This window comes from Streptomyces sp. Sge12 (assembly GCF_002080455.1).
GTDB lineage: Bacteria > Actinomycetota > Actinomycetes > Streptomycetales > Streptomycetaceae > Streptomyces.
The window spans coordinates 2111780-2169450 of record NZ_CP020555.1 but is presented as its reverse complement, the minus strand read 5'-3'; the positions used below and the strand labels follow the sequence as shown (position 1 = coordinate 2169450).

At 72.3% G+C, this 57671-nt stretch carries 46 protein-coding genes (2 of these 46 running past the window's edge); 27 read left to right on the top strand and 19 right to left on the bottom strand.

Annotated elements, in window-relative coordinates; genetic code table 11:
- Both B6R96_RS09375 and B6R96_RS09370 read left to right on the top strand, forming a co-directional pair.
- Nucleotides 1–2899: the 3' portion of a putative T7SS-secreted protein gene (locus B6R96_RS09375; RefSeq protein ID WP_081522240.1), read on the top strand. Its footprint begins 1766 nt before the window's first position; the window shows 2899 of its 4665 coding nt (coding positions 1767–4665); its start codon lies beyond the left edge, outside the window; it ends in the stop codon at nt 2897–2899.
- Nucleotides 2900–2901: 2 nt separating this feature from the next.
- Nucleotides 2902–3366 (top strand): hypothetical protein, encoded by a 465-nt coding sequence (locus tag B6R96_RS09370; RefSeq protein ID WP_081522239.1) that lies wholly within the window; start codon nt 2902–2904, stop codon nt 3364–3366.
- Between the two features lie 18 nt (nt 3367–3384).
- On the opposite strand, the gene B6R96_RS09365 is transcribed toward B6R96_RS09370, so the two are convergent.
- From B6R96_RS09365 to B6R96_RS09340, 6 genes are read right to left on the bottom strand one after another with little or no spacing between them, the layout of a single operon-like run.
- Nucleotides 3385–4398, bottom strand: coding sequence for a pyridoxal-phosphate dependent enzyme (locus B6R96_RS09365; protein WP_081522238.1), 1014 nt, complete (start codon nt 4396–4398; stop codon nt 3385–3387).
- A complete protein-coding gene (locus B6R96_RS09360) occupies nt 4319–5347 on the bottom strand; it encodes a GHMP family kinase ATP-binding protein (protein ID WP_237291388.1) in 1029 nt (342 codons plus the stop codon). Before B6R96_RS09360 ends, B6R96_RS09365 begins: the two co-directional genes overlap by 80 nt.
- A complete protein-coding gene (locus tag B6R96_RS09355) occupies nt 5344–6177 on the bottom strand; it encodes a Rossmann-like domain-containing protein (protein ID WP_081522237.1) in 834 nt (277 codons plus the stop codon). Before B6R96_RS09355 ends, B6R96_RS09360 begins: the two co-directional genes overlap by 4 nt.
- Nucleotides 6174–7010, bottom strand: a complete 837-nt coding sequence (locus B6R96_RS09350; protein ID WP_081522236.1) for an ABC transporter ATP-binding protein — start codon at nt 7008–7010, stop codon at nt 6174–6176. The genes B6R96_RS09355 and B6R96_RS09350 overlap by 4 nt, the downstream gene beginning before the upstream one ends.
- Entirely contained in the window at nt 7007–8131 is a 1125-nt protein-coding gene (locus B6R96_RS09345; RefSeq protein WP_081522235.1) for a FecCD family ABC transporter permease, read from the bottom strand. Before B6R96_RS09345 ends, B6R96_RS09350 begins: the two co-directional genes overlap by 4 nt.
- Nucleotides 8121–9149, bottom strand: coding sequence for an ABC transporter substrate-binding protein (locus tag B6R96_RS09340; RefSeq protein WP_081522234.1), 1029 nt, complete (start codon nt 9147–9149; stop codon nt 8121–8123). Before B6R96_RS09340 ends, B6R96_RS09345 begins: the two co-directional genes overlap by 11 nt.
- A 170-nt stretch (nt 9150–9319) precedes the next feature.
- Between B6R96_RS09340 and B6R96_RS09335 the strand changes: the two genes are divergently transcribed.
- Nucleotides 9320–10606, top strand: coding sequence for an MFS transporter (locus B6R96_RS09335; protein ID WP_081522233.1), 1287 nt, complete (start codon nt 9320–9322; stop codon nt 10604–10606).
- A 6-nt stretch (nt 10607–10612) separates the two neighbouring features.
- Here B6R96_RS09335 and B6R96_RS09330 read toward each other — a convergent pair whose 3' ends face one another.
- Nucleotides 10613–11398, bottom strand: coding sequence for a VOC family protein (locus B6R96_RS09330; protein ID WP_081522232.1), 786 nt, complete (start codon nt 11396–11398; stop codon nt 10613–10615).
- Nucleotides 11399–11574: 176 nt separating this feature from the next.
- Here B6R96_RS09330 and B6R96_RS09325 point away from each other — a divergent pair, with 176 nt between their 5' ends.
- Entirely contained in the window at nt 11575–12420 is an 846-nt protein-coding gene (locus B6R96_RS09325) for a sulfurtransferase (RefSeq protein ID WP_081525041.1), read from the top strand.
- Between the two features lie 45 nt (nt 12421–12465).
- Here the strand turns inward: B6R96_RS09325 and sepH are convergent, their stop codons facing one another.
- Nucleotides 12466–13491, bottom strand: a complete 1026-nt coding sequence (sepH, locus tag B6R96_RS09320) for a septation protein SepH (protein WP_030385662.1) — start codon at nt 13489–13491, stop codon at nt 12466–12468.
- 522 nt (nt 13492–14013) lie between these two features.
- On the opposite strand from sepH, the gene B6R96_RS09315 reads away from it, so the two are divergent.
- Nucleotides 14014–14832: a hypothetical protein gene (locus B6R96_RS09315; protein WP_081522231.1), complete on the top strand. Its 819-nt coding sequence runs from the start codon at nt 14014–14016 to the stop codon at nt 14830–14832.
- Nucleotides 14833–14847: 15 nt separating this feature from the next.
- On the opposite strand, the gene B6R96_RS09310 is transcribed toward B6R96_RS09315, so the two are convergent.
- Nucleotides 14848–16179 (bottom strand): D-arabinono-1,4-lactone oxidase, encoded by a 1332-nt coding sequence (locus tag B6R96_RS09310; RefSeq protein WP_081522230.1) that lies wholly within the window; start codon nt 16177–16179, stop codon nt 14848–14850.
- Entirely contained in the window at nt 16127–17383 is a 1257-nt protein-coding gene (locus tag B6R96_RS09305; protein WP_081522229.1) for an MFS transporter, read from the bottom strand. The genes B6R96_RS09310 and B6R96_RS09305 overlap by 53 nt, the downstream gene beginning before the upstream one ends.
- A gap of 175 nt (nt 17384–17558) precedes the next feature.
- Between B6R96_RS09305 and B6R96_RS09300 the strand changes: the two genes are divergently transcribed.
- On the top strand, nt 17559–18713 hold the full coding sequence (locus tag B6R96_RS09300) for a ferrochelatase (protein ID WP_081522228.1): 1155 nt from the start codon (nt 17559–17561) through the stop codon (nt 18711–18713).
- Between the two features lie 11 nt (nt 18714–18724).
- Complete coding sequence (locus B6R96_RS09295; RefSeq protein WP_384509318.1) at nt 18725–19528, top strand: inositol monophosphatase family protein; 804 nt, start codon at nt 18725–18727, stop codon at nt 19526–19528.
- 100 nt (nt 19529–19628) lie between these two features.
- Here the strand turns inward: B6R96_RS09295 and B6R96_RS09290 are convergent, their stop codons facing one another.
- Nucleotides 19629–19808, bottom strand: a complete 180-nt coding sequence (locus tag B6R96_RS09290; RefSeq protein WP_030385668.1) for a hypothetical protein — start codon at nt 19806–19808, stop codon at nt 19629–19631.
- Between the two features lie 246 nt (nt 19809–20054).
- Here B6R96_RS09290 and B6R96_RS09285 point away from each other — a divergent pair, with 246 nt between their 5' ends.
- From B6R96_RS09285 to B6R96_RS09270, 4 genes are all read left to right on the top strand, one after another.
- On the top strand, nt 20055–20708 hold the full coding sequence (locus B6R96_RS09285) for a response regulator transcription factor (protein ID WP_030008767.1): 654 nt from the start codon (nt 20055–20057) through the stop codon (nt 20706–20708).
- A gap of 5 nt (nt 20709–20713) precedes the next feature.
- Nucleotides 20714–21958: a sensor histidine kinase gene (locus B6R96_RS09280; RefSeq protein WP_030385669.1), complete on the top strand. Its 1245-nt coding sequence runs from the start codon at nt 20714–20716 to the stop codon at nt 21956–21958.
- A 381-nt stretch (nt 21959–22339) separates the two neighbouring features.
- Complete coding sequence (locus B6R96_RS09275) at nt 22340–22636, top strand: DUF4193 domain-containing protein (protein WP_030008769.1); 297 nt, start codon at nt 22340–22342, stop codon at nt 22634–22636.
- Nucleotides 22637–22648: 12 nt separating this feature from the next.
- Entirely contained in the window at nt 22649–23581 is a 933-nt protein-coding gene (locus B6R96_RS09270) for a hypothetical protein (RefSeq protein ID WP_053703466.1), read from the top strand.
- Between the two features lie 52 nt (nt 23582–23633).
- On the opposite strand, the gene B6R96_RS09265 is transcribed toward B6R96_RS09270, so the two are convergent.
- Nucleotides 23634–24098 carry a DUF3093 domain-containing protein gene (locus B6R96_RS09265; protein ID WP_030385671.1) on the bottom strand — a complete coding sequence of 155 codons (465 nt, stop codon included), beginning with the start codon at nt 24096–24098 and terminating at the stop codon, nt 23634–23636.
- Between the two features lie 58 nt (nt 24099–24156).
- On the opposite strand from B6R96_RS09265, the gene B6R96_RS09260 reads away from it, so the two are divergent.
- The 7 genes from B6R96_RS09260 (at nt 24157) to B6R96_RS09230 (ending at nt 30814) form a co-directional block, all read left to right on the top strand.
- Complete coding sequence (locus B6R96_RS09260) at nt 24157–24741, top strand: PaaI family thioesterase (protein ID WP_053703465.1); 585 nt, start codon at nt 24157–24159, stop codon at nt 24739–24741.
- Nucleotides 24741–25286, top strand: a complete 546-nt coding sequence (gene dut / locus B6R96_RS09255; protein ID WP_030385673.1) for a dUTP diphosphatase — start codon at nt 24741–24743, stop codon at nt 25284–25286. The genes B6R96_RS09260 and dut overlap by 1 nt, the downstream gene beginning before the upstream one ends.
- 1 nt (nt 25287) lies before the next feature.
- On the top strand, nt 25288–26073 hold the full coding sequence (locus B6R96_RS09250; RefSeq protein ID WP_053703463.1) for a DUF3710 domain-containing protein: 786 nt from the start codon (nt 25288–25290) through the stop codon (nt 26071–26073).
- A gap of 173 nt (nt 26074–26246) precedes the next feature.
- Nucleotides 26247–28943: a sensor histidine kinase gene (locus B6R96_RS09245; RefSeq protein WP_081522227.1), complete on the top strand. Its 2697-nt coding sequence runs from the start codon at nt 26247–26249 to the stop codon at nt 28941–28943.
- Nucleotides 28940–29626, top strand: coding sequence for a response regulator (locus B6R96_RS09240; protein ID WP_030385676.1), 687 nt, complete (start codon nt 28940–28942; stop codon nt 29624–29626). Before B6R96_RS09245 ends, B6R96_RS09240 begins: the two co-directional genes overlap by 4 nt.
- A gap of 24 nt (nt 29627–29650) precedes the next feature.
- A complete protein-coding gene (locus B6R96_RS09235; protein ID WP_078626234.1) occupies nt 29651–30070 on the top strand; it encodes an OB-fold nucleic acid binding domain-containing protein in 420 nt (139 codons plus the stop codon).
- A gap of 3 nt (nt 30071–30073) precedes the next feature.
- Nucleotides 30074–30814, top strand: a complete 741-nt coding sequence (locus tag B6R96_RS09230; RefSeq protein ID WP_030385677.1) for a DUF3159 domain-containing protein — start codon at nt 30074–30076, stop codon at nt 30812–30814.
- A 176-nt stretch (nt 30815–30990) separates the two neighbouring features.
- On the opposite strand, the gene B6R96_RS09225 is transcribed toward B6R96_RS09230, so the two are convergent.
- Nucleotides 30991–31653 (bottom strand): potassium channel family protein, encoded by a 663-nt coding sequence (locus B6R96_RS09225; protein ID WP_030385678.1) that lies wholly within the window; start codon nt 31651–31653, stop codon nt 30991–30993.
- The gene (locus B6R96_RS09220) at nt 31650–32318 is read right to left on the bottom strand and encodes a potassium channel family protein (RefSeq protein WP_030385679.1); all 669 of its coding nucleotides are present in this window, start codon (nt 32316–32318) and stop codon (nt 31650–31652) included. The genes B6R96_RS09225 and B6R96_RS09220 overlap by 4 nt, the downstream gene beginning before the upstream one ends.
- A gap of 220 nt (nt 32319–32538) precedes the next feature.
- On the opposite strand from B6R96_RS09220, the gene B6R96_RS09215 reads away from it, so the two are divergent.
- Nucleotides 32539–34611, top strand: a complete 2073-nt coding sequence (locus B6R96_RS09215; protein ID WP_081522226.1) for an APC family permease — start codon at nt 32539–32541, stop codon at nt 34609–34611.
- Between the two features lie 94 nt (nt 34612–34705).
- Nucleotides 34706–36043, top strand: coding sequence for a class I SAM-dependent RNA methyltransferase (locus B6R96_RS09210; protein WP_081522225.1), 1338 nt, complete (start codon nt 34706–34708; stop codon nt 36041–36043).
- Between the two features lie 34 nt (nt 36044–36077).
- On the opposite strand, the gene B6R96_RS09205 is transcribed toward B6R96_RS09210, so the two are convergent.
- Genes B6R96_RS09205 through B6R96_RS09180 form a run of 5 tightly spaced genes read right to left on the bottom strand, consistent with a single transcriptional unit; the run spans nt 36078 to nt 41606 of the window.
- Nucleotides 36078–36506, bottom strand: a complete 429-nt coding sequence (locus B6R96_RS09205; protein ID WP_081525040.1) for a hypothetical protein — start codon at nt 36504–36506, stop codon at nt 36078–36080.
- The gene (locus B6R96_RS38030; RefSeq protein ID WP_237291387.1) at nt 36418–37554 is read right to left on the bottom strand and encodes a hypothetical protein; all 1137 of its coding nucleotides are present in this window, start codon (nt 37552–37554) and stop codon (nt 36418–36420) included. The genes B6R96_RS09205 and B6R96_RS38030 overlap by 89 nt, the downstream gene beginning before the upstream one ends.
- Entirely contained in the window at nt 37551–39542 is a 1992-nt protein-coding gene (locus tag B6R96_RS09190) for a hypothetical protein (protein ID WP_237291386.1), read from the bottom strand. Before B6R96_RS09190 ends, B6R96_RS38030 begins: the two co-directional genes overlap by 4 nt.
- A 2-nt stretch (nt 39543–39544) precedes the next feature.
- Entirely contained in the window at nt 39545–40300 is a 756-nt protein-coding gene (locus B6R96_RS09185; protein ID WP_081522223.1) for a toll/interleukin-1 receptor domain-containing protein, read from the bottom strand.
- Between the two features lie 13 nt (nt 40301–40313).
- On the bottom strand, nt 40314–41606 hold the full coding sequence (locus B6R96_RS09180; RefSeq protein WP_203351610.1) for a helix-turn-helix domain-containing protein: 1293 nt from the start codon (nt 41604–41606) through the stop codon (nt 40314–40316).
- Nucleotides 41607–41918: 312 nt separating this feature from the next.
- Here B6R96_RS09180 and B6R96_RS09175 point away from each other — a divergent pair, with 312 nt between their 5' ends.
- From B6R96_RS09175 to B6R96_RS09145, 7 genes are all read left to right on the top strand, one after another.
- On the top strand, nt 41919–42449 hold the full coding sequence (locus B6R96_RS09175; protein WP_053173459.1) for a toxin-antitoxin system HicB family antitoxin: 531 nt from the start codon (nt 41919–41921) through the stop codon (nt 42447–42449).
- A gap of 106 nt (nt 42450–42555) precedes the next feature.
- Nucleotides 42556–43404, top strand: a complete 849-nt coding sequence (locus tag B6R96_RS09170; RefSeq protein WP_030385724.1) for a DUF4097 family beta strand repeat-containing protein — start codon at nt 42556–42558, stop codon at nt 43402–43404.
- Nucleotides 43405–43449: 45 nt separating this feature from the next.
- A complete protein-coding gene (locus B6R96_RS09165) occupies nt 43450–44463 on the top strand; it encodes an ATP-binding cassette domain-containing protein (protein WP_053173421.1) in 1014 nt (337 codons plus the stop codon).
- Nucleotides 44460–45257, top strand: a complete 798-nt coding sequence (locus tag B6R96_RS09160; protein ID WP_030385726.1) for an ABC transporter permease — start codon at nt 44460–44462, stop codon at nt 45255–45257. Before B6R96_RS09165 ends, B6R96_RS09160 begins: the two co-directional genes overlap by 4 nt.
- A gap of 354 nt (nt 45258–45611) precedes the next feature.
- Nucleotides 45612–46406, top strand: coding sequence for a thioesterase II family protein (locus B6R96_RS09155; protein WP_081522221.1), 795 nt, complete (start codon nt 45612–45614; stop codon nt 46404–46406).
- 177 nt (nt 46407–46583) lie between these two features.
- Nucleotides 46584–53240, top strand: coding sequence for a non-ribosomal peptide synthetase (locus B6R96_RS09150; RefSeq protein ID WP_159396308.1), 6657 nt, complete (start codon nt 46584–46586; stop codon nt 53238–53240).
- A 10-nt stretch (nt 53241–53250) separates the two neighbouring features.
- Nucleotides 53251–57671: the 5' end (the start) of a non-ribosomal peptide synthetase gene (locus tag B6R96_RS09145; protein ID WP_159396307.1), read on the top strand. 13207 nt of this gene lie beyond the right edge of the window; the window shows 4421 of its 17628 coding nt (coding positions 1–4421); the start codon lies at nt 53251–53253; the stop codon falls past the right edge of the window.

Here is a 57671-nt window from a genome sequence, read left to right as displayed (position 1 = left end):
CTCGTCGGGCCGGCCCTTCCGGTTCGGCTACGACGAGCACGGCCGGATCATCTCCTGGACCGACACCAACGACCGCCACTTCGACTACGCCTACGACGACCGCGACCGCTGCGTCGCCCAGTCCGGCACCAACGGTCACCTCAACGCCCGGTTCGAATACGGCGACGGCGTCACCACCGTCGTCAACGCCCTCGGACACCGGCGGCAGTACCGGGTCAACGAGCGGGCCCAGATCGTCGCCGAGATCGATGCCACCGGCTCCGTCACCCGCTTCGTCCACGACCGATTCAACCGGCTGGTCTCCCGGACGGATCCGCTCGGCCGGACCAGCCGCATGGCGTACGACGAGGACGGCCGGCTGGTCTCCCTGGTCCGGCCGGACGGCCGCGAGGCCACCGCCCGGTACGACGGTCAGGGCGGACCGACCCACCTCACCCGCCACGACGGCACCACGATCCACCGGACCTACGACGACCGCGGCAACATCACCTCCGCCACCGACAGCGCCCGCAGCGCCACCACCTTCACCTACGACGAGCGCGGAAACCTGGCCTCGCTGACCGACGCGCTGGGCCGTACCACCTCCATCCGCTGCGACCGCGCGGGACTGCCGCTGGAGATCACCGACCCGCTGGGCGCCGTGACCCGCTACCGGCGCGACGCCTTCGGACGCCCCGTCGCCGTCACGGACCCGCTCGGTCACACCGCCCGGCTGACCTGGAGTACCGAGGGCCGCCTGCTGCGCCGTACGGAACCGGACGGCACCGAGCAGTCCTGGGAGTACGACGGCGAGGGCAACTGCGTGCGCCACACGGACGCCCTCGGCGCGGTCACCTCCTACGAGTACGGCGACTTCGACCTCCTGGTGGCGCGCACCGGGCCCGACATGGCGCGCCACACCTTCGAGCACGACGCCGACCTCCAGCTCACCCGGGTCACCAACCCCCAGGGCCTGCACTGGTCGTACAGCTACGACCCGGCCGGCCGGCTGGTCGACGAGACCGACTTCGACGGCCGGACCGTGGAGTACGCCTACGACGCGGCGGGCGTGCTGATGAGCCGGACCAATGCCCTGGGGCAGACCGTCTACCACCGCAACGATCTCGGACAGATCGTCCGCCGGGAGTGTGACGGGGCCGTCACCACCCTGGAGTACGACGTGTTCGGGAAGCTCGCCCACGCGGCGGGACCGCACGGCACGCTGACCCGCCTGCGCGACAGCGCCGGCCGGCTGCGCTCGGAGACGGTCGACGGGCGCACCCTGACGTACGCCTACGACGAGCTGGGCCGTCGCACCGGGCGCACCACTCCGGCGGGTGCCGTGAGCACCTGGAGCTATGACGAGGCCGGCCACTGCCGCGAGATGACCGCCTCCGGCCGCACGATCGCCTTCGAGTACGACACGGCCGGACGCGAGCTCGTGCGCCGGATCGGCGAGCACCTCACGCTCTCCAGCAGCTGGGACGACCGGGGCCGGCTGGCGGACCGGGCCGTCACCGGTCACGACGGCAGGCTGATCCAGCGCCGCGGGTACTCCTACCGCCCCGACGGGTCCCTCGTCGGGATCGACGACATGCACGCGGGCCCGAGGCGGTTCGAGCTGGACCCGGCCGGGCGGGTCACCGCCGTGCAGGCCGAGCAGTGGAGCGAGCGCTACGCGTACGACGAGGCCGGGAACCAGAGTTCGGCGTCCTGGCCCGAGTCCCACCCGGGCGGCGGGTCCGCCACCGGCACCCGCGAGTACGAGGGCACGCGGCTGACCCGGGCGGGCCGGGTCGGCTACGAGTACGACGCGCTGGGACGCGTCGTACTGCGACGGCAGTCACGGCTCTCGCGCAAGCCCGACACCTGGCGCTACGAGTGGGACGCCCAGGACCGGCTGGTGGCGGTCCGGACGCCGGACGGAACCCGTTGGCGCTACCGGTACGACGAGGTGGGCCGGCGCACGGCCAAGCAGCGGCTGACGGAAGCCGGCGAGGTCGCCGAGGAGGTGCTGTTCACCTGGGACGGTTCGGCGCTGTGCGAGCAGACGACGCGCACGGACGCCTCGGCCCAGGAAGTGATCCTCACCTGGGAGTACCGCGGCCTGCATCCGCTGGCGCAGACCGAACGCATCCGCACGGCCGACCGGAGCGAGGTGGACCAGCGGTTCTTCGCCATCGTCACGGATCTGGTCGGCACCCCGACGGAGCTGGTCGACGAGCGGGGTGCCGTCGCCTGGCGCACCCGCTCCACCCTCTGGGGCAGCACCACCTGGAACCGGGACGCGACGGCCTACACCCCGCTGCGCTTCCCGGGCCAGTACTTCGACCCCGAATCGGGCCTGCACTACAACGTCTTCCGCCACTACGATCCCCAGACGGCCCGCTACCTCAGCCCCGATCCGCTGGGCCTGGCCCCCGCGCCGAACCCCGCCACGTACGTCGTCAACCCGCACACCTGGGCCGATCCGCTGGGTCTGGCTCCGGACGGCTGCCCGCCCAAGGGCGAGAAGAGCAACCCGTTCTCGACCCGGGAGGAGGCCCGTCAGGCCGCGCACAAGCTGGCCGGCGTGGACCCCGACGTGGACGACCTGTGGGCGACCTGGAAGGTCACCGACGACATCAGCCTGAAGCACGTGGAGGGCTACACCTACTCCGACAACGCCTCCCACCTCGGTACCTTCTGGCAGTACGAGCTGAAGAACGGCGGAGGTTCCCGGGTGGTCGTGGAACACACCCACGACCCGGCGGGACCGCACTTCCACGCGGGCATGCCGAAGGCCATGGGGGAGCGGCCCGACGGGGGCCAGTTCGTCAACTTCGGTTGGGACAACAGTAATTACAAGGAGATGGAACGCTACGCCAAGATCAACAAAGAAGGCGGCGACCATCACCTGTTCTACGAGAACGGTGGCTGAGCATGACCGAGGATCACGGCGCGGGTGCAGGCGCGGGCGCGGGCACAGGCGCGCCGGCGCCGCAGCTGGCGGCGGCAGGGCTGGAGGTCGTGGACCGGGACGTCGCCGAGGGGCTGCCCCCGTACGCGCGCGCCTTCAAGGCCGTCGTCAACGTCGAGGTGGCCCCGCAGGCCACCGTGCCGCGCACCGCGCCGGGGGCGCTTCAGGAGGCCGACCGGCTGTGGCTGGAACACGCGCGGGCCGCTGCCGTCATCGACGACGAGGGCTGCTTCCTGGTCCGGGGGGCGGACCGCGACTGGGTGGTGGTGCGCCGTACCGCGCACACCGCGCTCTCCGCCGCCCTCGTCCCCGGGGCCGGTTCCATGGTCATCGCGATGTCCCCGGACGGCCGGCGGCTGTGCGCCCTCACCGAGGAGGACGACGACTACTGGATCGTCGTGCACCACTTCGAGGACCGTCCCGCCTGATCCGGGACGGCCCTCGGATCAGCTGCGATCGGTCGCCTCCGTCCCCGCTGCCCTGTTCCAGCGCATCCGGGACCAGGGCAGCGCGAGCTCGGCCCGGGCGGTGACCGGGTGCGGTGCCAGGGAGTCCACGGCGACCGCCTCGCGGTGGCGGGCGTACACGGTGTCCACGTAGCGGTGGCCGGTGTCGGCTGCGATGAACAGCACCGTGCGCTGCGGCGCCCGGGAGCGTTCCCAGCGGGCCGCGAGGTAGCCGGCCCCGGTGGACAGCCCGGCGAACACCGCGTGCCGCCGGAGCAGATCGACGCTGCCGGCCAGGGCGGCGTCGAAGGAGATCCAGTGGAGCGTGTCGTACGAGGCGTGGCTGACGTTGCCGAAGGGGATGGAGCTGCCGATCCCGGCGATGATGATCTCGGGGTCGGCGACGTGTTCGGCGCCGAAGGTGACGCTGCCGAAGGGCTGCACGCCGACCAGTTCGACGTCGGCGGAGTCCTCCCGGAGGTAGCGGGCGAGGGCTCCGGTGGAGGCGCCCGACCCGACCCCGCCGACGAGGGTGAGGCCGGCCCCGCCCGTCGACCTCCGGACCAGGTCGGACACGGCGCGGTAGCCCAGGTAGTGGATGTCGTCGTGGTACTGCCGCATCCAGTGGTACTCGGGATGCTCGGCGAGGATCTCGTGGATGCGTTCGACCCGCCGCTTCTGGTCCAGCTTCAGGTCGCTGGAGGGCTCCATCCGCTCCAGGGTCGCCCCGAGCACGGCGAGTTGTGTGCACAGCGTGTGGTCGACGGTCGCCGAGCCGACGATGTGGCAGTGCATGCCGTGGCGGTGGCAGGCCAGCGCGAGGGCGTAGGCGTAGATCCCGCTGGAGCTGTCCAGCAGGGTGTCCCCGCGCCGCACCACCCCGGTGTCGAGCAGGTGGCGGACCGCGGCCAGGGCGGAGACGACCTTCATGGTCTCAAAGCGCAGGCAGACGAGCCGCTCGTCGAGGCGTATCAGGTCGGGTCGGCCGATGGCCTCCGCGATGTGCTGGTCCACTCGGGAACTCCCGGTTCGTCTGAGGTCGTGTCGGAAAGGTGGTGAAGGTGCGGGTCGCGGCGATGCCGTTGCTCTCCAGGGCCCGTACGCAGCTCCGCACCCGGTGGCGCAGGCCCCTGGTCGCCGGGTCGAGGAGCAGACCGGCCACCGCGCCGCTGTGCGCGATTTGGACCCCCACCGCCCCGAGCCGCCGGCCGATATCGGTGAGCGTGTCGAACTCCCGGTGGTGCAGGCGCTGTTGGCCCCGGCGCGCGCTGGCGCTCGCGACCCGGCCCAGCAGGGCCGCGTCCCCCGTGGCCACGGCCCGCCGCAGCAGGGCGCGCAGCCGCTCGAAGGCGCGTACGTCGCTCGCGTCGTGCGCGGGAACCGGCAGGGAGAGGGTGTCCACGGGCGCGCCCCCGCCCAGTGCGCAGCCCACGACGACCAGGGGCGGCAGGCGGGGGCCGAGCACCTCCAGCACCCGCCCCTCGCGCTGGGCGAAGAGCACCGGGCGGGCGTCGAGCATCAGCGGGTCGCAGGCCGTTTCCGCGCGCACCGCGAGCCGGGCGACGGTGTCGGGCGCCAGCCGCACCCGGTAGGAGTCCGCGACGGCGCGTACGACGGCGATGACATCGCTGGTGGAGCTGCCCATGCCGAGGCCCACCGGGATGTCGGAGACGATCCGCAACTCGCCTCCGCAGGGCGCCTCCTGGCAGCGCGGCGCGCACTCCGCCACGGCCAGGGCCGCCGCCCGGGCCGCCTTCGTACGGCCGCCCGGCAGGACGGCGATCCGCTCCGGCGCGGTGCCGGGCCTGCGGGTGAACTCGGCCCGGCTGCCCGGCCCGGTCATCGGCAGGGTGACCAGGCCCGCGCACCGGCGCCCGCCGGCGTCGAGGAAGACGCCCTGGAGGATCTCGCCGTGGTGGCAGGGCGCGTGCCCGATCCCGCGGCGGGCGGTGGGCGCGATCACGGCTGCGCCACCGCCCGGTAGCGGTAGAGGGTCGTCGGGTCGGCGCTGAACTGGGAGAAGGGGAAGGGCTCCGCGGACAGGGCGGTCACCCCGGAACCGAGGAAGGCGCGGGCCACCGCGCTGCCGCTCTGCGCGTAGACGACCAGCGGGACGCCCCGGGCGCGGCAGCGGTCGAGGACGGTGTCGAAGGAGCCGTTGCCGAGGGTCATGCCGGTGGCGACGACGGCGTCGGCGCGTTCCAGCACCTCGTGCATGTCGGCGGTGACCGGATCGCCCCACCGGGTGGACCTGAGGTTGAAGTCGCACGGCAGCGGTACGCCGCCCCGCTCGCGGATGGCCGCGACCAGCGGGTCGACCACGCCGATGAGGCCGACCCGGGAGCCGGCGCCGATGTCCAGCAGCCCGGCGATGGCCGCGTCACGGGCCCGGGCGCGCACTTCGGGAGTGCCGGCGGGGAGGGTGACCGGTTCGGCCCCGGCGTCGCCGTGCGGGCGCTGCTCGGCCAGGTAGGCGTCGAGGGCGGCGATCCGCAGCGGGCGCGGCGCCTCGCGCAGCAGGACGTCGAGCGGGGCGCCCGAGGAGTCGCGGCAGACCGCCGGGTCGATCTCGCCGGCCTCGAAGGCGCAGCCCCCGAACGAGCCGCCGAGGCGCACCAGGACGTACTGGTTGAGGTAGGTGGTCGCGCCGCCGGCCAGCCGGGTGCCGTGGTGGATCCAGAACACGCTGGTCGCCACGAGCCCGGAGGGCAACGGGCCGTGTTCACCGGCCAGTACGGACGCGATGAGGGCGTCGACGGTCGGTGCGGGCGCGGTGGTGGTCCGGGTCGTCATGAGGTTCCTTCGCGGGGTGTCGGTACGGGTGCGAGTGCGGGAGGGGACGTGGGTACGGGTGCGGCGCTGCGCAGCGGCCCCCGGTAGCAGACGGCGGGCCGCCCCAGGGCGTCGGTGGCCAGTTCGGCGTCCACCTCGAAGATCCGGGCGAGGTGCTCGGGCGTGAGGACGGCGGCCGGGGTCCCGGCGGCGATCAGGCGGCCGTCGTGCATGAGCAGCAGCCGGTCGCAGTGGCGGGCGGCCAGGGTGAGGTCGTGCAGCGCGACCAGGACCGTCTGCCCGGTGCCGGCGAGCAGCTCCATGAGCTCCAACCGATGCCTGACGTCCAGGTGGTTGGTGGGTTCGTCGAGCAGCAGGGCGTACGGTTGCTGGGCGAGCGCGCGGGCGATGTGGGCGCGCTGCCGCTCGCCGCCCGACAGCCCCCGCCAGGAGCGTCCGGCGAGCCCCGTCAGGCCCATGCGGTCCAGCGCGGCGGCGACGACCGCCCGGTCGGTGGCGTCGGGTCCGCGCCAGCGGTCGCGGAAGGGCGTCCGGCCCAGCCCCACGACGTCGGCGACGCTCAGGTCGGTGTCGAGTCCGGAGTCCTGCTCGACGAAGGCGACCCGCCGGGCGATCCGCCGGGCGCTCCAGTCCCGTACGGGCAGGCCGTCGTAGCGCACCGTGCCCGTGTCGGGCACGCGCAGCCCGGCCAGGCAGCGGAGCAGCGAGGACTTGCCCGAGCCGTTGGGGCCGACCAGGCCGACCGTCTCGCCCGGCGCGATGTCCAGGCCGACCCCGCGCACGACGGGCGTGCCCGAGGCCGACCAGCCCAGTCCTTCGGCGGTGATCCTCACAGCTCCCCCTTCCTGCGCAGGACGAGGAGGAACAGGGGGACCCCGAGCAGTGCGGTGATCACGCCGACCGGGATCTCGCGCGGTGCGAAGGCGACCCGGGCCAGGGCATCGGTCCACACGAGGAACACCGCGCCCGCGAGCGCCGCGTGCGGGAGCAGGACCCGGTGCAGCGGGCCGACGACCAGGCGCACCCCGTGCGGGACGATCAGCCCGACGAAGCCGATGGCGCCGACGGTGGCCACCGCCACCGAGGTCAGCACGGCCGTCATCACGAGCAGCAGCATCCGGGTGCGCCGTACGCCGATGCCCAGCGAGGCGGCGGTGTCCGCACCGAACGCGAGGCCGTCGAGGGCGTTCGCGCACAGCCAGGCGGCCGCGAGCCCGAGCGGGGTGACGAGTGCACAGACCGCGACGGCGTCCCAGCGGGCCGGAGCCATCGAGCCCAGCAGCCAGTGGGTGAGGGCGCGCGTGGTGTCGGCGTCGGCGGAGGCCATCAGGACCAAGGAGGTCAGGGCGGTGAAGAGCTGCCCCACGACCACACCGGTGAGGACGATGCGGACCGAGTCCAGGCCGGTGCGGCGCAGCAGCGCCAGCAGCAGCCCGAAGGAGAGCACGGCGCCGACGAGCGCGCCGCCGGTCACCCCGAGCGTGCCGGCGCCCGGCCCGGCCAGGGCCAGGGGCAGGACGGCCGCGGTGACGGCCCCGGCCGAGGCGCCGGAGGACACCCCGAGCAGGTACGGGTCGGCCAGCGCGTTGCGGGTCACGGCCTGCAGTACGGTGCCGCACACCGCGAGCGAGGCGCCGACCAGCGCCGCCATCAGGACCCGCGGCAGCCGCAGGTCCCAGACCAGCGAGTCCAGCAGCGGCGGCAGCGGTGCGGTGCCGAGCCCCAGCCGGGCCCCGAGCACCCGGCCGAGGTCGGTCCATCCCACGTCGGCGGCGCCGATCCGGGTGCTGGCCGCCACCGAGACGGCGAGTACGAGCACCCCGGCGAGGAGGAGCCCCGCCCGGGCCGCACCGCCGCGGGGCCCGCCCCGGGCACGCGAGGGCGGCGCGCCGGCCACCCGGACGTCGCGGGCGGCCGGAAGCAGCAGGTCCACCACCCCCGGCTCAGCGGACATACCCGAGGTCCTTCACCGCGGCCGCCAGCAGCCCCAGGGCGTGCACGGAGCGTACGGAGGGGTCCAGTTCGATGCCCGGCACCTCGATGATCCGGTTCTCGCGCACCGCCTTCAGCCGGGAGACCACCGGGTCCGCGGCCATCGCGGTGCGCTTCTCGGCGGCGCTGTCGCCGGGCCGGCCGCGCTCGCCCAGATCGCCGATCACGATGAAGTCCGGGTCCCGCGCGGCGACTTCCTCCCAGGTGACCTCCGGCCAGTCCTCGGCCACGTCGTCGAAGGCGTTCTTCGCGCCGACGATCCGGCTCATCTCGCTGGGCAGACCGGTCCGGCCCGCCACGTACGGCATGCCGTTGAAGACCGAGTAGAGGTAGACCACGGTGGGCTGCCCGCCGTCCCCCGCGGTGACCCTGCCGGCGTTCGCACCGGCCTCGGCGACGGCGGCGCGCTGCTCGCGGGCGAGGGCGGCGGCCCGCTGCTCGCTGCCGAAGACCTTGCCGAGCTGCTCGTAGTCGGAGAAGAGCAGTTCGAAGGGGGTCTTCCCGGGCTCGTTCTGCTGGGGGCAGTCCACGGCGCTGACGAAGGCCGGGACCTGCACGGCCGCCAGTTCCTCGCGGGTGCCGGCGCGGTCCTTCGTGTAGAGGTCGGCGGAGCCCGCCACCACGAAGTCGGGTGTGGCCGAACGGAGTTGCTCACCGGTGGCGATCTTCGGGGCGATGACCGGGACCTTGGCGTACGCGTCCCGGTAGCGCGCGGGGATCTTCGTCTTGAGGTTGGCCGTGCCGGCCATCCGGTCCTGGAGCCCCAGTTCCAGCAGGGTCTCGGTCGAGGCCTGGTCCAGGGCGACGGCGCGTTCCGGGGGCCGGTCGAAGGAGAGCTGCCGGCCGCAACTGCCGATGGTCGCCGCGGCGGAGGGCCGCTCGGCGGACGCGCGGTCCTCGGTGGTGGTGGCGGAGCAGCCCGTGGCTGCGAGGGCCAGGGCGAGTGTGAGGGGAATGCCGGTTCGGGCGCGGTGGCGCATGGGTTTCTCCGGTCCGGGGGGAGGGGGCAGGGCATGGGTGTGGTCGTGCACCGGGCAGGGGTGCCTCGTTCCAAAGGTACTGTAATGGTTATCGTTTTCATTAACACCCCCGGGTCGGCGCTCACCGAGCCGCGATCCGGTACCTGCCGACGAATGAGGAGCACCCCACCGTGGCGACCACACCCCAGCCCGGGACGACCGGAACGACCGAGACCGGTCCGCCGCCCGCCCGTTCCGTCCTGCGCGACACCGCGTTCCTGCGCCTGTGGGCGGGCACCACCGCCTCCGGACTCGCGACCTGGGCCCTGCCCTTCGTCCTCGGGCTCGCGGTCCTGCACCGGGAACTCGGCGCCGCCGGCCTGGGCCTGGTCCTCGCCGCCCGGACGGCCGGCTTCCTCGCCGCCGTCGCCGTCGGCGGCGTGCTGGCGGACCGTCACTCACGCCGCGCCGTCGTGTTCTGGTCCGCCCTCGCGGCCGCGGCCGCCGCCCCGCTGCTCGCCCTCGGACTCGGCCGGTCGCTGGTGCTGATGACCCTGGCCGCCGCCCTCGCGGGCGCCGGGCAGGGTGCCTGCCGCCCCGCCTTCCAGGCACTCACCGCCGAGACCGTCGCCGTCGGCCACAGGCAGCAGGCCAACGCCGCCATGACCATGGCGATCCGGACCTCCACGCTGGCGGGCCCCACCCTGACGGCGCTGCTCGCGGCCTTCGTCGACGCCGGCACCCTGCTGCTGGGGATCGGCCTGCTCTGGCTGGTCGCCGCCCTCCTGCCGGGCCGGGGCGCCACCGCACCGCGTGCCGACGCGGTATCAGCCGCCCCCGCCGCCGCCCCGCGCGCATCGCTGCGCGCCGAGTTCGTCGACGGGATACGCGAGGCCCGCCGGCACCCCTGGTTCCTCGCCGGACTCGGCGCCCTGACCGCCGTGATCGCGCTCGGCTATTCCGCCACCGGCGTCGCGCTGCCCCTCGTCAGCCGGGACCGCTACGGCACCGAGTGGGTTCTGGCCGCGGCCATGACCGCCTACACCGTGGGCGCGCTCGGCGGGGCCCTGGTCACCGCCCGCAGGCGGCCGCGCTCGCAGGGCTGGAGCGCCCTCGCCGGACTGGCCCTCTACGGCTTCGCGCCGCTGAGCCTGATGCTGCCGGTCCACCCGGCCGTGGTGGTCGCCGCCTACGCCGTGGCCGGCATCGGGATCGAGCTGTTCAACGTGCCCTGGTTCACGGCGACCCAGCGCGAGGTCGCGCCGGACAAGCTCGCCCGGGTCTCCTCGCTGGACTTCCTGCTGTCCTACGGCCTCGCCCCGGTGGGCCTCGCCCTGATGGCCCCGGCCATCGGCGTCTTCGGCGTCACTGCGGTGCTGGCCGTGTGCGCCGGGGCCTGCTTCCTCGTCCCCGCCGCGGCCGCCCTCGTACCGACCGCCCGCCACTTCGGGCGGGCGCCCGGGCCGAGGACGGACTGACCGGGCTCAGCGCCGGGCCGGCACGATGGCGAAGACCGCGCCCTCCGGGTCCGCGACCGTCGCCTGCCGGCCGCGCGTGCCCTCGCGGGGCGGGTCGACGACGCGCCCGCCGAGCTCCACGACCCGGGCCGCCGCCACGTCGGTGTCCTCCACCTCGAAGTACGCCATCCAGTGCGGTCCCCGGTCGTGCGGCAGCGAGCGGCCGACACCGTGCACCGCCGCCACGGGACGGCCCTCCAGGTGCAGGGTCAGGTAGTCGAAGTCGTCCGAGGCCGTGGCGTGCGTCTGCGCCTCGTGGCCGAAGACGTGCTCGTAGAACTTCCCGACCGTCGAGGTGTCCTGGGTGACCAGCTCGTTCCACACCGGGGTGCCCGGCCCGCCGTGCAGGCGGGTGCCCATCCGGCTCTGCGCCTGCCACAGGCCGAAGATGGCGCCCAGCGGGTCGGAGCAGATCGCCACCCGCCCGGCGATCCCGGCATCCAGCGGACCCACCGCCACCGTGCCGCCGCAGGCGCGGATCGACTCGGCGGTCGCGTCGGCGTCGTCCGTGGCGAGGTACGTCGTCCAGGCCACCGGAAGATGCCGGTCCGGCGGCATCTCGCCGATCCCGGCCACGTCGTGGCCGTTCAGCACCGCGCGGACGTACGGGCCGAGCTGCTCGGGGCCGGGTTCGTACTCCCAGCCGAACAGGTCGGCGTAGAAGTCCTCGGTGGTCCCGAGGCTGTGCACCATGAGGCTCACCCAGCACGGGGTACCGGGTGTGCGCCGGGTTGGTTCCGCTGCCTCGGTCATGTCAGCCGTCTCCTCCGTCGTGGCGCTTACCGGTGCTGATGCTTCCACTCCCGGGGACTCGGCGCGCCCCGACCGGGCCGCATCGAGGGGGCGTGGCGCGGAGTTGACCGGATCGGTGCGGCCCGCCGATGACGGGCCTGTTACGCGTGTGCGGGGCGGGGAGGAAGATGGCCGGCATGACTGCGAAATCTGCGATCCTCTCCGCCACCGAACTGAGGACCGAGCTGGCGGGCCCCCGTCCGCCGGTGCTGCTGGACGTCCGCTGGCAGCTCGGCGGCCCCGACCAGCGGCCCGCCTACGAGGCAGGACACCTCCCGGGGGCGGTGTACGTCGACCTCGACCGGGAACTGGCAGGTCCGCCCGGGTCGGGCGGCCGGCACCCGCTGCCGGACCCGGAGGCCTTCGGCGAGGCGATGCGACGGGCGGGCGTCCCGGCGGACGGGCCGGTGGTCGTGTACGACGGCGGTCTGGGCTGGGCGGCCGCCCGGGCGTGGTGGTTGCTGCGCTGGACAGGTCACCCGAACGTGCGGGTTCTGGACGGCGGCCTGACCGCGTGGACGGCGTCCGGTGGCGCGGTGACGGCCGATCGGGTGACTCCGGCGGAGGGCGATTTCAAGCCAACTCCGGGGGCGGTCGGGCTGCTGGACGCGGACTCGGCTGCCCTGCGCGCGCGGGAAGGGGTCCTCCTGGACGCCCGAGCGGGGGAGCGCTACCGGGGCGAGGTGGAGCCCATCGACCCGGTCGGCGGCCACATCCCGGGCGCGCTGTCCGCCCCGACCACGGAAAATGTGGGCCCGGACGGGCGGTTCCTGCCGGCGGACGCCCTGCGCGCCCGGTTCGAGGGGCTCGGCGCGTCCGAGGGGACCTCGGTCGGGGTGTACTGCGGCTCGGGAGTGTCCGGGGCGCACGAGGTACTGGCCCTGGAAGTGGCCGGCATCGCGTCGGACCTCTACGCGGGCAGCTGGTCCGAATGGTCCGCCGACCCGGCCCGCCCGGTGGCCACGGGCCCGGACCCCCGGTAGGCCGACCGGCGCAGCTGCCGCCGGGAAGGCCCGGCGGCAGCTGCGCTACTCCTGCTTCTTGCGCCGGGTGCCGAAGACGATCTCGTCCCAGCTCGGTACGGCCGCACGGCGCCCGGGGCGAACCCCGTCGGCCTCGGCCTGCCGGTCGGTGGTGCCGGTCAGCCGGTCGCGGTGACCCGCCACCGTACGGGGCATCAGGACATCGGCGTACGCGGCGCCCGCGCCCGCCGAGGCGGCGGGGGCCGGCGGCTCCTCCGCCTCCGGTTCCGTGTCCGGGGCCTCGGTGCGCTCCGGGACGACCATGTCGCCGCGGAAGCTCGGGACGGCTTCCAGCAGGCTGGTCAGGGTGTCCCGTTCCTCCTCCGGTTCCGGCGCGGGCGCCGGCCGGTTCTCGGCCCGTTCCAGCTGCCGGTCCAGGGCGCGGTCCAGCGGCCGGTCACGCGGAAGCCGCGCGATCCTCGGTACGAAGGGGAAGCTCGGCTCCGGCGCCGCCGGCAGGTCCTCCGACTCGCCGATCAGCGAACGGGCCTCGTCGTCGACGGCCACGACCAGGCGGCGCGGCGGGTCGTAGGTCCAGCTCGCCGAGTGCGGTTCGCCCGCGACCCGGTAGACGAGGAGGACCTCCCAGGTGCCGTCGTCGCGGCGCCAGGAGTCCCACTGGACGGATTCCTTCTCGGCGCCGCGCAGGGTCAGCCGCTCCTGCACGGCCTCGCCGAGCTGGGGCCCGGTGTTCTCGCCGGGACGGCGCACGGGGGTCTTGCGGGCGCGCTCGGCCATGAACGCGCGCTCGGCGAGCACCGGACCCTCGAAGCGGCGTACGCGGTCGACGGGGATGCCGGCGAGCTGAGCGACCTCCTCCGCGGAGGCACCGGCTCGTATGCGGGCCTGGATGTCGCGGGGGCGGAGGTGGCTCTCCACCTCGATCTCGATCTGGTTCAGGCGCGCGCGATCGTTGCGGACGGCGGCCCGGAGCCGCTCGTCGATCGGAAGCGTGTACTCCGTGCTGTCCGCAGCCTTGAGCACCAGTCGTGTGCCGTCATTTGAGACGGCCACGACACGCAGTTCGGGCATGGGGACCTCCCGGGTGGTGCCTGCCGACGTCACGTGCGTCGCTGCTTCCGCTAGTCGAGTGTGGCCTGCCCGGGTGCAGCCTGCCACAACCTTGCCGAGTTAAACCGGCGTGTCGGGCATGCGCCCTTGATCGCCGTTATGGCACGGTTACCTGTTGGGCACGCACAGTGACCGAACGGTTACTGTGCGCAGCAGGAGCCCGTGCAATACCGCGGCATCACCGGTCTTTGAGTGCCGTGTTCCATCAGTCGGCCCCCTCTCCCGAGTCCGGACATCCGAAAGGAAGGACGGCCCCAGGGCTCGCCACAGTACTCCATTCGGGCCACCTGGGTGGACCGCCGCGCCGCCGAACTTTCCCCGGACGGCGGGAGTTGGCCTGCCCTCGATCGGGTCCGACCTGCACCCGTGGTCCGTTTTCGGGTGTCTTGCTTCACATAATCACCAGAAACGGAACTATCTGCTTCGCCCAGCGGTCGGTAACTCCTGAAAGAGGAGAAGCGCGAGAGGCGGGACACACCGGGGATGACGAAGGGTCAGAAGGCGACGCGGGACGTCGAGGACGAACCGGATGACAAGAAGCTCGACCTGAGCGCGGCCCAGGTCGCCGGCTCCTCCCTCGCCACCGTCGCGGCGGCCCTGCTCGCCTCGAAGATGGGCGTCTACGGGACCATCCTCGGGGCCGGTGTGGTCAGCGTCGTCGCCACCGCGGGCGGACCCGTCATCCAGCACTTCTTCCGGCGCACCGGCGACCAGCTGCGGGAGAGCGCCCGGACCGGGGCCCGGCGGGTGCCGTCGCCCCGCGAGGAGTCGCGGGCGGACGGTGCCCCGGAGGCCACGGCCACCGGGGAGTTCGGCGCGGCCACCGTGCACGGCACCCGGGTACGGGGCTGGAAGCGCACCGCGGTCGCCTCCGGCGCGGCCTTCGCCATCGCCATCGGCGGCCTCGGCACCTACGAGGCGATGGCCGGCACCTCGGTCAGCAGCGGCGGCGGCACCCTCTTCTCCGGCGGCACCCGCACGGCGGGCGAGGACCGGCCCGCCCCGCACCGGGACGGGCCGGGCGCCGACGAGAAGGGCGGGCGGACCCGTACCCCCGGCTCCGGTACCTCGCCGAGCCCTTCGCACCCGCAGGGCGACCACAGCCCGAGCCCCGGGCCGAGCCCCTCGGGCTCCGGCGGCCCGGGGAGCTCCGGGAGTCCCGGGACCTCCGGGGAGCCGACGCCCGGCGCCTCCCCGTCGAAGCAGGCCCCGTCCTCCTCCCCGAGCACCGCGCCGTCGGTCCCGGCGCCCGGTCCTGACGCCTCGGCACCGGCGCCGCGGCAGAGCACCGCGCAGCAGTGAGCCGCCGGGGCCGGGTCAGTCGCCCAGGACCCGCCGCAGGTAGTCGTTGCCGAAGACCCGGTCCGGGTCGAGGCGGTCGCGCAGCGCGGTGAACTCACCGAACCGCGGGTAGACCTCGGAGAAGTACTGCGCGTCCCGCGTGTGCACCTTGCCCCAGTGCGGACGCCCGCCGTGCGCGGTGAAGATGCGCTCGGCCGCCGTGAAGTAGCCCTGGTAGGGGGTGCCCCTGTACATGTGCACCGCGATGTACGCCGTGTCGCGGCCGGACGCCGTCGACAGCGTGATGTCGTCCGCCGGTGCCGTGCGCACCTCCACGGGGAAGCTGATCCGCAGCCCCGAGCGGTCGACCATCGCCCGCAGTTCGCGCAGCGCCAGGGGCACCCGCTCGCGCGGGAGTGCGTACTCCATCTCCACGAACCGCACCCGGCGCGGGCTGGTGAACACCTTGTACGGGATGTCCGTGTAGGTGCGCGCCGACAGGGCGCGGCTGGCGACGCGGGCGATGGAGGGGATGGTGGCCGGGACCGCGCGGCCCAGCGAGTTGACGGCCTGGAAGAGGCCGTTGGAGAGCAACTCGTCCTCGATCCAGGCGCTCACCGGTCCGGGCGGGGCGGCCGGGCCTTGGCTGCGGTTGTTCCGCTTGGTGTTGCAGTTGCCGGTGTGCGGGAACCAGTAGAACTCGAAGTGCTCGTTCTCCGCGAAGTGTTCCTCGAACTCGGCCGTCACCCGGTCGAACCCCATCGGCTCCTCCCGGGCGGTCAGGAAGAAGATCGGCTCCACGGCGAAGGTGATCGCGGTGACGATGCCGAGCGCGCCGATGCCCAGCCGGGCCGCCGCGAAGACCTCGGGATTCTCCTTCTCGGAGCAGATCAGCAGCCGCCCGTCGGCGGTGACCAGCTCCAGGCCCCGGATCTGGGCGGAGAGGGAGGCCGAGTCGCGGCCGGTGCCGTGGGTGCCGGTGCTGGTGGCGCCGGAGACCGTCTGCTCCATGATGTCGCCCATGTTGGTGAGCGAGAGGCCCTCCGCGGCCAGGGCCCGGTTGAGGTCCTTGAGGACCGTGCCCGCCGCCACGGTGACGGTGCCCGCGGCCCGGTCGATCGACCGGATCCCGGCGAGGGCCTGCGGGCGTACGAGCACCCCGTCGGTCGCGGCGGCCGCGGTGAAGGAGTGGCCGGTGCCGACCGCCTTCACCCGCAGCCCGTCCTCGGCGGCCCGGCGGACCGCCTCCTGGAGCTCCCCGACCGAGGCCGGGGTCACCACGCGGGCCGGTGTGGCGGTGATGTTGCCCGCCCAGTTATGCCACGCGGTCCGTCCCCCGCTGCTCTTCCCTGCTGTCGCCGTCCCCATCGGTTGCTGGCTCCTCCCCTTGCGCCGGCCTCGTCAGCCGGCGGTATCCCGCGAACGCAACCGCCGCCGCGGCCACTCCCGCCGATACGGAGACGACGTACCCGGTCTGCGCACCCGCTGCGTCGACGACCCAGCCGGTCACGGAGGACCCGAGCGCGATTCCGACCGCGAGGCCGGTGCTGATCCAGGTCATGCCCTCGGTCAGCTTCGCGTGTGGCACGTGCGCCTCGATCAGGGCCATCGTGGTGATCATCGTGGGAGCGATGGCGAGGCCCGAGACGAAGAGCGCCACGGCCAAGAACGGCAAGTTCCCGGCCAGTAGGAGGGGGATCATACTCACGGCCATCGCACTGATGCCCAGTACCCAGCGGGGTTCGGCCCTGCCCTTGAAGTGCATGAGGCCGAAGACGATGCCCGCGAGGCAGGATCCGAACGCCCAGATCGCCAGGAACACCCCACCGAGGGATTTGGTGCCGTGCTCCTCGGCGAAGGCCAGGGTGGCGACGTCCACGGAGCCGAAGATCGCGCCGGTCGCGACGAAGGTCGCCACGAGGACCTGGAGGCCGGGGGAGCGCAGCGCCGAGGACCGGTCCGTGTGCTCCTGGTGCGGATGCGGCTCGGGCTCGGTGGCGGTGAGGGCCGTCAGCCACCACACGCCCGTCACCAGGAAGACGAGGGCGACCACCGGACCGGCCTCGGGGAACCAGCCGGCCGACAGCGTCGCGGCCAGCGGCGGGCCGATGATGAAGCAGAGCTCGTCGACGATCGACTCGAACGAGTAGGCCGTGTGCAGCTGCGGGGTGTCGCGGAACAGGGCCGTCCAACGGGCCCGGACCATCGACCCGACGCTGGGCACGCATCCGGCGACGACGGCGAAGACGAAGAGGGTCCAGCTCGGCCAGCCGCCCGCCGACGCGACCAGCAGGCCGGTCACCGCGGCGCCCGCGATCAGGGTGGCCGGGCGCAGCACCCGCCGCTGCCCGTACTGGTCCACCAGCCGCGACACCTGCGGGCCCACCGCGGCGGCGGACAGGGCGATGGTGGCGGTGATCCCGCCCGCGAGGGCGTAGCTGCCGCCCAGCTCGGTGATCATCGTGAGGACACCGATGCCCACCATGGACAGCGGCATCCGGCCCAGGAGGCCGGCGGCTGTGAACCCCTTGGTGCCGGGGGTCGCGAATATCGCGCGGTAGGGACTGGGCAAGGTGGTGCCCTCCGTAAGGGACGTGGTGGGGCCAGAACAGATTACGTCTGCCGACAAGGCACCCGCATGGGGAAAACACCGACAGGAAGTTAGGGTGACCTTACCTGCTGTTCGAAGCGTGGGACGGGCCGGGTCCGTTGCCCGGTGGCGGACGCCGGGTGGCAGGATTCGAGGCATGTCAGACCAGCTCTGTGCCCCAGACGGCGGCTCCGCCGCCCCTTACGACGCCCTCCTGCTGCTGTCCTTCGGCGGCCCCGAGGGACCCGACGACGTCGTGCCCTTCCTGGAGAACGTCACCCGCGGCCGCGGCATCCCGCGCGAGCGGCTCAAGGAGGTCGGGCAGCACTACTTCGGGTTCGGCGGGGTCAGCCCGATCAACGGGCAGAACCGCGAACTGCTGGACGCGCTGCGGAAGGACTTCGCCGGGCACGGGCTGGACCTGCCGGTCTACTGGGGCAACCGGAACTGGGCCCCGTACCTGACCGACGTGATGCGGGAGATGGCCGCCGACGGACGCCGCCGCATCGCGGTGCTCGCGACCAGCGCCTACGCCTCGTACTCGGGCTGCCGCCAGTACCGCGAGAACCTCGCCGACGCGCTGGCCACCCTGGCCGAGGAGGGCGTGGAGCTGCCGCGGGTGGACAAGCTGCGCCACTACTTCAACCACCCCGGCTTCGTCGAGCCCATGATCGACGGGGTGCTGGCCTCGCTCGCCTCGCTGCCCGAGGAGGTGCGCTCCGGCGCGCACCTCGCCTTCACCACCCACTCCATCCCGACCGCCGCCGCGGACACCTCCGGGCCCGTGGAGGACCACACCGAGGGCGGCGAGGGCGGGGCGTACGTCAAGCAGCACCTCGACGTCGCCAAGGTGATCGCGGACGAGGTCGCCGCCCGGACCGGGGGCGCGCACTCCTGGGAGCTCGTCTACCAGTCCCGCAGCGGCGCCCCGCACATCCCCTGGCTGGAGCCGGACATCTGCGACCACCTGGAGGCCCTGCACGCCGCCGGTGCGCCCGCCGTCGTCATGGTGCCCATCGGTTTCGTCTCCGACCACATGGAAGTCCTCTACGACCTGGACACCGAGGCCACCGCGAAGGCGGCCGAGCTGGGTCTGCCCGTGCGGCGGTCCGCGACCGTCGGCGCCGATCCGCGCTTCGCCGGGGCGGTACGGGAGCTGGTGCTGGAGCGGGCCGCCAAGGAGCGCGGAGAGGCGCCCGCGGAGTGCTGGGTCGGCACGCTCGGGCAGAGTCATGACCGGTGCGCGGTGGGCTGCTGCCCGGCGCGTGGCCCCCGGCCGGCGGCCGCGGGCGTGGACAGTCCGTACGCGTAGGAAGTGGGACCGTGATCTCTGACGAGCTGAAGGCCGAACTGCTGGACGTGGGCCTGGAGGCCGCCCGGCAGGCCGGGGCTCTGCTCCGCGACGGCCGCCCGGCCGATCTGGCGGTGGCGGCGACGAAGAGCAGCCCGATCGACGTGGTGACCGAGATGGACATCGCGGCGGAGAAGCTGATCACCGGCATCCTCGCCGACCGGCGGCCCGAGGACGGGCTGCTGGGCGAGGAGGGCGCGGACACCCCCGGGACGAGCGGGGTGCGCTGGGTCGTCGACCCCCTGGACGGCACCGTGAACTACCTCTACGGACTTCCGAGCTGGGGGGTGTCCATCGCGGCGGAGTACGGGGGCGAGACCGTGGTGGGCGTCGTGGCGGCGCCGATGCGCGGCGAGACCTACCACGCGGTCCTCGGCGGCGGGGCGTGGCTGGGGACCGAGCGCCTCGCCTGCCGCCCGGCCGCGCCGCTGGACCAGGCGCTGCTCGGGACCGGCTTCGCGTACGTGCAGGCCCGGCGGGCCCACCAGGCCGGGATCGCGGCCCGGATCATCCCGCTGGTCCGGGACATCCGGCGGGGCGGGTCGGCGGCGCTGGACCTGTGCGACGTGGCGGCCGGGCGGCTGGACGGGTACTACGAGCGGGGACTCAACCCGTGGGACCTGGCGGCCGGCGACCTGATCGCCCGGGAGGCCGGGGCCCTGACGGGGGGCCGTCCGGGTGAGCCGGCGTCGGGCGAGCTGACCCTGGCCGCCACCCCGGCCGTCTTCGCCTCGCTGCAGCCGCTGCTGGAGGAGTCCGGGGCCTGGCACGACTGAAAGCACGGAACCCCGGACGCCCGCTCGGGCGTCCGGGGTTCACGTCGTGCAGGGCCGTGCGGAAGGGCAGGTCCGGCAGCTCGGGGGATCAGGCAGGGGATCAGCAGGCGGGTACGGCGGCCGAGACCGGGACACCGTGTTCGGCAGCCAGGCGCTGGAGATCCTCCAGCTCCGCCTGTTCCACTTCCGCGAGGAAGTCGTCGCCCGTCTCGCGGGCGTGCCTGAGGTCCGACTGCGTGGTCCTGATGCGCTGCAGGAGACCCGCGGTGAATGCGTCCATGGTGGGTTCGCCCCCTCTTCGTGGGTCGGCGGCGGCACGTGGCTGTCCGCCTTCAGGGAGTGGATGGGGTGTGATCTCGTCCTCCCCTGCACCCTGGGCCCAGAAACCTCGCGAGGCGAGGGAATCCTCACTTCCGCCCCGCCGGTCCCGTGCGCGGACTGCCTTACAGCCGGTTTATGGCCGAAACGGGCAGGATGGGCGACGCAATACACGTGTGCCCTTCTGGGCTCGGAGGAAGGAAACGACGTGCGCGTACTCGTCGTCGAGGACGAGCAGCTGCTCGCCGATGCGGTGGCCACCGGCCTGCGCCGGGAGGCCATGGCCGTGGACGTCGTGTACGACGGCGCCGCCGCCCTGGAGCGGGTCGGGGTCAACGACTACGACGTGGTCGTGCTCGACCGGGACCTCCCGCTCGTGCACGGTGACGACGTGTGCCGGAAGATCGTCGAGCTCGGCATGCCCACCCGTGTGCTGATGCTGACCGCCTCCGGCGATGTGAGCGACCGGGTGGAGGGCCTGGAGCTCGGCGCGGACGACTACCTGCCCAAGCCCTTCGCCTTCACCGAGCTGACCGCCCGCGTACGGGCGCTCGGCCGGCGCACCACGGTCGCGCTGCCGCCCGTACTGGAGCGCGCCGGCATCAAGCTGGACCCGAACCGGCGCGAGGTGTTCCGTGAGGGCAAGGAGGTCCAGCTGGCCCCGAAGGAGTTCGCGGTGCTGGAGGTCCTCATGCGCAGCGAGGGCACCGTCGTCTCGGCCGAGCAGCTGCTGGAGAAGGCCTGGGACGAGAACACCGACCCCTTCACCAACGTCGTGCGGGTGACCGTGATGACCCTGCGCCGCAAGCTGGGCGAGCCGCCGGTCATCGTCACCGTGCCCGGTTCCGGATACCGGATTTGAAGCGCGTGCCCGTCACCCCGGCGCCACCGGTCGCACCACCGAAACCGACCTGGGACCCCGGCCAGCCCGAGGGTCCTTTCCCGTGGCTGCGGCCGACCATCCGCATACGCCTCACCCTGCTGTACGGCGGGATGTTCCTGATCGCGGGCATCCTGCTGCTGTCGATCATCTACCTGCTCGCGGCGCAGGCGCTGCGGCAGGGCAACGCGCTGCCGTTCCAGATCGTCGGCGGCCAGGTCAAGGTCTCCAGCACCAACTGCTCGGGCGTGATGGGCGGCCCGCTGGAGCCGGAGCAGTTCAACGCGGCGGTCAACCAGTGCGTGCTCGAACAGCGCCGGCACGCCCTGGACGACCTGCTGAGCCGGTCGCTCATGGCCCTGCTGGGCCTGAGCATCATCGCGTTCGCCTTCGGCTACGCGATGGCCGGCCGGGTGCTCTCGCCGCTCGGCAAGATCACCCGGACCGCGCGCCGGGTGGTCGGCTCCGACCTGACCCGGCGGATCGAGCTGGACGGGCCGGACGACGAGCTCAAGGAGCTCGCCGACACCTTCGACGAGATGCTCGACCGGCTGGAGCGGGCCTTCACGGCCCAGCAGAGGTTCGTCGCGAACGCCTCGCACGAGCTGCGGACACCGCTCGCGATCAACCGGACGCTGCTGGAGGTCCACCTCTCCGATCCCGGGGCCCCCGTCGAGCTCCAGCAGCTCGGCAAGACCCTGCTGGCCACCAACGAGCGCAGTGAGCAGCTGGTCGAGGGCCTGCTGCTGCTGGCCCGCAGCGAGAACCAGATCGTCGAGCGCAAACCCGTGGACCTGGCGGAGGTCGCCTCGCGCGCCGTCGACCAGGTGCGCGGCGAGGCCGAGGCGAAGGGCGTGGAGATCCGCGGCGAGCGCGCGCCCGCCGTCGTCCAGGGCAACGGGGTGCTGCTGGAGCGGATCGCCCTCAACCTGGTGCAGAACGCCGTCCGGTACAACGTGCCGGAGGACGGCTGGGTGGAGGTCGTGACCGAGGCCCAGCACGATCAGGCGGTCCTCCTGGTATCGAACACGGGTCCCGTTGTTCCCGCGTACGAGGTGGACAACCTCTTCGAGCCCTTCAGGCGGCTGCGTACGGAGCGCACGGGCAGCGACAAGGGTGTCGGGCTGGGTCTGTCGATCGCGCGCTCCGTGGCGCGCGCACACGGCGGCAGGATCCAGGCGATGCCCCGGGAAGGCGGTGGCCTCGTGATGCGTGTCACTCTTCCCTTGTGAGACGCCCGCCGGGTGTTCGCTTTTGGCTGAATGCTTGCCCTGTGAAGGCAACCGGTCCTGTGTGATCGATCACAGTGGCCGGTGTCGGCCCATGTGCGTTCAGTGACCCCGGCACGGCCGGAACGCCCGGGAAGTCCGGGTTTCCGGCCCCTCGGATGGCGGGAAATACACGGGGTGGCGTTTGTGCATGACGGCACCCGGACCGTGTACGGTCCCGCTCGTCATCCCAGCCAATCGCCCTTCAGGCGGGCGGCTGGGTGTCGATTGAGTAACAGACCTTGATGTGAGGCAAAATCTCCGCCTCAGGTCGGGCACAAGTCCGGCCTCTCGTGCGTTACGTGCGCTGAGACACCGCTAACACCCAGAGGGGGAGAGCGAACAATGGCAACGGACTACGACACCCCGCGCAAGACCGACGATGACGTCGACAACGACAGCATCGAAGAGCTGAAGGCCCGGCGCAACGAGAAGTCCACGTCCTCCGCGGACATGGACGAATTCGACTCTGTCGAAAGCATGGAGCTTCCCGGTGCGGACCTCTCCAATGAGGAGCTGGCCGTCCGGGTCCTGCCCAAGCAGGCCGATGAGTTCACCTGCATGAGCTGCTTCCTGGTCCACCACCGCAGCCAGCTGGCACGTGAGAAGAACGGTCAGCCGATCTGTCGCGACTGCGACTGAGAGGCGTCGGCCGTGGCTGGCTCCACACCATTTCGGAAGCGCCGCTTCCGAAAAACTGGTGATTCGGCGGAGACGCAGGTGGCACCCATCGATCCGGAAACGGGTCCGGGAGCTCCCGGCGGCTCCGCCAGCGCGGCGGTCGCCGTGCCGTCCGACAGCGCCCCGGCGGTGCCGTCGGCCACCGAGCCCGACGGGGAGTCCCGCAGCGGCTTCGGGGCTCGTCCGATGCAAGCCGTCAAAAGCGGAATGCGCAAGGGCGGCCACGGTGTCAGGGCCATCACCCTGTACATCACCGACAGGATCATCGAGAACGCCCCGCGCGTTCCGGTTCGGGACCTCGCGACGCTGCGCGCGCAGTTCCCGGGCCTCGGCCCCGATCAGCTCGCCGAGAAGCTGATATCGGGAGCCGCCAACGCCTCCTCGACCGTGGGCGCCGGCGTCGGCGCCGCGGCCATGCTGCCCGTGCCGCCCGCGATGCCGGCGGAACTGGCCGCCGAGATCACCGCCGTCGCCGCCATCGAGCTGAAGCTCATCGCCGAACTCCACGAGGTCTACGGCCAGCGGCCGCCCGGCAACCTCAAGGACCGCAGCCTCGCCTACCTGACCGCCTGGACGGAGGAGCGCGGGGTCGACCTGACCAAGCCGACCACGCTCAACGCGGCGCTCGGCGGGCAGATGAAGCGCGAACTGCGCCAGCAGATCATGAAGCGGATGTTCCGCAACCTCCCGAACCTCATGCCGTTCATGGTGGGCGCCGCTGTCGGCGCGGTCATGAACCGGCGCGACACCCGCAAAGTCGCCGAGAAGGTCCGTAGTGACCTGCAGAGGCGGGCCGTGGACTGGGAGACCCTCCGCTCCCTGCCGCCCCTGGAACAGCCCGTGCAGCCCCTTCCCGAGGCAACCAAGCTCGCCCTCGAGGTCTCGGATCCGTCCCTCAACGACTGAGGCCCCCGCCGGGGCGGTCCGCCCCGGCCGGCGGGAGCCCGCGCGGACCGGTTCAGGCCGCCGGGGTCCGGGCGGCGAGCAGCGCCGCGACCAGGGCCCGGGGCTCGCGGGTGGAGACGTAGACGTACGGGGTCGGATCGGCCGGGTCGGTGATCTCGATCCGGACCGCGGTCGGCACGTAGCTGCGCATCAGCATGAAGGCCCGGGTGTCCGCCTTGTGCGTGCGCCAGGCGCGCGCTTCCTCCGCATCCAGGATCTCGGGCTCGCCCAGCGCCGTCACCGGGATCCGTGCGTCCCCGACCGCCAGCGCGCCGCCCACCACGCGCACGCGCGCGGAACCGTACGAACTCACCGCCAGCCCCGCCAGCGCGGTGCCCCCGACCAGGCCGGCCAGTAGCGCCGTCGTCCCCAGCGGCAGCAGCATCAGCGCACAGGCGAGACCGATCAGTACGGCGATGCCCCACCAGGAGCGGGGGGCGGTCAGACGTTCGTCGTGGTGCGCGGTGGAGAGCTGCATACGGCCTAGCCTGCCACGAGGCGACCGGTGGGTAGCCGCGCGGGTAAGGTCTGCGGCTGTGAGTGGACGAAACACAGCGCTGACGCCCCCGGACGATGCCGCCGCACCGGTCCGGCACCCGGACGCGCCCGCACCCGGCGAACTCCTCGGTGCGCACTACGAGCACTGCTTCGGCTGCGGCGGGGGCCAGCCCCACGGACTGCACCTGGAGGCCCGGGCGGGCGAGGGCGTGAGCGTCACCGCCGAGTTCACCGTCAAGCCCGCGCACCAGGGCGCACCCGGTCTCGCCCACGGCGGGGTGCTCGCCACCGCGCTCGACGAGACGCTCGGTTCGCTGAACTGGCTGCTGCGCGTCATCGCGGTGACGGGGCGGCTGGAGACCGACTTCGTGCGGCCCGTGCCGGTGGACACCGTGCTGTACCTGGAGGCCGAGGTCACCGCCGTCGCCGGACGGAAGATCTACTGCTCGGCCGTCGGCCGGATAGGCGGACCGCAGGGCCCGGTCGCCGTGCGCGCAGACGCCCTCTTCATCGAGGTGAAGGTCGACCACTTCATCGACAACGGACGGCCCGAGGAGATCCGGGCGGCGATGGCCGACCCGGACCAGGTCAGGCGCGCACGCGCCTTTGAGGTGAACCCCTGATGTCCCAGACCAACCACGACTCCCACCGGCCGGTCGACGTACTGATCCGCCGCGTCGACCCGGAGGTGCCGATTCCGGCGTACGGGCACCCCGGCGACGCCGGCTGCGACCTCGTCACCACCGAGGCGGCCGAGCTGGCGCCCGGCGAGCGGGCCGTCCTGCCCACCGGAGTCTCGATCGCCCTGCCCGACGGGTACGCGGCCTTCGTGCACCCGCGGTCGGGCCTGGCCGCCCGCTGCGGGCTCGCGCTCGTGAATGCCCCGGGGACGGTGGATGCCGGGTACCGTGGGGAGATCAAGGTGATCGTGGTCAATCTCGACCCTCGCGAGAGCGTGCGGTTCGAGCGTTTCGACCGCATTGCCCAGCTGGTTGTCCAGCGGGTCGAGAAGGTGCGCTTCCACGAGGTGGCGGAACTTCCCGGCTCGGCCCGGGCCGAGGGGGGTTTCGGCTCCACCGGCGGTCATGCGGCCGTGGCCGGATCCGGGGCTGGTCAGCAGGGTGGGAATGGCTACGCTTCGGTCGTAACCGACCGGGAAGGACAGTGACGTGTTCGGACGTCGCAAGAAGAACGACTCCGCCCATGACGGCGGCGCGGCCGAGCAGGTCGTAGACGGCGTCGCCGAGCAGGACGAGGCGGGCGGGCAGGAGAGCGATGCCCAGCCGCGCCGGGTGAACCTGCCTCCGGCCCCGCGGCCCGACGGCCCCTGGGACCTCTCCGAGGTGCTCGGGAACCCGGCCGACGGCCGGGTCGACCTGGGCGGCATCCTCGTACCCGGTGTCGAGGGCATGGAGCTGCGCGTCGAGGTCGCCGGTGACGCGATCGTGGCCGCGACCGTGGTCCTGGGCGACAGTGCCGTGCAGCTGCAGGCCTTCGCCGCGCCCAAGAAGGAGGGCATCTGGGGCGAGGTCCGCGAGGAGATCGCCACGGGTATCACCCAGCAGGGCGGCATCATCGACGAGGCCCAGGGAACCCTCGGCTGGGAGCTGCGCGCACAGGTGCCCGTACCGCTCCCGGACGGGCAGACCGGCGCCCAGCTGGTCCGCTTCGTGGGCGTCGACGGCCCGCGCTGGTTCCTGCGCGGCGTCATCTCCGGCCAGGCCGCGGTGCGTCCCGAATCGGCGGGGGCGGGTGTGCTGGAGCAGATCTTCCGGGACACCGTCGTCGTCCGCGGTGACGGCCCGATGGCTCCCCGCGACCCGATCGTCCTGAAGCTGCCGAACGACGCCCAGATGGTGCCGGACGGCGTGCAGACGGACGACCAGGAGGGCTCCCGCTTCGGCGGTGGCATGGGGCAGCTCGAACGCGGCCCGGAGATCACCGAGGTCCGCTGACCTCGGACGGCCCCCGCGCACAGGGGGACCGTCATGCGTTTCGGCCGGTGGGCCCTACTCCTTCGGGGTGGGGCCCACCGGCTTTTCCGCCCCGCGTCAGAGATGCGTCAGGGATCGGCGCCTGGGTGCGGATCGGTGCGTGCGGGGCAGCGGCGTCCCGGAGAATGGGGCGCATGGGACGCGGCAAGCTCAGGATCTACCTCGGCGCGGCGCCCGGTGTGGGCAAGACCTACGCGATGCTCTCCGAGGGGCATCGCCGGGTGGAGCGCGGCGCGGACTGCGTCGTCGGCTTCGTCGAGCACCACGGCCGGCCGCGCACGGAGGTCATGCTCCACGGCCTCGAACAGGTGGAGCGCAGGGCCCTGACGTACCGGGGCGCCGGGTTCACCGAGATGGACGTGGACGCGCTGCTCGCCCGCAGGCCCGCCATAGCGCTGGTCGACGAGCTCGCGCACACCAACGTGCCCGGCTCGCGCAACGCCAAGCGCTGGCAGGACGTGGAGGAGCTGCTGCGGGCCGGCATCGACGTGGTGTCGACCGTGAACATCCAGCACCTGGAGTCCCTCGGGGACGTGGTCGAGTCGATCACCGGGGTGCGGCAGCGGGAGACCGTGCCGGACGAGGTGGTCCGCCGGGCCGACCAGGTCGAGCTGGTCGACATGTCCCCGCAGGCCCTGCGCCGGCGGATGGCCCACGGGAACATATACCGGCCCGAGAAGGTCGACGCGGCCCTGTCGAACTACTTCCGGCCGGGCAACCTCACCGCACTGCGCGAGCTGGCCCTGCTGTGGGTGGCCGACCGGGCGGACGAGTACCTCCAGCAGTACCGGGGCGAGCACGACATCCGCTCGACCTGGCAGGCGCGGGAGCGGATCGTCGTCGGGCTCACCGGCGGACCGGAGGGCCGCACCCTGATCCGGCGGGCCGCGCGGATGGCCGCCAAGGGCTCGGGCAGCGAGATCCTCGCCGTCTACATCGCCCGTAGCGACGGGCTGACCGCCGCCTCGCCGAAGGAGCTCGCGGTCCAGCGAACCCTGGTCGAGGACCTGGGCGGAACGTTTCATCATGTGATCGGCGACAACATCCCCGACGCCCTGCTCGCCTTCGCGCGCGGCGTCAACGCCACCCAGATCGTCCTCGGCTCCAGCCGGCGCCGCTCCTGGCAGTACGTCTTCGGCCCCGGGGTCGGCGCGAGCGTCGCCCGCGACTCGGGGCCCGACCTCGACGTGCACATCGTCACCCACGAGGAGGTCGCCAAGGGGCGCGGCCTGCCCGTGGTGCGCTCGGCGGCCCGGCTCGGACGGACCAGGATCATGGCCGGCTGGGTGGTCGGAACGATCTTCCCCGTCCTGCTCTGCCTGCTGCTCACGCACATCGAGGCGGACCTCGGGATCGCCAACGACATGCTGCTCTTCCTGTCGCTGACGGTGGCCGCGGCGCTGCTCGGCGGACTCTGGCCGGCCCTGGCCTCCGCGGCCCTCGGCTCGCTGCTGCTCAACTACTTCTTCGCGCCGCCGCTGCACCGGTTCACGGTGTCCGACCCCAAGAACATCGTCGCCATCGCCGTCTTCTTCGGCGTCGCCGTCTCGGTGGCCTCGGTGGTGGACCTCGCCGCCCGGCGCACCCACCAGGCGGCCCGGCTGCGCGCCGAGTCCGAGATCCTCTCCTTCCTGGCCGGCAGTGTGCTGCGCGGGGAGACCACCCTGGACGCGCTGCTGGAGCGGGTGCGCGAGACCTTCGCCATGGAGTCCGTGGCCCTGCTGGAGCGGGCGGGCGACGTGGAGCCCTGGAGACCGGCCGGCAGCGTCGGCCCGAGGCCCGCCGCCCGGCCCGAGGACGCCGACGTGGACATGCCCATCGGGGACCACATGGCCCTGGCCCTGTCCGGGCGGGTGCTGCCCGCCGAGGACCGCCGGGTGCTCGGCGCCTTCGCGGCGCAGGCCGCCGTGGTCCTGGACCGCCAGCGCCTGGTCGGCGAGGCCGAGGAGGCCCGCCGGATGGCGGAGGGCAACCGCATCCGCACCGCGCTGCTCGCCGCCGTCAGCCATGACCTCCGTACGCCCCTGGCCTCGATCAAGGCCTCCGTGAGCTCGCTGCGCTCCGCCGACGTGGAGTGGTCCGAGGAGGACCGGGCCGAGCTCCTCGAAGGCATCGAGGACGGTGCCGACCGCCTCGACCACTTGGTGGGCAACCTGCTCGACATGTCCCGGCTGCAGACCGGCACCGTGACCCCGCTGATCCGGGAGATCGACCTCGACGAGGTGGTTCCGATGGCGCTGGGCGGCGTACCGGAGGACAGCGTGGTGCTGGACGTGCCCGAGGCACTGCCGATGGTGGCCGTGGACCCGGGGCTGCTGGAGCGGACCGTGGCCAACGTGGTGGAGAACGCCGTCAAGTACAGCCCGGCGGGGGAGCCCGTCCTGGTGGCGGCCAGCTGCCTCGGCGACCGGGTCGAGGTACGGGTCGTCGACCGCGGGCGGGGCGTGCCCGACGAGGCCAAGGACCGGATCTTCGCCCCCTTCCAGCGGTACGGGGACGCCCCGCGCGGGGCCGGCGTCGGCCTCGGGCTCGCGGTCGCCCGTGGCTTCGCCGAGGCCATGGACGGCACTCTGGCGGCCGAGGACACCCCCGGGGGCGGGCTGACCATGGTGCTCACGCTGCGAGCGGTGCGCGGCGGCCGGGCACCGGACCGTGTCACCGTGGACGGCGGCGAGGCCGCCGGCGATGCGCCGCCGGGGCTGTCAGAACCGGCGGAACCGGCGGAACCGGCAGAACCGATGGAACCGGCAGAACCGATGGAACCGGCAGAACCGATGGAACTCGATCACGACCGTGATCGGATGACGCGACAGAAGGCAGGACCTCAATGACCCGGGTGCTCGTGGTGGAAGACGAGCCGCAGATCGTCCGAGCGCTTGTGATCAACCTGAAGGCGCGCAGGTACGAGGTCGACGCCGCGGCCGACGGCGCCAGCGCACTGGAGCTCGCGGCCGCCCGCCACCCCGACGTGGTCGTCCTCGACCTCGGGCTGCCCGACATGGACGGCGTCGAGGTGATCAAGGGCCTGCGCGGCTGGACCCGGGTGCCGATCCTCGTCCTCTCCGCCCGGCACAGCTCCGACGAGAAGGTCGAGGCCCTGGACGCGGGCGCCGACGACTACGTCACCAAGCCCTTCGGCATGGACGAGCTGCTGGCGCGGCTGCGCGCCGCCGTCCGCCGGGCGGAGCCGGCCGCGGGCGCCGGAGAGGACGAGGTCATCGTGGAAACCGCCGGTTTCACGGTGGACCTGGCCGCGAAGAAGGCCGTGCGCGAGGGGCGCGACGTACGGCTCACGCCCACCGAGTGGCACCTGCTGGAGGTACTGGTCCGCAACAGCGGAAAGCTGGTCAGCCAGAAGCAGCTGCTCCAGGAGGTCTGGGGGCCCTCGTACGGCACCGAGACGAACTACCTGCGGGTCTACATGGCCCAACTGCGGCGGAAACTGGAGGCGGACCCCTCGCACCCGCGGCACTTCATCACCGAGCCGGGCATGGGATACCGCTTCGAGCGGTAGTCGGCACGCCGGTACGCTTCCTGTATGAGTGCTGAACCGCGTCCCGAGAAGCCCGCGAAGCCGGCCAGGCCTGCGGGCCGGTTCCGCCGGATGATTGAGCGGCTGTCCACCTCCCAGGAGGAGCTGCATTCGGCGGAGCTGCAGGAGGACGCAGAAGCCGCGGGGTGCACGCGGATCTGCGACTGCCACGACCGTCAGATAGTCAAGGTGACCGGGACCCTGCGTACGGTCACCCTGCGGCCGCGTGCGGGCGTACCCGCCCTGGAGGCCGAGCTCTTCGACGGCTCGGCCGCGCTCGACGTGGTCTGGCTTGGGCGTCGCTCGATCGTGGGAATCGAGCCCGGCCGACGCATGATTGCCTCGGGGCGCATCTCCATGACCCACGGCCGTCGGGTGCTCTTCAACCCGAAGTACGAACTCCGCCCGCTCGGACAGGAGCACTGACCGGTGACGTCACTCGACAAACCGACCACCCCGGAACCGACGGGGCCGCGCCATGCCGCCGCGCCGTCCGAGGACCAGAAGGCCGTGACCCAGGCGGCGCTCTTCGATGCCTTCGGCGGTGTCCGGGGCACCGTGGAGACGATGCTGCCCGGGCTGCTCTTCGTCATGATCTACACGATCAACAAGGACGTGAAGTGGTCCGCCATCGCGGCGGGCGCGGTCGCGGTCCTGCTGGTGATCGTGCGGCTGCTGCGCAAGGACACCGTCAAGCACGCCTTCAGCGGGGTGTTCGGGGTGGGCGTGGGCGTGGCCTTCGCCCTGTTCACGGGCAGCGCGAAGGGCTTCTACCTGCCGGGCATGATCTACGGAGTCGGCCTCGGCGTGGCCTTCACGCTCTCGGCGCTGGTGGGCTTCCCGCTGCTGGGCGTGATCCTCGGCCCGGTGTTCAAGGAGAACCTGTCCTGGCGCACCCGCAACCCCGGGCGCAAGAAGGCGTACGTCAAGGCCAGCCTGGCCTGGGGCCTGATCTTCCTCGCCAAGTACGCGATCCTCTTCCCGCTGTACTGGTGGGGTGACGCGACGCAGCTGGGCTGGGTGCTCATCGCCCTGAAGCTCCCGCCGATGGTGCTCGCGGTGTACTTCACCTGGGTCTTCCTGGCCAAGGCGCCGCCGCCGATCGACGTGATCGCGGAGTGGGAGGCCAAGGAGGCCGCGGAGGCCGCCGCCAAGGGGCCGAAGGCCTGACGGCCCACAGCTGACGAAAGGGGCGGGACCGGCCAGGAGGCCGGTCCCGCCCCTTTCCCGTGCTGCCGGGCCCGCGGGTTGCCGGGGCCGGCGCGCCGTGTCACCGGCGGCGGGAAGCACGGAGGGGGCGCGCCCCGCAGGGCGCGCCCCCTTCGACGTCGAGCGGGCCCGCAGGGCTACCGGCGGGCCTGGAGGAGGACCTCCAGCTGCTCCTCGCGGGCCTGGGCGGCCACGAAGAGCAGTTCGTCGCCCGGCTCCAGGGTCTCCTCCCCGTGCGGGGTGAGGACCCGGTTGCCCCGGATGATCGTGACCAGCGAGGTGTCCTCGGGCCAGCTGATGTCGCCGATCTGGGTACCCGCGACCGAGGAGTCCGGCGGCAGGGTCAGCTCGACGAGGTTGGCGTCGCCGTGGCTGAAGCGCAGCAGCCGCACCAGGTCGCCGACGCTGACGGCCTCCTCGACCAGGGCCGACATCAGGCGCGGCGTGGAGACCGCGACGTCGACGCCCCAGGACTCGTTGAAGAGCCACTCGTTCTTCGGGTTGTTGACGCGGGCCACCACGCGCGGGACCCCGTACTCGGTCTTGGCCAGCAGCGAGACGACCAGGTTCACCTTGTCGTCGCCGGTGGCCGCGATGACCACGTTGCAGCGCTGGAGCGCGGCCTCGTCCAGCGAGGTGATCTCGCAGGCGTCGGCCAGCAGCCACTCGGCCTGCGGTACCCGCTCCACCGAGATGGCGGTCGGGGCCTTGTCGACGAGGAGCACCTCGTGGCCGTTCTCCAGCAGTTCGCCCGCGATGGAGCGACCCACCGCGCCTGCCCCGGCGATCGCGACCCTCATGCGTGTGCCTCCTCGGGGCCCTCGGCGAATGCCGCCTCGACCTTGTCGATCTCGTCCGTGCGCATCATCACGTGGACGAGGTCGCCCTCCTGAAGGACCGTTGCCGACGTGGGCAGCATCGCCTCGCCCAGGCGGGTGAGGAACGCCACGCGGACGCCCGTCTCCTCCTGGAGCTTGCTGACCTTGTGGCCGATCCACGCGGCGGAGGTGTGCACCTCGGCGAGCTGCACCCCACCGCTCGGGTCGCGCCACAGCGGCTCGGCACCCGAGGGCAGCAGCCGGCGCAGCATCTGGTCGGCGGTCCAGCGCACGGTGGCGACGGTGGGGATGCCGAGGCGCTGGTAGACCTCGGCGCGCTTGGGGTCGTAGATGCGGGCGGCGACGTTCTCGACGCCGAACATCTCACGGGCCACGCGGGCGGCGATGATGTTGGAATTGTCACCACTGCTGACGGCGGCGAAGGCGCCCGCGTCCTCGATTCCCGCCTCCCGCAGGGTGTCCTGGTCGAAGCCGACACCGGTGACGCGGCGGCCGCCGAATCCGGCGCCGAGCCGGCGGAATGCGGTGGGGTCCTGGTCGACGACGGCGACCGTATGCCCCTGCTGTTCCAGGGTTTGCGCGAGGGCGGAGCCCACCCTTCCGCAACCCATGATGACGATGTGCACGGCCGTCCTTCCGGCTGTCAGCGACTCGCTGGTTCCCAGCCTCATTGCATGCTCTGGTTTAACAGGGTCTCAGACCATGGCCCAAGCTACACACGGGCGGTCACCGGTGGGGTCTCTTGCGCCGCAGTCGTGGTGCCGCCGGGGAGGAATTGCGGCGGGATTGCGGTATGAGGGGGTGGGGGGTTCGTCAGGCTGATTTCGAACGCTTACGATCCTCTGCGTGTCCAAACTGACCGACGTGCCCAAACGGATCCTGATCGGCCGGGCGCTACGCAGCGACCGCCTCGGAGAAACACTCCTTCCCAAGCGGATCGCCCTTCCCGTCTTCGCCTCCGACCCGCTGTCGTCCGTGGCATATGCCCCTGGCGAGGTCCTGCTGGTCCTGTCGATCGCGGGCGTGTCGGCGTACCAGTACAGCCCCTGGATCGCACTCGCGGTCGTCGTGCTGATGTTCACCGTCGTGGCGTCCTACCGCCAGAACGTCCACGCCTATCCGAGCGGCGGCGGCGACTACGAGGTCGCCAACACCAACCTCGGACCCAGAGCCGGCCTGACCGTGGCCAGCGCCCTCCTCGTCGACTACGTCCTGACCGTCGCCGTCTCGATCTCCTCCGGAGTCGAGAACCTCGGCTCCGCGGTGCATTTCGTCATCGAGCACAAGGTGCTCTCGGCGACCGTCATGATCCTTCTGCTCACGCTGATGAACCTGCGCGGTGTGAAGGAATCCGGCAAGCTCTTCGCGATCCCGACCTATGTCTTCGTCGCCGCCGTATTCGTCATGATCGGCTGGGGTGCCTGGAAGGGCATCGTCCTCGGCGAGACCCTGTCGGCGCCGACCGCCGACCTCGAGATCAAACCCGAGCAACAGGGGCTGGCCGGCTTCGCGATGGTCTTCCTGCTGCTGAGGGCCTTCTCGTCCGGCTGTGCGGCCCTGACCGGCGTCGAGGCCATCAGCAACGGCGTACCCGCCTTCCGCAAGCCGAAGAGCAAGAACGCCGCGTCCACCCTCGCCTACATGGGCGGCCTGGCGGTCACCATGTTCTGCGGGATCATCGGCCTGGCCATGGCCAGCGACGTGCGGATGGCCGAGAACCCCGCCGAGGACCTGCTGGCGAACGGCGTCCCGGTCGGCCCCGAATACATCCAGAACCCGGTGATCTCGCAGGTGGCCGAGGCCGTCTTCGGTGACGGCAGCTTCCTCTTCATCCTGCTGGCCGCGGCCACCGCGCTCGTGCTCTTCCTGGCGGCGAACACCGCCTACAACGGCTTCCCGCTGCTCGGTTCGATCCTCGCGCAGGACCGCTACCTGCCGCGCCAGCTGCACACCCGCGGCGACCGGCTCGCCTTCTCCAACGGCATCGTGCTCCTCGCCGGCGCGGCCATCCTGCTCGTCTGGATCTACGACGCGGACTCGACCAAGCTGATCCAGCTCTACATCGTCGGCGTGTTCGTCTCCTTCACGCTGAGCCAGATCGGCATGGTCCGGCACTGGAACCGCCACCTGAAGACGGAGCGCGACGCCGCCGCCCGCCGCCGGATGCACCGCTCCCGGGCGATCAACGCCTTCGGCGCCTTCTTCACCGGCATGGTGCTGGTCATCGTCCTCGCCACCAAGTTCACCCACGGTGCGTGGGTGGCCCTGCTCGGCATGCTGATCTTCTACGGCACCATGAGCGCGATCCGCAAGCACTACGACCGCGTCTCCGCCGAGATCGCCGCCGCCGAGGGCCCCAGCGACGACAGCGTGCGGCCCTCCCGGGTCCACTCGATCGTCCTGGTCTCCAAGGTCCACAAGCCCACGCTGCGCGCCCTGGCGTTCGCCAAGCTGACCCGCTCGGACACCCTGGAGGCGCTCAGCATCAGCGTGGACACGGCCGAGACCAAGGCGCTGCGCGAGGAGTGGGACCGGCGCGGGATCAACGTCCCGCTCAAGATCCTCGACTCGCCGTACCGGGAGATCACCCGCCCGGTGGTGGAGTACGTCAAGGGGCTGCGCAGCGAGAACCCGCGCGACGCGGTCAGCGTCTACATCCCCGAGTACGTCGTCGGCCGCTGGTACGAACACCTCCTGCACAACCAGAGCGCGCTGCGCCTCAAGGGCCGACTGCTCTTCACCCCCGGTGTGATGGTCACCTCGGTGCCCTACCAGCTGGAGTCCTCGGAGCTCGCCAAGCGGCGGGCGAAGAAGCGCCAGGAATGGAACGCCCCGGGTGCGGTGCGCCGGGGCCCGGTGGACACGCCGCGGCCGCCGAGGCCGCCGAAGCCGCCGAAGGAGCCCACCGCCAAGGGCTGAGCAGGTTGGTGAACGGCCGGACGAGATCCACGTAAACTGGTGGGTCGGTCGTCCGGCCGTTTTCCGTTGTTTCAGTTTTTGGAGTCTCCCCACCATGACGAGCGTCGAGCAGAACGAGAAGCAGTCACTGGTCGGGGAGGAGTACGAGGTCGAGGTCGGCCCCGTCGCACACGGTGGCCACTGCATCGCCCGGACCGAGGACGGTCGCGTCCTGTTCGTCCGCCACACCCTGCCCGGTGAGAAGGTCGTCGCCAAGGTCACCGAGGGCGACGTGGACTCCCGCTACCTGCGCGCCGACGCGATCACCGTGCTCGACGCCTCCAAGGACCGCACCCCGGCCCCCTGCCCGTACTCCGGCCCCGGCAAGTGCGGCGGCTGCGACTGGCAGCACGCGAAGCCGGGCGCCCAGCGCCGGCTCAAGGGCGAGGTCGTCGCCGAGCAGCTGAAGCGGCTCGCCGGCCTCACCCCGGAGGAGGCCGGCTGGGACGGCACCGTGATGCCCGCCGAGGGCGACAAGCTGCCGGCCGGGCAGGTGCCGCAGTGGCGCACCCGCGTGCAGTTCGCCATCGACGAGGACGGCACCGTCGGCCTGCGCCGCCACCGCTCGCACGAGATCGAGGCCATCGAGCACTGCATGATCGCCGCCCCGGGCGTCTCGGAGCTCGGCATCGAGAAGCAGGACTGGCCCCAGATGGCCACGGTCGAGGCGATCGCGGCGACCGGCTCCCAGGACCGCCAGGTCGTCCTCACCCCCCGCCCCGGCGGCCGTCTCCCCCTCGTCGAGCTGGACAAGCCGGTCTCCGTCCTGCGCGTGGAGGAGAAGGACGGCGGCGTCCACCGCGTCCACGGCCGCCCCTTCGTACGGGAGCGCGCGGACGGCCGTACGTACCGCGTGGGCATGGGCGGCTTCTGGCAGGTCCACCCGCAGGCCGCGGACACCCTGATCAAGGCCGTCATGCAGGGCCTGATGCCGCGCAAGGGCGAGATGGCCCTCGACCTCTACTGCGGCGTCGGCATCTTCGCGGGCGCCCTGGCCGAACGCCTGGGCGAGACCGGTGCCGTCCTCGGCATCGAGTCGACGAAGCGCGCGGTGGAGGACGCCCGCCACAACCTGGCGGACTTCCCGCGGGTCCGCATCGAGCAGGGCAAGGTCGAGCAGATCCTCCCGAAGACGGGGATCACGGAGTGCGACCTGGTCGTCCTGGACCCCCCGCGCGCGGGCGCGGGCAAGCAGACGGTCCGCCACATCACGGGCCTCTCGGCGCGCCGCATCGCGTACGTGGCATGCGACCCGGCGGCCCTGGCCCGCGACCTCGGCTACTTCAAGGAAAACGGCTACAAGGTCCGCACCCTGCGCGTCTTCGACCTCTTCCCGATGACCCACCACGTGGAGTGCGTGGCGATCCTGGAGCCGGTCCGCGACGACGCCTGAGGTGTCGGTCTTCCGGCCTCGGGGAGCTGCTGGGTCACGGCAGCAGTGGGGGCGGGACGTCGACGGTCAGGTTGGTGATTCGGCCCGACTGGATGACGGGGCCGTGTTGGGTGCCGCCGGTGATCTCGTTGTGCACGGTGATCGGGTGCCTTGGTGAGGGCGCGGCGAGTTGCTCCAAGGTCATCGAGAGGGCGCGCAGGTCGTCGGCGGTGAGGGCTCCGGAGTTGACCGCTCGGCGAAGGTGAACGGCGATGTCCAGGGCGGTCTGCCCCTCCTGTGCGGTGTCCGCGGAGAGGAGTCGGGCCCGGGCGGTGTCCAGGTCGGCGATCGTGGCGCGGCCCGTGGGGGTGCGTGCGAGGCGGCGTGCGACGAGGTCACGGGCGTGCCTCCAGGAGTCCGTCACCATGAGGGCGAGCAGCGTCGTTGCTCCCGACGCCGCCAGAGTGGTCAGTTCGCTGTCCATCGTCTTCTCCTCGGTCGGAGCCGTTGCTCGTGTACGCCGCCGGTGGGGCGAATCGGCGGAGCAGGTGCTCGGCCGTCTCGGGGCGGTCCTGCCCCTTGACGAGTTCGGAGATCATGGCGGCCAGCATGGTCCGCCGGTCGTCCTCCCCGGTGAATCCCATGGCGTCGAAGAAGCCCGCGAGATGGTCCGCAGCGGTGTGCCTCGGTTCGGCGGGAGGCTCGGGTTCGGTCAGGAGGACGGCGTCGGCCGGCTCGTCGGGCTGCTGCCACACGAGTTCCCGGAGCCGTTCGGGGACGTCGGTGTCATTGGCCGCGGAGGTGAGCTGGGCGAGTAGGCCCAGGTCTGCCACCGTCCGTTCCACGTGTTCGTCGTTCTTCGCGAGCCACCAGACCACCGCGCTGCCGGTGTCCTTCAGGACGTCCTCGCCCAGGTACTGGCGCTTGCTCTGTTCGTACTTGCGCTGGTGCTCCCAGACCGCCTTGTCCTTGCGTACCTCGGCGAGCTTGTCGAGCCGCTCCTGGTCGTGCTGGGCCAACGTGAGGGTGACGTCCTCCGCCATGGCATGGAGGTGGCCCGTGGGGTCCGGGCGCATGGTGCTCAAGGCGCCGCTGAGTTCGTGCTGGACGAGTGAGGCCCGGCTCGGCTCCCGCTGCTCGGTGACGGCGCGGGCACGGTCGAGCACTGCCTCGACGGCAAGGCCCGCAGGGTTGAGTACGGGGTCGTTCCCGGGGGCTTCCACGAGGTACCAGCGGACGGTCGCCGAGAAGACGAAGTCGTAGTCGTCCCAACGGCTCGGCAGGGCGACCCGGCTGACGTGGTGCTCCCTGCGGTCCACCGGGGCGGCCGTGAGCTGTTCCTCGAAGTCGACCGGCAGGGAACCGCGGCGCAGCGAGGCGACTTTGAAAGCCGCGGCCGGGCCGAGGAGAAGGAGTACCGCCAGCGTTGCCCACGCCCACCCCGGCCAGTGCTGGGCGAGGCCGACGATGGTCAGCAGCAAGCCACACAGGACGGTGAGGAAGGCGGTCGTCGTCCTGCATCCGGTCGTCATGATCGAGGCTCCCTGGCCGAAGCGGTGGATGGTTCGGTCGGGCCCAGGGCCTGGGCCGCGCTGATCTTGCTGAGCAGGAGTGCGGTGGTGCCCGATGCGCGCGCGGGGTAGCCCGGAGCGGAGCGCTCGGCGTCGCGCGCGCTCGCGTAGAGCGACGCGAAGACCGCGCCCCGCCGGGCGCCGCACTGCTGGGCCGCGCCGACGAGCAGGTCGAGCAGCAGCTCGGCCCTGTCCCCGGGGTTGGCGGCCACGTGGTGAAACCAGCGTTCCGCGTGGGGCTGCCACGCCTTCCGCGGCAGCCCGGCCAGTACCGCACGCCAGCAGGTCGACAGGGACTGCTGCACGCCGCCCTCCTGCACCAGGGCCCGAGAGGTTCCGGCGGGTTCCGTCAGAGGTTCCGGGGCGCAGTTCTGCAGGAAGATGACAAGGTCGGCCGGTGCGGGGTCCGATCGCGCGAGGCGGTCGAGCAGCCGCCGACGCAGCCGGCGGCTGCTGTTGACCAGATCGCACAGTGCCTCCGGGGCGCGCGTGGAGTCGCCGTGCCGCTCGGCCAGGTAGTAGAGCCGCAGGAGGGCTTGGTCCGGATGGCTGGAGGCGAGTACATCCGCGCAGACCTGGACGAGGACCTGCGCGAAATCCCCCTTGAGCTGCCGGTTGGCGCACCACTGGTAGATCCGTTCGCGGAAGCCCCTGCCCTGGGCCGGATCGTCGAGCCCGCACGTGAGGGCGTGGACGGCGGCTTCCCATCGCGTCCGGCTCGGCGGTCCGGAACTCCACCCTTCGGCCAAGGACGCAAGGCCCTCGCCGCGCCCCGTCCTCAGGTACTGCCCGGCCAGCCGTTCCACGAGGCCGTCCCGGACAGCCATCGTGAGGTGAGGATCGGCCAGGTCCACCGTGCGTGCGGCCCACCTGCCGAGGTGCGGCCGCAGGTCGGGCATGTGGTCCCAGAAGTGGGCGCGAACGGCGGCGTCGTAGTCCAGCTCCTTGAACCGGACGTGTCCACTCGGTGTGGTCTCGGCAGTGATCTCCTTGAGCCGCTCGGCGAGATCCCGCTGCTGGAGCAGCAGGGCTTTGTCGGGCGGGGGGCCGAGCGTGCTCAGCAGGAGATCGGACGCGCGGTGGATGATGTCTGCGTGGGCGCCGTGCAGCATGGCGACGGTGATCAGCAGGGCCCGCTGGGGGGCCTCGCGCAATCCGGTGACGAGTGCGCCCACCTCGCTGCGCCGGTCGTTCTGTGCGTTGCGGGCCGCTGTGCACCAGTGCGCGAAGCCCTCTTCGGGCCGGGCGGCCTCGTGGGCGCGGCGCACCAGATCGGCGAAGTGCGCGATGTCCCGCATGGGCCTGAGTTCGTGCAGGAACTCGGTGACGATGTCGTCGGGGCGGGAGTACTGCTCGTACGGTACGGCGTGCTCGCGCAGGTGCCGCCGTAGGACGCTCAGACCCGGAGGCCGCCGGATCTCCACCCGGTAGTACTGGAGGTCCGGGTCGAGGTGGCCGCCGTGAGGCATGATCACCACCAGGTGCGCATGCTGTTCGTGGACCGCTTTGCGAAGGGCCGGAAGGCCCGCTTGCGCCGCGGCCCACCGGGGGCCGTCGGCGGCGGACAGATCCAGCAGCAACTGGTCACCCGCTTCGACCAGAGCAGGGTCGTGGAGGGAGAGCTCGTCCCTCTCGCCGGGCAGCAACTCGTTGAAGACGCCGGTGTCGTGGTGGTACTCGCGGAGGAGTACGCGGGCGGCCGATGTCCGCCCGCTGCCCGGAGCGCCGTCCAGGATCACGGAGCCGGTGTCGGCGAGCATGGCACGGGCGTTCCCCATGTTGCCGGGAGCGATCAGGACACGGCGCAGCCAGGCGAGATGATCATCGGCGATGCGCCGGAAGGCCGGCCGGCCAGGGTCCGGTGTGTGGGCGCCGACATAGAGATTGATGTTGCCGGAGCCGGTGTGCATGGTGCCTTGGGGGTTCTCGACCCGTGTGCTGGTGTGCACGCTCACCGGCCCTCGTTCTCGCGCCGATCCGGCTCACGGAATTGGTGTCGTACCTCGCCCTGGTTGTCGCCCTCGAAGTACGTCATTCCGTTGCCCGAGAAGTGGCGGTCACCGGACACGTGGCGCGAGTTCTGGTAGATGGAACCGGTACCCGTGTGCACGGGTCCCTGCGCGCCCTTCACGATGGTCCCGCCGACGTCCCCCGTGAAGTCGCGGCTCTGCACGGCCGTTCCCGACACGTCCCCGATCGAGTTGGTCACCGAGCCGGGCACGGGCGGCGGCGTACCGTCCGCGGCCAGGTCGCGGAGGCTCGGGACCATGTCGGTCACCACGCCACAGATGCGCCGGAGACCTGTCTCGACGTCGTGCGTGTCGAACGGGACGGACTGGAGATCAGCGAGCCGGGCCAGTGCGGGCGGCAGGTCCGCCTGCTTCAGCCGATCCGTCTTCCTGCCGTCCAGGACGGGGACGACCGGAAGTTCACGCGCCAGCGCCTCCTCGATCTCCCTGCGCACCCAGTCCTGCGGATCGTTCAGCCGGGTACGGAAGTTCGCCCAGTCCGGGCCGATCACGGCCAGCAGGACGGAACTGCGTTGCAGCGCGGTCCGCAACGCGTCGGGGTAGACCTCGCCGGGGGCGATGGACCTCGAGGCGCGGAAGATACGATCCTCGCCGAAGCGGCGCTTCAGTTCCTGGTCGAGGAGAGCAGCGGTCTTCTCGCCGTCGCCTGTGCGGTAGTTGATGAACACGTCCACCACGGTGGAATTCCCTTCAGGAAATGGGCAGGTGCGTGAGCGCGCCGAGCCGAGGGGCCAGGAGGCGTACCGACGGGTGATGCGCATGGCGGGCCAGCGCCCGGGCCAGGCGCCTGAGATCGGTCGTGACGGTGGCCGAGCGCACGGCCGCCACGCCGTCGAGCAGGGGGGTCGTCAGGGCGCATGCATGGTCGATCTCACCGTCCGAGGCGTAGGCCAGGGCGCGGCGCACGCCGTAGCGCACCTGTGTCCGCACCGCGTCGGGGCCGATCAGGGCGAGCTGCCGGTCCAGTTGTTCGGCTGCCTCCCGAGGCCGGCCGAGGTCGACCAGGCACCAGCCCGTGACCATTCCGACGGAGTCGGGAAGGTGCATGGTGCCGATGACCGGCTCGCCGGATCCGTCCTCGTGATCGTCGAGGAGCGCCCGGGCGCGGTCGAGGGCGCGCATGCAGGAATCGCGGTCGCCCGCGAGGGCATGTCCTTGGGCTTCGCGCTGGGCGGCCAGCCCGCGGATCCGGTGGGGCAGCCCGACGTCCTGTGCGCGTCGGGCGAGAGCGATCGTCTGCTCGGCGTCGTCCCGGTACAACGTGACCAGGGCGCGTCGGACCAGCGCGTATCCGGCCAGCGCCCGGTCTCCGCCGGCGGCGGCGAGATCGACCGCGCGTTGTGTCCACCAGAGGGCTGCCTGGTCGTTGCCGGTTTCCTGGACCAACCAGCCGACGTACTCGGCATACCGGGAGCCGAGGGCCAGTAACTCCCGGCGGTTGTGGGCGTCGGCTTGCAGGGACAGTTCCCGGAGCGTGTGCGTCTGGGCGATGAGGACGGGCAGCAGCAGGCCGGGTTCCACGCTCTGGCCGAGCCTCCGGTAGTGCGTGAACAATGATCGGGAGGCGTCCAGCATGCCGGCGCCCGCGGCAGGGGAGAGCGGTCCTGTGCCATCCGATCGCCACGTCATCAGCGAGGCGGTACCGGCACCCAGAAGGCTCCGACGACTCAGCGGCCGGAACGAGCTCCGGCCCTCGGGCGACAACTCCAGCATCCAGTGTTCCTCGCTGACTTCGCTCGGTGCCGGTTCGGCAGGTGTGGTGTCGGAACTCGTCGTGACCAGGGCGGTCAGTGCTCCGTCCGCGCCGAGGGCGGCGTCGCACAGCCGGACGAGGTCCTGGCCGGGTGCCTTGAGACCTCGCTCCACCTTGCTCAACTGCGCTTTGCTGTAGTGCACGGCACCGGACAGTTCCGTCAGGCTCCACCCGGCCTGCAGGCGTCGCTTCCTCAGTTCTTCACCGAACGTGGTGGACGGCACGGGCACGGAACCTCCCAGGACCATCCGTCCGGATCAAGCGGTGCTGCACGAAAGAGTGCGGCAACCCCTTCCGGACGGACAAGGCGATCGATACGGTTTCCCGTTTCCTTCTCAGACGGTGGGTGCGGCATTCGCGGGGCCCGGAAGTCGTCCTGTCCTGTTGGCGGGACAGTGGGCGGGTTCGTCGGAGGGTGGTGTCGGGTTGGCTCAGGGTGGTGCTGCGGTGGCACACGCTTTGACCTGCGGTTTTGAGATCGGTGGCGCATGTGGTGCCAGATTGGCTCGCCATGGCGCCAGATGTGTGTCATGCTGTGGGACATGGACCTCACGCCCTATGTCGCCAGCCTTCGGAACGAGCTCGCGGTGGCCGCGGAAGCGGGTGGCGCGGAAGCTCGCGCTCTCGCCGAGCGCATCACCGCGCCGCTAGAGTCGGCAGCCAGACTCACCCTGCTGAACGCCCTGTCGGACGCCATGGGTGAGGTCACCCGGGAGCTTGCCCCGGGCTCGGTCGACGTGCGGTTGCGCGGGCTCGAGCCCGAGTTCGTCGTGACGGCGCCGCCGAGGGAAGAGCCCTTCGTGGCGCAGGGGTTCGACGAGGCGCACGCCCTGCCCGCCGTCCCCGCCGTGCCGGAAGGAGAGGACAGCAGTACCGCCAGGATCAATCTGCGACTCCCCGGCCACGTCAAGACGCGTGCGGAGCAGGCGGCCGCGCGGGAGGGGCTGTCGCTCAACGCATGGCTCGTCAGGGCCGTTTCGGGGGCCCTCGAGCCCGGGGGCGGGCGGCAGGGTGACGGGCCGGCGCCCCAGCGGAGCAGCGGGCGCAAGAGCTTCACGGGCTGGGTGAGCTAGCTCCACCGGGGCACCGTTTCGGCGTGCGAGAGGCCGATCACTCTCGCTCATTCCTTCACGTCCCCGGCGCGGGGGCGATCACCAGACTCACGAGGACGGGACAGCCATGCCTTCTTACGAGACCAAGGGACCCATCACCGCGACCATCCACGTCGAGGTCGGAGTCGCCCGGATCAGTGCGACGGACCGCACGGACACGGTGGTCGAGATCCACCCGCGCACCGCCGGCGACAAGGACGACATCCGCGCCGCCGAGGAGACCAAGGTCGAGTTCACCGACGGCACGCTGACGATCCGTACCCCGAAGGCGCGCGGGCTGTTCTCCGCCCGGGGTTCGGTCACGGTCGACGTCGCGCTGCCCCAGGGGTCGCGGCTGCTCGGCACGCTGGAGATGGGCGACATCAGCTGCAAGGGGACGCTGGGCGAGTGCGAGGTCCGCACCAGCGCCGGGGACATCCGGCTGGACCAGGCCGGCGCGGCGCGGCTCAAGACGCAGCACGGGGACGTCCAGCTGGACACGGCGGCGGGTGACGTCGATGTCACCACCGGCTCGGGCGAGGTGCGGATCCGTACGGTCGGCGGCGACGCCGACATCAAGAACTCCAACGGCAACACGTGGCTGGACGACGTGGCGGGCGATCTGCGACTGAAGGTCGCCAATGGAAACATCACGGTGGGCCGAGCGCAAGGGTCCGTGACGTCAAAGAGCTCGAACGGCAACGTACGCATCGAGGAAGTGGCGCGCGGCACGGTCGAGCTCCAGACTAAAGCCGGCAACCTCGAAGTCGGGATCCGCCAGGGGACTGCTGCCTGGCTCGACATCAACTCCCAGTCCGGGACGGTCTACAGCACCCTCGGATCCGCGGAAGGCCCCGCAGAGGGCGCGGAGACCGTCAAGGTGCACGCGAGGACCAGCCTCGGCGACATCACCATCCAGCGTGCGCACGGCGCCTGACGTCAGAGCTCTGCCTCGCAACAGCTACGAAATGGAGGGGGCACGATGAGTGCCGCGACCGAACAGATGGCCCCGCCCAAGGGGATCAGCGCAGTCGGCCTGCGCAAGTCGTACGGCGACAAGCTCGTACTCGACGGGATTGACCTGCATGTGCAGGCGGGCACGATCTTCGCGCTGCTCGGTCCGAACGGGGCGGGGAAGACCACCACGGTCCAGATCCTCTCCACGCTCATCGCCGCCGACGGTGGCGAGGCGACCGTGGTGGGGCACTCGCTGGAGCGCAGCGCGGACGCCATCCGCGCCCGGATCGGTGTCACCGGCCAGTTCGCCGCGGTGGACGGGCTGCTGACCGCCGAGGAGAACATGCTCCTCATGGCGGACCTGCACCACCTCGACCGCGCGGAGGGCAAGCGCCGCACCGCCGAATTACTTCGACAGTTCGAACTCACCGAGGTGGCCGGCAAGATGGCCTCCACCTTCTCCGGGGGCATGCGCCGCAAGCTGGACCTGGCGATGACCCTCGTCGGCAACCCGAGCCTGATCTTCCTCGACGAGCCGACCACCGGCCTCGACCCGCGCAGCCGCCGCACCATGTGGCACCTGATCCAGCAGCTCACCGCCCAGGGCGTGACGATCTTCCTCACCACGCAGTACCTGGAGGAGGCCGACCAGCTCGCCGACCGGATCGCCGTCCTCGACAAGGGCAAGATCGTCGCCGAGGGCACCGCGGACGAGCTCAAGCGCCGTATCCCCGGCGGGCACATCCGCCTCCAGTTCTCCGACCTGCTCAGCCTGGACGCCGCCTCCCGCCGGCTCGGCCTCGACGAGGGCGCCCGCGACGAGGAGAAGCTCACCCTGCAGATCCCGAGCGACGGCAGCATCCCCGCACTGCGCGCCGTACTCGACCTGCTGGAGGGCGCCGGTGTCACGGCGGACGCGCTGACCGTCCACACGCCCGACCTGGACGACGTCTTCCTCGCCCTCACCGGTGACGGGTCGCGCCACCACGCGACCACCGTTCCCAGCCCCGCCAACACGGCGCAGGAGGCCCGCCGATGAGCACGACGTACGCGATGCGCGACTCGATGACGATGCTGCGCCGCAACCTCAAGCACGCCCAGCGCTACCCCTCGATGACGATCTCGATCGTCGCGATGCCGATCCTGATGCTCCTGCTGTTCGTCTACGTCTTCGGCGGCGCGCTCGGCGCCGGCATCGAACTGCCGGGCGGCGGTACGGGCGACCGCGGCGACTACACCAACTTCGTGGCCCCCGGCATCCTCCTGATGGCGGCCACGGCCGGCGCCGTCTCGACCGCCGTGTCCGTCTGCACGGACATGACCGAAGGCATCATCAACCGCTTCCGGACCATGTCGATCTCGCGCTCCTCGGTGCTGACCGGGCACGTGGTGGGCAATGTCATCCAGACCATGATCAGCCTGGTCCTGGTCATCGGTGTCGCCCTCCTGGTGGGCTTCCGGCCCAACGCCACCGTCGTCGAGTGGCTCGCCGCCCTCGGCATCCTGGCCCTGCTCGCCTTCGGCCTCAGCTGGCTCTCCGCGGCGATCGGCCTGGGGTCCAGCAGCGTCGAGGCGGCGAGCAACGCGCCCATGCCGCTGACCTTCCTGCCCTTCCTCGGCAGCGCGATCGTCCCGCCGGAGTCCATGCCGGTCGGACTGCGCTGGTTCGCCGAGTACCAGCCCTTCACCCCGATGACCGACACCCTCCGCGGTCTGCTCATGGGCACGGAGATCGGCAACAGCGCGTGGCTCGCGCTCGGCTGGGGCGTCGTCCTCAGCGTCCTCGGCTACCTGTGGGCCCGCTCGGCCTTCAACCGCGAGGCGAAGATCTAGCACTCCGGCGCACGGCGCGGAACGTGAACGGGGCTGCCCGGCCAATCGGCCGGGCAGCCCCGTTCTTTGTGTTCCTGCTGTCCCGTCGACGGGACAGCAGGAACACAAAGAACGGGGCACGGTGGCCGAAAACGCAAGGAGGAATCGCTCACCAGTACCCGTGCGGCAGGGCTGTGCGGGCATTCCTTGCCTCGCCCCGGAGCCACTCCTACGATCAATGCGAAAGGGCGGGAAATCTTCCCCGGCCCCGGCCCCCGGCCCGGGTTCTCTTTCGGCTCCCGCTTCCGGTTCGAGCCTTCCGCATTCCGTTTCCCGCTTTCCTCTTTCCTCTTTCACGAAAACCGCAGAGGGGTCATGGTCATACACGCGCGCAGCAACGCAACGGAAACCAGCGCCGGCCTGGTCGTCGAAAGCCCCTTCATATGGCGGGCGCGACGGCCCGGGCACCGCCACCAACTGGTCTGCTTCCCCCAGGCCGGCGGCGGCGCGGGCGCCTTCACCGACTGGGTGCACGGCCTTCCCGCCGACATCGAAGTGATCGCGGTGCAGCTGCCCGGCCGGCAGAACCGGATCCTGGAGGACGCCGCCACCGAGGTGGGCCCGCTGGTGCGGACCCTGGCGCAGGCTCTGCGCCCGGTGCTGGACGGCCCGTTCTCCTTCTTCGGCCACTCCTGCGGCGCCCTGCTGGCCTTCGAGCTGGCCCTGGCGCTCCAGGCGCGCGGCGGCCCCCGGCCGGCCCATCTCTTCCTCTCCGGCCAGGCCTCGCCCGTACCCTTCCGCGACCGTCCCCAGCTGCACGGACTCTCCGACGAGGAGTTCCGGGCCGAGGTGCTGCGGCTCGGCGGCTTCGACGAGGAACTCGCCGAGGACGAGGACGCGATGGAGGCCCTGCTGCCGCCCGTCATGGACGACTTCGCGCTCTGGGAGCAGCACGTCATGCCCGTCGACGCGCGCCTCGACGTCCCCATCACCGCACTGGTCGGTGAGTCGGACAGCCGGGCGCCGCGCGGCGAGATGGAGACCTGGGGCGCGCACACCGACACCGCCTTCGACCTGCGTGTCTACCCCAGCGGGCATTTCTATCTCTTCGAGCCCGGACTGAGCTCCGAGCTCCTCGAATTCATCGCCGCCACCGTCCTGGAGCCCTAAGATCCGGGTGGGCAATGCCTGTATGGCAGCTTTTTCGGGTTGCCGCGGCGGCCGCCCGGCTGCGATTAATTGAGAAATCAAAACCACGAGATTCCGGTCTTCATGTCCAACCATTGGGGGATGGTCGCTTTGTGCTCGTTCCATGACACGGCGGTGCCGGTGGCGACGATTCCTGAGATGTTCGAGAAGCAGGTCGTCGCCGCTCCGGACGCCGTCGCGCTGATATGCGGCGAGACCTCGCTGACCTACCGCGAACTCGACGCGCGGGCCAACCGCCTGGCCCGGGTCCTGGTGGGTCGCGGCGTCGGACCCGAGGCGGTCGTGGGCGTGGCCGTACAGCGGTCCACGGAGCTGTGGGTGGCCGTCCTCGCCGTCCTCAAGGCGGGCGGCGCCTACCTGCCGATGGACGCGGCCTACCCGGCCGACCGCCTGCGGTACATGGTGGAGGACTCCGGCGCCCGCCTCGTCCTCGCGGACGCCCCGACCGGGCGCGAGCTGCCCGAACTCCCGGTACCGGTACTGCTCCTGGACGCCCCCGGGACCATCGCGTCGGTCTCCGCGCAGCCGGCCGGCCCGCTCACCGACGCCGAGCGGATCAGCCCGCAGCGGGTGGCGCAGACCGCGTACGTCATCTACACCTCGGGCTCCACCGGCCGCCCCAAGGGCGTCGCCGTCACCCACAACGGACTCGCCCCGCTGCTCGCCACGCACGCCGAGCGGTTGAAGGTGAGCGCCTCGAGCCGGGTGCTCCAGTTCGCCTCGCCCAGCTTCGACGCCTCGGTGTGGGAGATGTGCATGGGCCTGCTGTCCGGCGCCACCTTCGTACTGGCGGGCAAGGAGGCGCTGGCCCCCGGCGATCCGCTGGCCGAGACCGTCGCCCGCCACGGCGTGACCCACGTGACGCTGCCGCCCCCGGTGCTGGCCACCCTGCCGGCCGGCGCGCTGGCGTCCGTCGAGACCCTCGTGGTCGCCGGTGACGCCACCACCCCCGAGCTGGTCGCCACCTGGTCCGCGGGCCGGCGCATGATCAACGCGTACGGGCCCACGGAGACCACCGTGTGCGCCACGATGAGCGCCCCGCTGGCCGGTGACGGCCGGGTGCCGCCGATCGGACGCTCGATCACCGACACCGGCGTACACGTCCTGGACGACGCGCTGCGCCCCGTCGGCGCCGGGGTGATCGGCGAGCTGTACGTGTCCGGGGCCTCGCTGGCCCGCGGCTACCTCGGCCGCCCCGACCTGTCCGCCCAGCGCTTCGTCGCCTGCCCCTACGGCGGGCCCGGCGCGCGGATGTACCGCACCGGCGACCTCGTCGAGTGGACCCCGGAGGGCGAACTCGTCTTCCACGGGCGCGCCGACACCCAGGTCAAGATCCGCGGCATCCGCATCGAACCGCTGGAGATCGAGGCCGTGCTCAGCAGCCACCCCGGCGTGAGCGACACCGCGGTCCTGCCTCACGAGCGGCGCGGCACCCGCCAGCTGGTCGCCTACGTCGTACCCGCCGCCTCCGGCCGCCCCGGCGGGGCCGGCCCGCAGGGCAGCGCCTACGGCAGCATCGCCCTCGACTCCGGCTTCGGCGTCGGCGAGCTGCGCGCCTTCGCCGCCCGGCACCTGCCCGACCACATGGTCCCCTCGGCCTTCGTCCTGCTGGACCGGCTGCCCCTGACGCCGAACGGCAAGCTCGACAAGGCCCGCCTGCCGGAACCGGAGTTCAAGGGCGAGACCTACCGGGCCCCGCGCACCCCGCAGGAGGAGATCCTCGCCGAGCTGTTCGCCAAGGCCCTCGGCGTCGGCCGGGTCGGCATCGACGACGACTTCTTCACCCTCGGCGGTGACAGCATCCAGTCGCTCCAGGTCGTCTCCTGGGCCCGGGCCCGCGGCCTGGTCGTCAGCGCCCGGCAGGCCGTCGAGCACCGCACCGTCGCCGCCCTCGCCGAGATCGCCGTCGCGAACGGGCAGGGCGACGGCGCAGGCCCCGTCCTCGCGGAGTTCGAAGGCGGCGGCGCCGGCTGGATGCCGCTGCTGCCCGTCGCCCGCTGGATCCGCGACTGGGGCCCCGGCTTCGACCGGTTCCTCCAGGCCATGGTCCTGGAACTGCCCGCGGACATCGACCGTGCGGGACTGGCCGCCACCCTGACGGCCGTGGTGGACCACCACGACCTGCTGCGCTCCCGCCTGGTCTCCCACACCGCCACCGACACCGACGGTGCCGCGAGCGACCCGGACGACCCGGACGGCCTGGTGGTCGAGCCCGCCGGCTCCGTGGACGTGGACCCGCTGCTGCGCCGCGTCGCCTGCGACGGCCGCTGGGACGCCCCGTCCTGGCGCGAACTGCTGCTCGGGGAACTGGAGGAGGCAGCCCGGCAGCTGGACCCGGCGGCCGGTTCGATGGCCCGGTTCGTCTGGTTCGACCCGTCCCCGGGCGAGGGCGGCACCGGACGGCTGCTGCTCGTCCTGCACCACCTGATCGTGGACGGCGTCTCCTGGCGCATCCTGATGCCCGACCTCGCCTCCGCCTGGCAGCAGGTCCGAGAGGGCCGCACCCCCGAACTGCCGCCCGTGGCCACCTCCATGCGCCGCTGGGCGCACGCGCTCGCCGACGAGGCCCGGCGCCCCGAGCGGGTCGCCGAGCTGGACCTGTGGCGCTCCATCGTCGAGGGGCCCGACCCGCTGCTCGGCGCTCGCCGGCTGGACCCGGCCGTGGACGTACGGTCCACCGTGCGGGTCACCCACGTACAGCTCCCGGCGGCGGTCACCGAGGCCGTACTGACCGACCTGCCCGCGGCGTTCCACGGCGGGGTCAACGACGGGCTGCTGGCGGCGCTGGCCCTGGCGCTGGCGCAGTGGCGGCGTACCCGCTCCGTCGACGAGGCCTCCGCGCTGATCCGCCTCGAAGGACACGGCCGCGAGGAGGCCGCCGCGCCCGGCGCGAGCCTCGCCCGCACGCTCGGCTGGTTCACCACCGCCTTCCCGGTACGCCTCGACCTCACCGGGATCGACCTCGACGAGGCCTTCGCGGGCGGCCCGGCCGCGGGGCTCGCCGTCAGATCGGTCAAGGAGCAGCTGCTGGCCCTGCCCGACAAGGGCATCGGCTACGGCCTGCTGCGCCACCTCAACCCGGACACGGCCGCCCCGCTCGCCGCCCACCCCATCGGGCAGGTCGGCTTCAACTACCTGGGCCGCTTCTCCGCCGCCTCCGACCTGCCCGGCGACCTGCCCGGCGACCGGCGCGGGCCGGGCTTCACGCAGGCCCCCGAGGCCGCCGCCATCCCCGAGCTGGCCGAACTCGACGCCGCCCAGGACCCGCGGATGCCCGCCGCCGCCGAGCTGGACATCAACGCCACCGTCGCCGACCGGCCGGCGGGCCCCGTACTGAACGCCGCGTTCAGCGCCCCCGAGGGGGTGCTCGCCCCGGCCGAGGTGCAGGAGATCGCCGACCTGTGGTGCGCCGCCCTGGAGGGGCTCGCCCGGTACGCGGTCACGCCCGGCGCCGGCGGCCTGACCCCCTCGGACCTGCCGCTGGTGACCGCGAGCCAGCAGGACATCGACGGCTGGGAGCGGCGCTTCCCGGGTCTGGTGGACGTCTGGCCCACCACCGCGCTCCAGTCCGGCCTGCTCTTCCACTCGATCTTCGAGGACTCCTCCTTCGACGCCTACCAGGTGCAGTACGCCCTCCACCTGTCCGGGCGGGTGGACGCGGCCCGGCTGCGCGCCGCCGGGCAGTCGCTGCTGGACCGGCACGCCGGACTGCGGACCGCCTTCGTGCACAACGCCTACGGGGACCTGGTCCAGCTCGTCCTGGACACCGACTCGGTGACCCTGCCCTGGCAGGACCTCGACCTGTCCGGCCTCGGCGCGGGGGAGCGCGAGGAGGCCTTCGAGCGGTTCCTCGCCGAGGACCTGACCGTCCACTTCGACCAGCTCAGGCCGCCGATGCTGCGGATGACGCTGATCCGGACCGGCGAGGAGGCGTACGAGCTGGTCCTGACCGCCCACCACGTGCTCTTCGACGGCTGGTCGGTGCCCCTGCTGATGCAGGACCTGCTTACCCTCTACGGCTCGGACGGGCAGGCCGCGGGTCTGGAACCGGCCCGCAACTACCGGGAGTTCCTCGGCTGGCTCGCCCGCCAGGACCGCGAGGAGTCCGCCCGCGTCTGGCGCGAGGAGCTCCGCGGGGTGGGGGAGCCGACGCTGCTCGCCCCGGTGGTGACCGCCGCCTCCGGAGCGACGGCCCCGGCCGACGACCCCGCCGATGCGGCCGACCCGGCCGACTCCGCCGCGTCCACCGGCTCCGCCGACGACATCGCCATGCGGCAGGCCGAGGTTCCGCTGCCCCTCCCGGCCTCCCGCGAGCTGTTCCGGCGCGCCGCCGAGCTCGGCGTCACCCTGAACACCGTGGTCCAGGGCGCCTGGGCGATGCTGCTGGCCCAGCTCACCGGCCGGCAGGACGTGGTGTTCGCGTCCACCGTCGCCGGCCGGCCCCCCGCCCTGCCCGGGGTCGAATCCACGGTCGGCATGTTCCTCAACACCCTCCCGGTACGGGTGCGGTGCGCCCCCGCGGACACCGTCGCCGAGCTGCTCACCGAGGTCCAGGGCCGACAGGCCGCACTGATGGACCACCACCACTTCGGGCTGAGCGAGATCCAGCAGGCCGCCGGACTGGACGCCCTTTTCGACACGATCATCGGCTTCGAGTCCTTCCCCATGGACCGGGCCGGGATCGTCGAGGCGAGCCGCGCCGCCGGGATCTCGATCACCGGCATCCGCTCCTTCACCGCCAGCCACTACCCGGTCACCGTGCTCGCCTTCATCGAGCCCGACCGGCTGCGGCTCGCGGTCCAGTACCGGCGCACCGTGCTCGACCCGGCCGTGGCCGAGTCCATCGCCGCCCGGTTCGGGATGATCCTGCGCCAGGTCGCCGAGGACACCGGCCGCCGGGTGGGCACCGTGGAGGTCCTGGAGGCGGCCGAGCGGGACCGGCTGCTGAAGTGGCCCGCCACCGCGGCCGATGCCGCCGAAGGGGACGGGCCCGCGACGACGGTCCCGGAGCTCTTCGAACGGCAGGCCGCCGCCACACCCGACGCGGTCGCCGTGATCTCGGGCGGGCGGTCCCTGACCTACCGGGAGCTCGACGAACGGGCGAACCGGCTGGCCCGCGGCCTGATCCGGCGCGGCGTCCGCCCGGAGGTCCCGGTGGCCCTGGCGCTGCCCCGGTCGGCCGACCTGCCGGTCGCGCTGCTCGGCGTACTGAAGTCGGGCGCCGCCGTCCTTCCCCTCGACCCGCAGCAGCCCGGCGACCGCCTCGCCCACGTGCTGACCGACGCGCGGCCGCTGCTGGTGGTCACCGACGCGGACACCGCGGCCGGGCTGCCGGACACCGGTGTGCCGGTCCTGCACCTGGACGCACCGGCCGCACCGGACGCCCCGGGCGCCCCGGACGACGAAGCCGCCGCGGCGGCCGCACCCGCCCCGCGGCCCGACGGGCTCGCGTACCTGTCGTACGCGTGCGGCAGCGCGGGCGGCCCGACCGGCGTGGAGATCAGCCACCGCAACCTCACCGACCGGGTGCCCGGACTGCTCGCCGGGCTCGGCTCCGCCGCCGGATCGCGCCTGCTGGTGGGGAGCGGGGACCCGGCGGACGCCGGCCTTCCCCTCCCGGAGATCGTCGCCGCGCTCTGCGGCGGTGGCGGTGTCGAGGTGCTCCGCGCCCCGCGGGCCACCACCGCGGCCGATGTGCTCGTGACGACCCCGTCCGCCTTCGCCGACCTGCTCGACGAGGCGGTCGACGACCTCCACGCGGACACCTTCGTGTTCACGGGCGAGGCGCTGCCGGCCGCTCTGGCCCGGCAGGCGGCCCGTTCCGCCCCGGGCGCCCGCCTGGTCACCCTCCACGGGCACCCCGAGACCGGCCCCGCCACCGCACACGCGGCGGCGGAGGGCGGGCCGGGGCCGGCCCCCGAGGCGGTCCTCGCCGGGACCCCGCTCGCCGGAGTGCGTGCGTACGTCCTCGGCGCGGGCCTCACCCCGGTGCCGCAGGGCGCTGTCGGCGAGTTGTACCTCGCGGGCGGCGCTCCCGCCCGCGGCTACCGGGGGCACGGCGGCCTGACCGCCGGGCGGTTCGTCGCCGACCCCTACGGCCCCGCCGGATCGCGGATGTTCCGCACCGGCGACCTGGTCCGCCGCAGCGCGGACGACCGGCTGGAGCTGCTCGGACGCGGCGACTCCGAGGCGACGGTCCGCGGCACGCGGATCGCACCGGCCGAGGTGGAGGCGGTCCTCACCGGGCATCCCGGGGTGGCGCAGGCGGTTGTCGTCGTCCGCGCCGGCCACGGCCCGGGCGGGACCGGTCAGCTGGTGGGCCATCTCGTACCCGCCGACCCGTACGGCGCCGAGCCCGCCGCCCTCGCCGAGGAGGTACGGGCCCACGCGGCGCGGTACCTGCCCCCGGCGCTGGTACCCGCGGTCCTCATGACGCTGGAGCGGCTGCCCCTCACCCCGGACGGCCGGCCGGACCGGGCGGCACTGCCCGAGCCCGAACCGGCCGGCCGCCCCTACCGGGCGCCGCGCACCCCGCACGAAGCGGCTCTGTGCGAGCTGCTCGCGGAGGTGCTCGGCGTCGAACGGGTCGGCATGAACGACGACTTCTTCGAACTGGGAGGCAACTCCCTGCTGGCGACCCGGCTCACCAGCCGGATCCGGAAGGTGCTCGGGGTCAGCGTGCCTTTGCGGTCGATCTTCGAGTCTCACGCAATTTCAGAACTTTCGCGCACGGTCAAGAACGCAGGCACGTCGAGCCGGCCTCGACTGCGCAAGATGGACAGGAGTGGACAGTAAAATGATCCCGTTGTCGTTCGCACAGCGTCGGTTGTGGTTCATCGACCGATTCGAGGGACCGTCGGCCACCTATAACGTCCCCTTCCTCGTGCGGTTGACCGGCGAGCTGGACCGGACTGCCCTGCAGTCGGCGGTGCGCGATGTCGTGGCACGGCACGAGAGCCTTCGTACGCTCATCGTGATGGACGAGCAGGGCGTCCCCTCGCAGCAGGTGCTGCCGGTGGACGCGTCACTGCTCGACGTACCGCTCGTGGAGGTCGCTCCCGGGGCGGTGGACGAGGCCGTCTTCGAGGCGGCCCAGTACACCTTCGACCTGTCGGCGGAGATACCGGTCCGCGCCACCCTGCTGCGCTCCGGCGAGCGGGACCACGTCCTGCTCCTGCTGGTCCACCACATCGCCAGCGACGGCGAGTCGATGGAGCCGCTCTCCCGCGACCTGGCCACCGCGTACACCGCGCGGCTGCGCGGCGAGACCCCGCAGTGGGCGGACCTGCCCGTGCAGTACGTGGACTACACGCTGTGGCAGCGCGAGCTGCTCGGCGACGAGAACGACCCCGAGAGCGTCGTCTCCACCCAGGTCGGCTACTGGCAGGAGGAGCTGGCGGGCGTGCCGACACCGCTGCGCCTGTCCGCGGACCGCCCGCGCCCGCCGGTGGCCAGCCACCGCGGCGACACGGTCGGCTTCCCCATCGACGCCGAGCTGCTGGCGGCCGTCGAGGCCGTGGGCCGCGAGCGGGACATGACCGTCCCGATGGTCCTCCAGGCCGCCCTCGCCGTGGTGCTCCAGCACCTGGGCGCCGGTCACGACATCGCCATCGGCTCCACCGTCGCCGGCCGCACCGACGACGAACTCGCCGACTTGGTGGGCTTCTTCGTCAACACCTGGGTGCTGCGCACGGACCTCTCGGGCGCCCCGAGCTTCGACCGGGTGCTGGAGCAGGTCCGGCAGAAGGCGCTGACCGCCTACGACAACCAGGACGCTCCCTTCGAGCATCTGGTGGAGGTGCTGAACCCGGAGCGGTCCACCGCCTACCACCCGCTCTTCCAGGTCATGTTCACCTGGGAGAACGACGCCTGGATCGATCTGGAGCTGCCGGGTCTGGAGCAGGCGCGCTTCGAGGTGCTCGCCACCTCGACGGCCAAGTTCGACCTGGAGTTCAACTACTTCTCCGACCCGACCGGTCCGGGCATGCTCTGCTACCTGGAGTACGCCACCGACCTGTTCGACCGCGCCACCGCGCAGTCCGTCGTCGACCGCTACCTGAGGGTCATCCGCGAGGTCGTCGCGCACCCGGAGCGGCCGGTCGCCCTGGCGCCCGTCCTGGACGGCGCCGAACTCGACACCGTGGTAAGGGAGTTCAACGACACGGCCGTCGAGCTGCCCGAGGTGACGGTCGCCGAGCTCTTCGAGCGGCAGGTCGTGGCCACCCCGGACGCGATCGCGCTGGAGGCCGGGGAAGAGACCCTCACGTACCGCGAACTCGACGCGCGGGCCGCCCGGATCGCGCGGGAGCTGACCGCGCGCGGGGTGACCGCCGAGACGCTGGTGGGCGTCGCCCTGCCGCGCACGGCGGACCTGGTGGCCGGGCTGCTCGGTGTGTTCAAGGCCGGCGGGGCCTATCTGCCGATCGACCCGAGATACCCGAGCCGGCGGCTCGACTTCATCCTGGAGGACGCGGCGCCCGCGCTGGTCCTGACCGACGAGCAGACCGTGGGCGTGCTGCCGCAGACGTCGATCCCGCAGCTGTTCGTGGGCGACATCGACTTCGGCGGCGCGCAGGACGCGCAGGACGCGGAGGCCGGCGCCGGCGCGGCTGCGGGCGGGCCCGGCCGGATCGCGTACGTCATGTACACCTCGGGCTCCACGGGCACGCCCAAGGGCGTGGCGATCACCCACTCCAACGTGGTGAACGACGTCCTCGGCCTGGCCTCGGCGATCGGCGTCGGCGCGGGGACCCGTGTGCTCGCCGGGACCTCGGTCAACTTCGACGTGTCCGTCTTCGAGATCTTCTCCACCCTCTGCTCCGGCGGCATCGTCGAACTGGTGCGCGACGCGCTCGTGATCGGCGAGCGCGGCGGCTGGACCGGCGGCGTGATCAGCACCGTCCCCTCCGTCTTCGCGGAACTGCTCGGCCAGGTCAGCGGCCGCATCGAGGTGGACACCGTGGTCTTCGCCGGTGAGGCGCTGCCCGCCTCCCTGGTGCAGCGCGTCCGCGAGGCCGTCCCCGGCGTCCGCGTCGTCAACGCCTACGGCCAGAGCGAGTCCTTCTACGCCACCACCTTCTCGCTGTCCGCCGACCAGGAGTGGGACGGCGCCGGCAGCGCCCCCGTCGGCGCCCCGCTCGGCAACGTCCGCACCTACGTCCTCGGCCCCGGCCTGCGGCCCGTCCCGGTCGGCGTGGTGGGCGAGCTGTACGTCGCCGGAGAGATCGGCCGCGGCTACTTCGGCCGCCCCGCCCTGACCGCCAACCGCTTCGTGGCCGACCCCTTCGGTCCGGCCGGATCGCGCATGTACCGCACCGGTGACCTGGCGCGCTGGAACGCCGACGGGCAGCTGGAGTACGCGGGCCGCGACGACGCGCAGATGAAGGTGCGCGGCTTCCGCATCGAGCCCGGTGAGATCGAGGCGGTCCTGACCGCCCACCCGGGCGTGGCCCAGGCCGTGGTCACCATCCGCGAGGGCCGCGGCAGCAAGCAGCTCGTCTGCCACGTGGTCCCGCTCGACGCCGACCAGGGCGGCTTCGGCACCGTCGCCAGCCTCGCCGACCTCGACGTCGACCTGACCACGAGCGTCTCCGTGCGCGAGCTGCGGCGCTTCGCCGCGGGCCGGCTGCCCGAGTTCATGGTCCCGTCCGTCTTCGTCATGGTGGGCCGGCTGCCGCTGACCGCCAACGGCAAGCTCGACCTGGCGGCGCTGCCCGAGCCCGACTTCAGCGGCGGCGAGTACCGGGCCCCGCGCAACCCCGCGGAAGAGGTCCTCGCCGCGGCCTACGCCGAGGTCCTCGGCCTCGACCGGGTCGGCATCGACGACGACTTCTTCGCCATCGGCGGCGACAGCATCCGCTCCATCCAGGTCGTCTCCCGCGCCCGCAGCGGCGGTGTGGAGGTCAGCCCGCGCCAGATATTCGACCAGCGCACCGTCGCCGAGCTGGCCGCCGTCGCGGTCCTCGGCATCGAGGCGGACGCGGGCCCCGTCCTCGCGGAGCTGGAGGGCGGCGGGACCGGCTGGATGCCGCTGCTGCCGATCGGCGAGTACCTGCTGGAACTCGGCGAGGGCATCGACCGGTTCTCCATGGCGATGGCCGTCGACCTGCCCGAGGGCATCGACCGGCCCGCGCTGGCGGCCACCCTGGGCGCCGTGCTCGACCGGCACGACATCCTGCGCTCCCGCCTCGTCACCGCCGACAAGGGCGCAGACATGGGCGCAGACAAGAGCGCCGCCGAGGGCGCCGGAGACCGGGCCGGCCTCCGGGTCGACGCCCCCGGTTCGGTCGACGCCGACGCGCTGATCCACCGCGTCGAGTGCGACGGCCGCTGGGACGAGCAGTGGTTCGAGCGGGCCACCGCCGAACTCAACGCCGCCACCGGCCGCCTGGACGCCGCGGGCGGCACGATGGCGCAGTTCGTCTGGTTCGCCCCGCAGCAGGGCGCCGGGCGCCTCCTGCTCGTCCTGCACCACTTCGTGGTCGACGGCGTGTCCTGGCGCATCCTGCTGCCGGACCTCGCCGCCGCCTGGGAGCAGGTCCGCGCCGGCCGCACCCCCGAGCTGCCCGAGGTGGGCACCTCGGCCCGCCGCTGGGCGCACGCACTGGTGGAGGAGGCCGCCTCGCCCGAGCGCGTCGCCGAACTCGCCCTGTGGCGCTCGGTCGTGGCCGGTCCCGACCCGCTCCTGGGTTCGCGAGCCCCGGACCCCGCCGTCGACGTGATGTCCACGGTGGACCACACCTGGCTCAAGCTGCCGGTCCCGGTCACCGAGACCCTGCTGACCACCCTGCCGGCCGCCTTCCACGGCGGTGTCAACGACGGCCTGCTCGCCGCGCTCACGCTGGCCGTCGCCCGCTGGCGCCGCAACCGCGGCATCGACGAGTCCTCCGCCCTGATCCGGGTCGAGGGACACGGCCGCGAGGAGGACGTCGTCCCGGGCGCCGACCTGTCGCGCACCGTCGGCTGGTTCACCACCATGTTCCCGGTCCGCCTCGACCTCGCCGGGATCGACCTCGACGACGCCTTCACGGGCGGCCCCGCCGCCGGCGCCGCCGTCAAGGCCGTCAAGGAGCAGCTGCGGTCCCTCCCGGACAAGGGCGTCGGCTACGGCCTGCTGCGCCACCTGAACCCGCAGACCGCCGAGGTGCTGCGCCGGTACTCCGCCGGCCAGATCGGCTTCAACTACCTGGGCCGCTTCTCGTCCTCCGCGGACGCGGCCGAGCACCT

Excerpts from the sequence above, each read along its gene's own strand:
- B6R96_RS09370 (WP_081522239.1), top strand. The coding sequence starts at position 2,902 with ATGACCGAGGATCACGGCGCGGGTGCAGGCGCGGGCGCGGGCACAGGC.
- B6R96_RS09355 (WP_081522237.1), bottom strand. The coding sequence starts at position 6,177 with ATGACGACCCGGACCACCACCGCGCCCGCACCGACCGTCGACGCCCTC.
- B6R96_RS09345 (WP_081522235.1), bottom strand. The coding sequence starts at position 8,131 with ATGTCCGCTGAGCCGGGGGTGGTGGACCTGCTGCTTCCGGCCGCCCGC.
- B6R96_RS09340 (WP_081522234.1), bottom strand. The coding sequence starts at position 9,149 with ATGCGCCACCGCGCCCGAACCGGCATTCCCCTCACACTCGCCCTGGCC.
- B6R96_RS09330 (WP_081522232.1), bottom strand. The coding sequence starts at position 11,398 with ATGACCGAGGCAGCGGAACCAACCCGGCGCACACCCGGTACCCCGTGC.
- B6R96_RS09325 (WP_081525041.1), top strand. The coding sequence starts at position 11,575 with ATGACTGCGAAATCTGCGATCCTCTCCGCCACCGAACTGAGGACCGAG.
- sepH (WP_030385662.1), bottom strand. The coding sequence starts at position 13,491 with ATGCCCGAACTGCGTGTCGTGGCCGTCTCAAATGACGGCACACGACTG.
- B6R96_RS09315 (WP_081522231.1), top strand. The coding sequence starts at position 14,014 with ATGACGAAGGGTCAGAAGGCGACGCGGGACGTCGAGGACGAACCGGAT.
- B6R96_RS09310 (WP_081522230.1), bottom strand. The coding sequence starts at position 16,179 with ATGGGGACGGCGACAGCAGGGAAGAGCAGCGGGGGACGGACCGCGTGG.
- B6R96_RS09300 (WP_081522228.1), top strand. The coding sequence starts at position 17,559 with ATGTCAGACCAGCTCTGTGCCCCAGACGGCGGCTCCGCCGCCCCTTAC.
- B6R96_RS09290 (WP_030385668.1), bottom strand. The coding sequence starts at position 19,808 with ATGGACGCATTCACCGCGGGTCTCCTGCAGCGCATCAGGACCACGCAG.
- B6R96_RS09275 (WP_030008769.1), top strand. The coding sequence starts at position 22,340 with ATGGCAACGGACTACGACACCCCGCGCAAGACCGACGATGACGTCGAC.
- B6R96_RS09265 (WP_030385671.1), bottom strand. The coding sequence starts at position 24,098 with ATGCAGCTCTCCACCGCGCACCACGACGAACGTCTGACCGCCCCCCGC.
- dut (WP_030385673.1), top strand. The coding sequence starts at position 24,741 with ATGTCCCAGACCAACCACGACTCCCACCGGCCGGTCGACGTACTGATC.
- B6R96_RS09245 (WP_081522227.1), top strand. The coding sequence starts at position 26,247 with ATGGGACGCGGCAAGCTCAGGATCTACCTCGGCGCGGCGCCCGGTGTG.
- B6R96_RS09240 (WP_030385676.1), top strand. The coding sequence starts at position 28,940 with ATGACCCGGGTGCTCGTGGTGGAAGACGAGCCGCAGATCGTCCGAGCG.
- B6R96_RS09235 (WP_078626234.1), top strand. The coding sequence starts at position 29,651 with ATGAGTGCTGAACCGCGTCCCGAGAAGCCCGCGAAGCCGGCCAGGCCT.
- B6R96_RS09225 (WP_030385678.1), bottom strand. The coding sequence starts at position 31,653 with ATGAGGGTCGCGATCGCCGGGGCAGGCGCGGTGGGTCGCTCCATCGCG.
- B6R96_RS09210 (WP_081522225.1), top strand. The coding sequence starts at position 34,706 with ATGACGAGCGTCGAGCAGAACGAGAAGCAGTCACTGGTCGGGGAGGAG.
- B6R96_RS09205 (WP_081525040.1), bottom strand. The coding sequence starts at position 36,506 with ATGGACAGCGAACTGACCACTCTGGCGGCGTCGGGAGCAACGACGCTG.
- B6R96_RS38030 (WP_237291387.1), bottom strand. The coding sequence starts at position 37,554 with ATGACGACCGGATGCAGGACGACGACCGCCTTCCTCACCGTCCTGTGT.
- B6R96_RS09175 (WP_053173459.1), top strand. The coding sequence starts at position 41,919 with ATGGACCTCACGCCCTATGTCGCCAGCCTTCGGAACGAGCTCGCGGTG.
- B6R96_RS09170 (WP_030385724.1), top strand. The coding sequence starts at position 42,556 with ATGCCTTCTTACGAGACCAAGGGACCCATCACCGCGACCATCCACGTC.
- B6R96_RS09165 (WP_053173421.1), top strand. The coding sequence starts at position 43,450 with ATGAGTGCCGCGACCGAACAGATGGCCCCGCCCAAGGGGATCAGCGCA.
- B6R96_RS09160 (WP_030385726.1), top strand. The coding sequence starts at position 44,460 with ATGAGCACGACGTACGCGATGCGCGACTCGATGACGATGCTGCGCCGC.
- B6R96_RS09155 (WP_081522221.1), top strand. The coding sequence starts at position 45,612 with ATGGTCATACACGCGCGCAGCAACGCAACGGAAACCAGCGCCGGCCTG.
- B6R96_RS09150 (WP_159396308.1), top strand. The coding sequence starts at position 46,584 with ATGTTCGAGAAGCAGGTCGTCGCCGCTCCGGACGCCGTCGCGCTGATA.